This is a genomic window from Paenibacillus sp. PastM-3, from assembly GCF_029893965.1.
Taxonomy (GTDB): Bacteria; Bacillota; Bacilli; order Paenibacillales; family Paenibacillaceae; genus Paenibacillus_AQ.
Genome location: NZ_JARXXP010000031.1, coordinates 1 through 52,399, shown reverse-complemented (window position 1 = coordinate 52,399; position 52,399 = coordinate 1). Strand labels below are relative to the sequence as shown.

Genomic DNA, 52,399 nt, shown 5'->3' with positions numbered 1-52,399 from the left:
CGTTGCAAGCTCTTTTTTAATTTCTTTTTTCGAGCTTGGCGTCGATGCTTTTCAGCATTTCTTGGCCGGAATAAGAATATACCATGTACAGAAATGGAATGCAAGCATTTTTTTAAAACCCATGCTATTTACTTAAAACCATACTGATCATCCAGATAAATAAAGGAGCTGCTCGCGCAGCCCCCGGGTATTGTGTGATTAGTCTTTGTTACGCATATGCGGGAATAGCAGCACATCACGGATAGATGCAGCATTGGTAAGCAGCATAATGAGCCGGTCCACGCCGATTCCAAGTCCGCCTGTTGGCGGCATGCCGTACTCAAGCGCACGAATGAAGTCTTCATCCATCTCATGAGCCTCGTCGTTCCCCTGTTCTTTTTCCTGAATCTGAGCTTCAAAGCGCTGGCGCTGATCAATCGGGTCATTTAGCTCGCTGAATGCATTTGCATGCTCACGGGCCACAATAAACAGCTCAAAACGGTCTGTAAACCGTGGATCATGATCGTTCTTCTTCGCCAGCGGCGAAATTTCAACCGGATGCCCCATAACAAACGTAGGCTGAATAAGCGTTTCTTCAACAAACTGCTCGAAGAAGGCATTCAGGATATGGCCAAACGTCATATGCTTTTCAACCGGAACACGGTGCTCCTTAGCCAGACGCTGCGCCTCCTCATCTGTCATATGAACGCCAAAGTCAACGCCTGTAACTTCCTTGACAGCATCAACCATAGTAACACGACGCCATCCCGGAGACAGGTCGACTTCATGTCCCTGGTAATTAATCTGCTGGCTGCCAAGAACCTCCTGGGCAATGTGGGCAATCATATTTTCGGTCAGCTGCATAATGTCCTTGTAGTCGGCATAAGCTTCGTACAGCTCAATCATTGTAAATTCAGGGTTATGGCGTGTTGAAATCCCCTCGTTACGGTATACGCGGCCAATTTCGTAGACTTTTTCCAGACCGCCGACGATCAGGCGCTTCAAGTGAAGCTCAATGGCAATCCGCATATAAAGCTGCATGTCCAGCGTATTGTGGTGAGTAATGAACGGACGCGCAGCAGCTCCCCCGGCAATGGCATGCAGCGTCGGTGTTTCCACCTCAAGATAGCCCAGCGAGTCCAGATAGCGGCGCATCGACTGGATAATCCGTGAACGGGCAATAAACGTCTGCTGAACCTCGGGGTTGATGATCAAATCAACATAACGCTGGCGGTAGCGCAGCTCAACATCCTTCAAGCCGTGGTATTTCTCAGGCAGCGGAAGCAGCGATTTGGACAAAACCTCAAGATTGCTTGCTTTAATTGAGGTTTCCCCTGTTTTGGTCTTGAACAACGTTCCGCGTACGCCGATAATATCCCCCAGATCCAGCACGTTGAATGCCGCATACTGTTCTTCAGGAATGCTGTCCTGGCGTACATAGATCTGGATTTTGCCGCTCAGATCCTGGATGTGGGCGAAGCTGGCTTTTCCCATTACCCGTTTGGCCATAATACGGCCGGCAATGCTTACATCAAGATTAAGCTCGTCCAGTTCTTCCTTGGTCTGTCCGTCATATTTAGCCAGAAGATCCCCGGCGCCCGCTGTACGCTCGTACTTTTTACCGAACGGGTCAATTCCCAGTGCACGCAGCTCGTCCAATTTGGCACGCCGGATGCGCAGCAGCTCGCTGAGCTCATTCTCCGTATTCTCCACCGTATTCAATTCCTCGGTCATGTTCGTTCATCCTCTCTAAAACCATCATGTCATATACATAAGAAGAAACGGCTCCCCAGGCCTAGAGCGAGGGCAGTCCGTTTCAGAGCAAAATCCGAAAAAAGCTTCCCTAAGGAAGCTTTCAGGGGTGTAACGGTTAGTTACTTCATTGTGATATCAAGAATTTTATATTGAATAACGCCTGCAGGAACACTGACATCGACGACTGTACCGACTGTTTTGCCCATAATGGCTCTGCCAACCGGGCTTTCGTTGGAAATCTTGTTGTTAAGCGGGTCCGACTCTGCTGTTCCGACGATCGTGTATTCCATTACGTCGCCATACTCCAGATCTTCAACGCTTACAGTTACTCCTACGCTTACCACATCGGTAAGAATCTCGTCGCTGTTGATAATCCGGGCGTTTCGAAGCATTTTTTCAAGCGTAATGATACGGCCTTCAATGAAAGCCTGCTCGTTCTTCGCGTCTTCATACTCCGAGTTCTCGCTGATATCTCCGTATCCGATTGCCACTTTAATCCGCTCGGCCACTTCACGGCGCTTAACAGATTTGAGGGTCTCCAGTTCTTCTTCCAGACGTTTAAGTCCGTCCGGCGTAAGGATGACTTCTTTATCGCTCATCTCAACCGATTCTCCTGTCGTATACATTTATTGAAAACACCATACTATATGCGAATCCGGAGGGATCAGAACCCTCCCTGCTGCATTAACACTTGCTGTAACGGCGATTTTATACTGTGAAATTATATTGGAACCGTTACTAAATGTCAATGACGTACGGGAAACACTGCTTATTCGGGCATTTTCTTTGTTAAACCGCCTATTCCCCGGGTAATGACAATTGAGTAATTCATAGAAACTTCTACTCCTTGAAAAAAGGGACAGATGCGGCTTCGCATCTGCCCCTTTTATTAATATGCCATTACAACGCTATAAGCGCAGCTCCGCTGTCCTGATCCTCTTCATCCTTGAGCTGAGCGACAAAATCATGCAAAATCCGCACCATCTCATCCCGCTCTGTTCCTTCCATGATGTGATCCTTCACCCTTGCTGCAGCTCTGAAGCCTTTGAGATACCAGGCCAGGTGCTTGCGCATCTCGCGTACAGCTACAGCTTCTCCCTTAAGGGCAATCAGACGGTCCATATGAAGAATGGCTACCTTGATCTTCTCTTCTGCTCCAGGTTCGGGCATCAGTTCACCTGTGCTCAAATACTGTATCGTCCGGTACAGCATCCACGGGTTGCCCAGTGCTCCGCGGCCGATCATTACGCCATCACAGCCGGTCTGGTCAAGCATCGCCCGTGCATCCTCCGGTGTATTAACGTCACCGTTGCCGATGACCGGAATGGATACGGCTTCCTTGGCCATTTTGATATACTTCCAGTCGGCACGCCCGGTATAGAGCTGCTCACGCGTACGTCCGTGCACGCTGACCGCCTGGCCTCCGGCACGTTCGACAGCACGCGCATTCTCTTCGACAAAAATATGCTCGCTGTCCCAGCCGATTCGCATTTTGACAGTAACCGGCTTATCAACCGCCTCTACAACAGCCGATACCATTTCATAAATCTTATCGGGGTTCAGAAGCCAGCGGGCACCGGCATCACACTTGGTTACCTTAGGTACAGGGCAGCCCATATTAATATCAATAATATCAGCATTAGTCTCTTTATCGACTACTTTGGCTGCTTCAACCAGAGACGCCCGGTCACCGCCGAAAATCTGCAGGCTAAGGGGCTTTTCCCGCTCATCGACAAACAGCATTTCACGCGTACGCTTGTTACCGTGCAGGATCGCCTTGTCACTGACCATTTCCGCGCAGACCAGGCCTGTGCCGAATTCTTTGGCAATCAGGCGGAACGCCGGATTACATACACCGGCCATCGGTGCCAGAACGACCTGATTCTTCATTTCAATACTGCCTATTTTCAGCATGCTCATTCACTTCCTTACTGTACTATTGTATATAAAGCTCTACGTATTAAAAAGCGGAGGCTCAAATCGAGGGGTTCGCCAGCTCTTCGGCTGATACGCCGAGAACATCCGCAATTTTATTTAAAATTTTATCCTCTAAGCGCCGGTTTCCCCTCTCCACTGCCCCCAGTACGGCGAGAGAAATTCCGACAGAATCCGCCAGCTGCTGCTGGGTATAGCCTTTCAGTTTCCGGAATGCTCTGACCCGTCTTCCCATTCTTTTGATGTCCACAAGCGCATTCCTTCCTTTCCGTCCAATTCTTGAAGCGCTGCAGCAAGCTTGCTGTGAAGCGAAGCCCCTGACTGATCCTGCGGCACAATGTCACTTAGCGGGACCAGTACAAACGCCCTCTCCATCATCCGGGGATGCGGCAGCGTTAAATCCGGTGTATCCAAGGTCTGGCCTTCCACCCACAACAAATCCAGATCAACCGTCCGCGGACCGTAACGGATATCCCGTACACGGCCAAGCTGATTCTCAATCTCCAGCATTACTTGGAGCAGAGCTTCAGGTGCAAGCGTAGTGCGGAGTGCAGCAGTCATATTCAAAAACTGCGGCTGATCGAGGTACCCGACCGGCTCTGTCTCATAAATTCTGGAGCTGCGCACTACTTCTATGGCCTCATGCTGGTCAAGCCTGTGTAAGGCTTCATTAAGTGTCGCCTCGCGGTTACCCAAATTAGCCCCTAAAGCAATATAAGCCTCTGATGCCTCAGAGGTGGAGTGTATGTTCATGGACTTGTCTCACTTTCTCGTTCTCCGCAGCTCTACGGTCACACCCTCAAAATGAATGTCGAATGGCGGATGCGGCTTGGTCACTTTAACCGTTACCGCATTGATAATAGTATAAGTGTCCAGTAACACGGATGCAATATGTTCCGCCAAAGCTTCAATTAACTTAAAGGATTTTGTTTCGACAATATTTTTGACGGTGTAATGCACTTCGGCATAATTTACGGTCTGGGTGAGATCATCGTTCTGGCCTGCCGCCTGAAGGTCAAGCTCCAGTTCCAAATCCACATAAAAGCGCTGGCCGAGCTTGCGTTCCTCTTCAAACACCCCGTGATAGCCATAGTATTCCATGCGGTGCAGCTTCATTTTATCCATATCGGGTACCTGCCTTCATATTTAAAATAATCCGCCGCTCTTATCCGGGCTATTCCCGAACCTGCGGGGAGGAGGAGTATAGCATGGCATCGCACATTTGAACGGTACGTCTGATTCTCGCCACATCATGTACCCGCACGATCTGACAGCCTTGGGCAATGCCAAATGCCACTGTCGCAGCAGTACCCTCTACAACATCATCGGCCGGGAGATCCAGCACGGTGCGGATGAATTTTTTGCGCGAGGTTGCCAGCAATACCGGATACCCCATTGCAGCCAGACTGTCGAGCGCCATCATTGCCTGCAGATTCTCGGTATAGTCCTTGGCAAAGCCGATTCCCGGATCGAGAATGATATTATCCGGCTTGACCCCTGCGGCTAACACCAGCTCAATGCTGCCCTGCAGATCAGCAGCCATATCGGCTTGCAGATCCTTATAGTTGCGGTCATGGCGGTTATGCATCAGAATAATCGGACATCCGGCTTCAGCGGCTACTGATGCCATATCCGGGTCTGCCTTTGCCCCCCACACATCATTAATGATGTGCGCCCCCGCCTTAATAGCCTGACGGGCCACCTCTGCCTTATACGTATCTATAGAAAGAACCAGCTGGGGAGCTGCGCGGTGAATGCTCTCAATTACAGGCAGCACCCGGTCCAGCTCCTCCTGCATACTTACCGGCTCATGCCCCGGCCGCGTAGATTCTCCGCCTATATCAATGATATCGGCTCCTTCTGCCGCCATCTGCAGCGCATGCTCCACTGCCCGGTCCGGCTCATTCCAAAGACCCCCGTCCGAAAAGGAATCGGGCGTTACGTTCAGGATACCCATAATTAATGTCCGGCTCCCCAGAGTCAGCATGCTGTCTGGAAAACGGTAGGTCCGTTTATAGATCACAGGTTTCATCTCAGCGCTTCCGTCCTTTCTCTGTATAACCTGATCAGTTCGGCTGTGTACCTTCCGCAATAGCCTTTACCTGCCTGAAAAGGCTCGTTGCCCTGCCACAGCATGGTTACAGGAACAAGCTCCTGTATCGAGTTCGTCAAAAAGATCTCATCAGCTGCAAGCAGCTGCTCCCACCGGTAGAAACCCTCTTCAGTCTGCAAGCCGGCTTCCCGGGCCAGCGTGAGCACCATTTCCCGGGTAATTCCCGGCAGAATGCCTGTTGCTATATCAGGTGTGTACAGTACACCGTCGTTGATAAAAAAGACGTTACTGACAATGCCCTCTGCAATAAAACCTTGCCCGGTCAGCATCAGCCCTTCCGCTCCGCCGGCGGCAGAAACATTTCCGGCCAGCTCGCGCTTGGCCAGAATGTTATTCATATAGTGCAGTGACTTCAGCCGTACCGGGCCTTCCGGCGTGTTGCGCGGTGTGTTTAGTAATTGCAGCCCTTTGCCTTCCAGGTATAGCACCGGGTCCAGCTTTGGCAGCTCTTTGATGTACAGCAGGTGATTAGGCTTACTGTATTCTGCGGACGGAAGTCCCAGTATATCCTCACCTGCAGTAACGGTATACCGGATATAGGCCTCCTGCAGCCCATTGGCATCCATTACCTGCTTAATCCATTGGCTTAGGGAAACTTCATCTGCTTCAAACGGTATTCCTAATTGTCTGCAACCGTCCGCCAGCCTGTCCAGGTGCCGCTGCAGCAGAAATGGAATCCCGCTATAGGTGCGGAAGGTCTCAAACAGGCCCATACCGTACAAAAAGCCGTGATCCAGAACGGACACCACGGCGTCTTTGGCTTCAACTGCTGTATGGTTTAATCCTATATATTTCATGCCGGTTCTCCGGCTCTCCGTTTCAGGAAGTTGCGGAGCATGGTGTGTCCATGATCGGTAATGATGGATTCCGGGTGGAATTGCACACCTTCAATCGGGTATTCCTTATGACGCAGTGCCATAATCTCACCTTCGGCCGTCTCGGCGGTAATCTCCAGGCAGTCTGGCAGACTCTCGCGCTCCACAATCAGCGAGTGGTATCTTGTAGCCGTAAACGGTGATTCCATCCCTTCAAAGACAGAGGTTCCGTTATGGTGAATCGGCGATGTTTTGCCGTGCATCAGACGCTCTGCACGGATCACATTGCCGCCGAAAGCCTGGCCGATGGCCTGATGGCCCAGACATACGCCAAAAATAGGGATTACCCCCTTGAAGTGCTGCAGCAGCTCAAGGCTGATACCCGCTTCATTCGGCGTGCATGGTCCCGGTGAAATCAGAATATGGTCGGGCGCCATTGCTTCTATCTCCCCGATTGTAATCTCATCGTTGCGGTGCACCTTTACTTCCTCCCCCAATTCACCTAAATACTGCACCAGGTTGTAGGTAAAGGAATCATAGTTATCGATAACCAAGATCATAATACTGCTCCCCCTTTGGCTCCGCTCGCGGCTTGGGATTCGTGCTGCAGCTCGCTGCAGAGAACCGCCTTTACCACTGCTTTGGCTTTGTTATGGCATTCCCGGTACTCCCGGTACGGATCGGAATCGATTACGATACCTGCGCCCGTCTGAATATATCCCACTCCATCCTTCACTGCCAGTGTTCTTATTATAATATTTAATTCCATATTTCCGTTATAGTCAATCCAGCCCATCGATCCTGTATAGGGTCCGCGGCGGACCGGCTCCAGCTCCTCGATGATCTCCATTGTGCGCACCTTGGGCGCGCCGGTAATGGTGCCGCCGGGAAACAAGGCGGCCATGACATCATAAGCATCCTTGCCGGAGGCGATGCGCCCCTCCACCTGCGAGACGAGATGCATGACATGCGAGTATCGCTCGACGGTCAGCAGCTCCGGCACGCTGACCGTCCCGTACGCAGCGACACGGCCGATGTCGTTGCGTTCCAGATCGACAAGCATGACATGCTCGGCGATCTCCTTCTCGCTCCCGCGCAGCTCCGCCTCCATGGCGGCGTCCTCCGCGGGAGTGAGCCCCCGGCGCCGGGTACCGGCAATGGGGCGGGCGCTGATCTTGTCCCCGTGCAGCTTGACGAGCAGCTCCGGTGACGCGCTGGAGAGCGCGAAGCCGGGCGAGCGGAGCAGCCCCATGTACGGGGACGGGTTGAGCTTGCGCAGCCATTCATAAACATCCTCCGGCGGAGACTTCAGCTGCGCCTCCTGGCGCAGCGAGAGGTTTACCTGAAATACATCGCCCTGGCGGATGTATTCCTGGACATCCAGTACGGCCTGCTGGAACTGCTCCGGAGAAAAGGCCGACTGCATGCCCGGCCATTGCCCGGTCAGGCTGACGTTCTCTTCAATTGCCGCAACAATGCGTCCGGCTTCTGTCTGCGAGTGCTCTTCGGGTACTGAAGCTGCACAGAGCAGCTCCCATTGCTTCAGCATTTCTTCGGTGCGTACCACTGTCTCATCATAAAGCGCCTGAAGAGCAGACGGATTCCTTCTGGCCTCCTCCGTTAATGGAGCATGGACAGTGCAATAAACCCTGTCTTCCTGGTTGTCATAGATCCAGAGCTCCTCAAAGCGCATAAACAGGTAGTCGGGAAACCCCGGATGATCTTCAGCCAGTGAAGGCAGCACCTCCAGAGAGCGGACTACATCATAGCTGAGATAACCGATACAGCCTCCTGCAAACGGAGGCAGGCCGGGCAACTCCAGGCGTGGTGAAGTACATTCGTTCATCCAGCTGTGAAGCACATCAAGCGGCTTGCCCAGCAACTCTACAGGTCCGTTCTGGCCGGCAGCGGCGCCGCTCCGGGCTGTTTCCTGTAGCCGGATTACTTCAGCCCGTCCATCCTTCCCTTCAAGCACAGAAACCGGCTGCAGCCCGAGATAAGTGAACCGTCCGCCCTTACCGCTCTCCAGTACTACCGAGTAAGGGGAAGCCTGCTTCCAGGCGCCTGTCCAGGAGGCGGGCAGACCCGGCTGGACCTGGGGAGATTGTATAATTAAAGGAAGAAGGCTCCAGCTCCCGTTAATCCATTGCTTCCAATCCTGATACGCTGTTAAGATCTCCAAAGCTATCCTCCTAAAAATATGTGATTCGTAAGCATATTCACGTTTATTGCCTGTCAGTATACTGTACTTCCGGCTGGTTTGAAACCCCTGATCGCAGTTTTCTGCAAAAATAACCGGGATTCGTGTAAATATAAATATCTCCACAAAGCGGGACTTTTACATATAGCGAAATCAGGGAGTTGCGGAAACCTGAAAACACGTACTAGCAAAAAGAGCCTTCACTATCCCTGTACAAGCGGATAGGAAGGCTCCAGTAAACGATATTCAGTAACTTAAACTTCGAAGTTGTAGAGCGGTGTGCTCAGGTAACGTTCACCGTTACTTGGAATGACAACAACCACTTTTTTGCCTGCGCCAAGCTCTTTGGCTACTTTGAGTGCTGCAAACACAGCAGCACCGGATGAAATACCGGACAGTACGCCCTCTTCTTTGGCAACACGGCGAGCCGTTTCGAATGCTTCATCATTCTCAACGTGAATAATTTCATCGTAGATATTCTGGTTCAGAATCTCAGGAATAAAGTTCGCACCGATCCCCTGGATTTTGTGCGGGCCTGGTTTGCCGCCGGCCAGGATCGGGGAAGCTGCAGGTTCAACGGCGTATACCTTCACACCGGGATATTGCTTCTTCAGTACTTCACCGGCGCCGGAGATCGTTCCGCCTGTACCAATACCTGCAACAAAAGCGTCGAGAGGACCGCCAATGGATTCGATGGCTTCAACAATTTCAGGACCTGTAGTTTCCAGGTGAATTTTGAGATTGGCTTTGTTTTTGAACTGATCTGCAAGGAAGTAGTCCGGATTCTCAGCCAGGATCTGCTCAGCCTTCTTAACCGCACCGTTCATACCCTCGGAGCCCGGAGTCAGAACGAGTTCAGCACCGTAAGCACGCAGCAGGTTCCGGCGCTCAAGGCTCATCGTTTCAGGCATAACAATAATCGCCTTATAACCCTTGGCAGCTGCAACCAGCGCAAGTCCGATACCTGTGTTGCCGCTTGTTGCTTCTACAATTGTTCCGCCCGGCTTAAGCAGTCCATCCTTCTCAGCTTCTTCAACGATGCTGAGGGCAATGCGGTCCTTAACACTGGAGCCCGGGTTCTGGTATTCCAGCTTCAGATAGATCTCTGCGGAACCTTCCGGAGCAATCCGGTTCAAACGGACGAGCGGTGTGCCACCGATCAGATCTGTTACACTGTTAACGACTTTAGCCATGAGCAAAAACCTCCTTGGAATATTAAATGATATATGAGTACGTAACTTGTGACGGATGTCTTCAGCATGTAATTCCAGGTGTTGGGTGTATAATGGCTTATCTCATCATAGAGGACGGTAGGTCTGCACCAGGATATTATTACCGCAGCGCCAAGTTATAACGCTGTCTTAGCGGCTGTATTGGATCATCCGCCGCCGATCATTCCCGACTAAAACAGTAGGTTTTACATTTATCCTCATATTATCAATCTTACAGGCTATTGTCAACATATATCGCTGTCTCATATTTCTTGCGCAGGTCGCTTTCCACCTGCTGTAACGGTGCTGCCAGCTCAAGTGCCAGCTCACGCCGCACCTGTGCTCTGATTTGAGCTTCATCCTCCCGCGGCGGATCAACAATACTCTCCAGCCGGATTACGGCATAGTCCTCACCAGCCGATAAGGGACCAGCGATATCGCCCGCTTCAAGCCCGGCTGCTGTCTGGAGCAGCTCGGCCGGCCAGAACGGGTCATCTTCCTCCACCATGCCGATGCTTCCGCCATGCTCCCTGCTTTCAGGATCAGTCGATACCTCTCTGGCTAGGGCAGCGAAATCCTCACCCTGCTCCAGCCGGTCCATTACCGAGTCCGCCTCTTCGTAGGTATCTACTCTAATGATAGCCAGCTCCATTTGCTTCTTGGGTGCAAAACGCCCGGCGTTCTCAGCCAGATACTCATCAATAGCCGCATCACCGACCGTAATGCCCTCTGTAGCCACTGCCTGAAGGGTCAGCCGGTAAACGGCCTCTTCGCGGACCTCCTGACGGGATAATCCGAGCTCGGACTGCATTTGAACATAATACTGTTCTTCAGAGCTGTATCCGGCCATATTGCGCCTGAGCTCCTCCTCAATATCTGCCTCTGTTACAGTGATGCCGAGCGCCTTAGCCTCTTTATCGACTACAATATGATTGAGCATAGCCAGAAGGACTTCATCCCCATGCTTTTTCTTGAGCTCATCCATCCATTCCCTGTCCGTTATCCGCTGTCCGCCTGCAGTTGCCACATCTGCAGATTCCCCTTCCACAGCATCTCCCTTGAGAATAGCCATTGCCCGCAGGCTCCAAAAAAGCAGTCCGCCGAGCACCATTGTACCGACCGCAAGAATAACAACCGTATTGCGCAGTGCGCGTTCTTGTCTAGTCATCATCTTACAGGCCTACGATCTTGCTTGATCCAGGATCACCTGCATTTCATCTTTATTAAATAAATAGGCCTCGTTGCAAAAATGGCATACAACCTCCGCCTGATCATCTTCTTCAATTAACCGTTCCAGCTCATGCTGGCCCAGACTGATCAGTGTCTGCTCCACCCGTTCCCGTGAGCATTGACATTTAAACACAATATCCAGCCCGTCAAGGATAACCGCATCCGGTAAAAGATAGGTCAGCATCTCCTCCGGCTCAAGTCCCTGATCGAGCAGGGCCGTAACGGAAGGCATCGTGCTCAGCGTCTGCTCAATTTCGCTGATTTCGGCATCAGTAAGACCCGGAAGCAGCTGGATAATAAAGCCGCCGGCCACACGGACCGAGTGGTCGGCTTCAACCAATACGCCCAGCCCGACCGCCGCCGGTGTCTGTTCTGAAATCGCAAAGTAATAAGTAAAATCATCGCCCAGCTCTCCCGAAACGATCGGTACGCTGCCGCGATACGGCTCCTTGAGCCCCAAATCCTTACTGACATCGATAAACCCTTCCGTTCCTACGGCACCTGCAACATCCAGCTTTCCCTGACTGTTGCTCGGCAGATGAACATGAGGGTTGCTTACATAGCCGCGCACTTCCCCGCGGGCATTGGATTCAGCGGTAATCTGACCGATCGGCCCGTTACCTTTAACCATCACCGCAAGCTTCTCTTCTCCCTTAAGCATGGCGCCCATCATGGCTGCAGCGGTTACTGTACGGCCCAGCGCAGCCGTAGCTGTCGGGTAAGTATCATGTCTGCGCCGCAGTTCCTCAACAAGCTCTGTTGTCCGGACAGTAAATGCCCGGACTCTGCCGTGCAGCGCAGTTCCCCGGACCAGCCGGTCCTTTTTCTTTTCCATTGGGTCATACCCTCCTGTCTCTGAGCCTGATTCAGGCTTCTTTATCTTTATTGGTTACGGTCATAAATAATGCGCAGGCCTTCGAGTGTCAACATAGGGTTCACTTCATCTATACAGTCCGTTTCCCCGGCAATAAGGGTAGCCAGGCCGCCAGTGGCGATCACCTTAAGCACCGGTGCATTCATCTCCTGCTTGATTCTCCGAACAATTCCCTCAACCTGTCCGGCATATCCAAAAATAATCCCGGCCTGCATGGCATGCACGGTATTGCGCCCGATCACCTTCTTCGGCTTCTCCAGCTCAATCCGCGGCAGCTTGGATGCCCGCTGATAGAGGGCTTCCGTGGAAATACCAAGTCCGGGAACAATGGCTCCGCCCAGGTAGTTGGCCCCGGCATCAATACAGTCAAAGGTAGTCGCTGTCCCGAAGTCTACAACCACAAGCGGGCATTTGTACTGCTCGATAGCGGCGACTGCATTGACAATCCGGTCAGCCCCGACTTCACGGGGATTCTCATAACGCAGGTTAAGTCCGGTCTTGATGCCGGGACCGACCAGCAGCGGATCTTTACCGATATATTTTACGCACATCTCTACAATTACTTGAACAAGCGGGGGCACGACAGAGGAAATAATGACACCCTCCACGTCCTTGAAGGAGATATTCGACATCTGGAACAGATTGTGAATCAGCACGCCATATTCATCTGCTGTGGACTGGCGGGCCGTGCTAAGCCGGAAATGATGCAGCAGCTCACGCTTACGGTATATTCCGAGCACAATATTAGTATTACCAATATCAACTGCAAGCATCATGACAGCGGCCCCTCCTTCCGGGCGTTAAGGTCCAGACTGATGTCCAGACTGTTGAAGGAGTATGTCAGCCGGCCGACAGAAATCACATCTACACCGGATTCCGCGATACGGCGCACTGTCTCCAGAGACACATTGCCGGAAGCTTCCGTTTTGACATGAGGCGATCTGGTCTTGATTCTTCTGACTGCTTCCTTCATCAGTTCAGGCTCCATATTGTCGAGCATTATAATATCCGCTCCTGCTGTAAGGGCTTCCTCTACCTGCTCAAGGCTCTCTGTTTCCACCTCAATCATCATGGTGTGCGGAATATTGGCCCGGGCCCGCCCCACAGCCTGAAGAATACCCCCGGCTCCCTTAATATGATTATCCTTAATCATCACAGCATCGTATAAGCCGAACCGGTGGTTTGCCCCGCCTCCGACACGCACAGCGTACTTCTCCAGCATCCGGTGGCCCGGTGTCGTCTTACGTGTATCAACCAGCCGTGTCGGCAGACCATCCAGCACCTCTACAAAAGCTGCTGTCCGCGAAGCAACTCCCGACAGCCGCTGCATCAGATTAAGTGCAAGCCGCTCACCGGTCAGAATGGCATGGGTGCTTCCTTCCACTTCGGCAATTACCGTTCCTTTAGACACATTCTGCCCTTCTTGAACCAGCGGGGTAAATACGAGGGACGGGTCAACGACCTCAAATACCAGCTCCGCTACAGGCAGACCGCAGATCACACCGGCCTCCTTTGCATGAATAATCCCTTTGGACTCGTGGCCGGCTGGTATAGTGGTCCGGGTTGTAATATCGCCTGAACCGACGTCCTCCTGCAGCCAGCTTTTTATCAACTGTAACAGTTCTTCATTATATCCATTAAACATCATCACTAAATTCCTCCACTATGCCCAGATCACGGATCTGGAGCAGATGTTTCTGCCACTTCGCATCATCGCGCAGCGGATAATCATCCCGGTAATGGGCTCCGCGGCTCTCCTGCCGAGCGAGTGCCGATTCAGTGATCAGCAGACTGCAGGTAAGCATATTGGCAAACTCATACTCTTCACGCTTGGTAAGCGCAGCAGTAAAAATCGGCAGCTGCCGCTTCAGTTCATCAAGTGCTTTATTCAGCATTCCCTCATCGCGCCGAAGCCCTGCATAACGGACCATTACCTTCTGAAGTTTCAGCCGGCGTTCCACAATTGCCTGAGTCGGTGTTTCTGTACGTCCTTCATTACAGCCTGCCAACAGGCTGGTCCAATCGGCCGGAGCAAGCTCACGGATGCGTTCTGTAATCCGCCGTCCGAACACTATAGCTTCAGACAAGGAGTTGCTGGCCAGCCGGTTTGCCCCCTGTACTCCGGTTGAGGACACTTCCCCGCAGGCAAACAGGCGGGCAATATTGCTCTCCCCGTTCAGATCGGTTTTGATGCCTCCCATCATATAATGCGCAGCAGGGGCCACTGGAATCCAGTCACTTGTAATATCGAGTCCGTAGCTCATGCAGGTTTCATAAATGGTCGGAAAACGGTGCTTCACCATATCAGCCGACTCATGGGTAATATCAAGATAAACAAAGGTGGATTTGGTCAGCTCCATTTCACTGACTATGGCCCTTGCCACAATATCGCGTGGTGCAAGCTCAAGCAATTCATGATACCGTTCCATGAAACGGTCCCCGTGTATATTGCGCAGTACGGCACCCTCGCCGCGAACCGCCTCCGAAATCAGAAACCGCGGTGCTCCGGGATAAGAGAGTGCTGTCGGATGAAACTGGATAAATTCGATATCCCGTATATGGGCTCCTGCCCGGTAGGCAATGGCCACCCCGTCACCGGTAGCCACCTCAGGATTAGTGGTATAGCGGTACAATTGCCCCGCTCCCCCGGAACAGAGGACGGTAGCATCTGCCTGCAAAAACAGCCTTTCACCGTTTGGCCGCTGTACCAGGGCTCCGGCGCATTCGCCTTGTTCCGTAATCAGATCGATGACAAAATGATCATCCCAGACCTCGATATTCTTGTCCTGCTTCACCTGCTCTATGAGAGCACGTACGATTTCATACCCGGTAGCATCACCATTGGCATGCAAAATACGGCGGTGGCTATGGGCCCCTTCCTGGGTTAAAGCCAGTACACCGTTCTCTTTATCAAATATAGTGCCCAGCCGGATCAGCTCATGCACACCCTCCGGACCCTCATTAACCAAAACATCCACCGCAGCAGAGGAGTTCAGCCCGGCACCCGCCATCAGGGTATCCTGCCGGTGATACTCCGGAGAGTCTTCTTCCGAAAAGACCGCAGCAATTCCGCCCTGTGCATACCGGGTATTGCTCTCCATCAGCGACTTCTTGGTAAGCACTATAACTTTCCGGTCCTCAGCAGCTTTGATGGCAGTGAACAGTCCTGCAATACCTGAACCGATTACAATAACGTCTGTTTTTACTGCAGGAAGCCCGCGAACATCGAAATCTACTAAATATTGTGGAATCATGACCGCTATTCACCTGTTTCAACGAAAGAGTAGCGCATGCTACCGGACTTGTAGCATGCGCTCTAGGGAGGTTCTGGCTTTGTCGGCGACAGCGGGCGGTACGTAAATCTGCGGCTTCATCGTCTCCAGGCACTTAACCAGCTTTTTTAGATTATTAACCTTCATATTAGGACAAACGAGGAATTTGGTTGCAAAATGGAACTCCTTATCAGGACTGTCCATGCGCAGCTGATAGCCTGTTCCATCCTCTGTTCCAACGATAAACTGCCGGCGGTCCGATTTCCGGCAATAATCGATAATCGAGGTGGTGCTGCCTACATAATCCCCCATTGCAACCACTTCCGGCCGGCATTCCGGGTGAACCACAAATTCGGCTTCCGGATATTTGGCCTTCATTTCAATAACATCCTTAACTGTGAGCATATCATGGGTGTTGCAGTAGCCTTCCCAGATAATCAGCTTCTTTCCGGTCTTTTCCTGAACATAGTGGCCCAGGTTTTTATCAGGCACCCAGATAATTTCTTCCGCATCAAGTGACTCAATAACTCTGACTGCATTTGCCGAGGTACAGCAAATATCCGTCTCTGCCTTAATCTCAGCAGATGAGTTGATATAAGTGACCACTTTGGCGTTCGGATGCTGAGCCTTAAGCCTGCGGAGCCCGTCTACATTGACCATATCAGCCATAGGGCAGCCGGCACGTTCGTCCGGAATGAGTACTGTTTTGTTCGGAGCAAGAATTTTAGCGCTTTCCCCCATAAAGTGAACGCCGCAGAAAACAATGACCTCTGCATCTGTCTCTGCTGCCTTTTGAGCCAGCAAAAAAGAATCACCCCGGAAATCCGCTACCTCCTGAATTTCGTCACGCTGATAATAATGAGCCAGAATAATTGCATTACGTTCTTTCTTAAGCTGTTCGAGGCGCCCACGAAGTTCGCGGTTCTGTTCCTGCTTGCGCTCAAGCGCCAGAGCTTCCACGGTTAATTGTCCCCCTTAATTCTAATGGCCGTTCAATCCTTATAAGATCCCAATTTCACACTGGCCCGCACAGCCACCCGGCTCTGCTATATCATGAATATTCTAATATTTTATAGTTAATCACTAATGTACACAACGTTCCCCCCACTGTCAATGTAACGAACCATACACAGTAAGTTTCTGCGGGAACAAATGAAAGAATGGCAATGGATTGCGGCCTTGCTCAGCAGGTTATAATTCCATAAAAAAACCGGAGAACCATCAGATTCTCCGGTACGCCATTCTTGCAGGCTTCTTATTGGGTTAGACGAGGTTGCCGCCTCCGTCTTTATTGCTGCCGTTCGGATCATTTCCGTCTCCGGAATCCGGTTTGTTCGGAATGTCCTTGGTCAGGTCAGGCAGGGTTGATGGCGTTTCATCATTTTTGCCCTGGATGCGTACACGCACATCACCGATCGAATCAATAACTGGCTCGCCGGCTTCATGTGTAACACCCTCTACTTCAGCCGGTTTGCCGTCTTCAGTCAGGTAACCCTGTTCGATCAGTTCCCTGATCTGATCAAGCTCCAGTGTTTCCTTTTCAAGAAGGGTGTTTGCAATCAGGTGCATTTCCTTGGAGTACTTGGTCAGCAGCTCACGGCAGCGTTCATAGCAATCACGGATAAAGCGCTGCATTTCCTGATCAATCTCGTATGCAATGGAGTCACTGTAGTTCTGTTCATGCCCGATATCACGGCCCAGGAATACCTGGCCCTGCGATGTACCGAACTGCATAGGACCCAGCTTATCACTCATACCGTACTGCATAATCATGCTGCGTACGATGCTTGTTGCCTGCTGGAAGTCACTATAGGCGCCAGTACCGATTTCACCGATGAACATCTCTTCGGCAACACGTCCGCCAAGGAGTCCGGTTACTTTATCAAGCAGCTCCTGCTTGGTAACCAGCATGCGGTCTTCCTTAGGAAGCATGATGACATATCCGCCTGCGCGCCCGCGCGGGATAATGGTAACCTTGTGAACCATATCTGCATGCTCCAGGAAGTATCCTGCAATGGTGTGGCCTGCTTCGTGGTAAGCCACGATGCGTTTCTCACGGTCGCTGATAATGCGGCTGCGCTTCTCGGTACCCACGATTACGCGGTCGATGGCTTCATCAACTTCACGCATGCCGATATCCTTGCGGTTGCGGCGGGCGGCGAGCAGGGCCGCTTCATTCAGCAGGTTCTCCAGGTCAGCCCCGGTAAATCCTGTAGTACGCTTCGCAATGACATCAAGCTTAACGTCTTTGGTCAGCGGCTTGTTGCGGGAGTGAACCTTCAGTACAGCTTCACGGCCTTTCACATCAGGACGGTCAACCGTAATCTGGCGGTCGAAACGTCCCGGACGGAGCAGCGCCGGATCGAGTATATCTGCGCGGTTGGTTGCCGCAACGATAATAATGCCTTCGTTGCCGCCAAAGCCGTCCATTTCGACGAGCAATTGGTTGAGTGTCTGTTCGCGTTCATCATGTCCGCCGCCCAGTCCGGCGCCGCGCTGACGGCCTACTGCATCAATTTCATCAATGAAAATGATACATGGCGCGTTCTTCTTGGCATTCTCGAACAGGTCACGCACACGGGAAGCACCGACACCGACAAACATTTCTACAAAGTCAGAACCTGAAATACTGAAGAACGGAACGCCTGCTTCACCGGCAACTGCACGGGCCAGCAGGGTTTTACCTGTACCTGGAGGGCCGACAAGCAGTACCCCTTTGGGGATACGGGCACCCACTGCAGCGAACTTGCGCGGGTCCTTCAGGAATTCAACGACTTCAACAAGCTCCTGTTTCTCTTCATCAGCACCGGCAACGTCTTCGAAGCTGATTTTCTTCTTCTCTTCGTTGTACAGGCGGGCTTTGCTCTTGCCAAAGTTCATCACTTTGCCGCCGCCGCCCTGTGCATTATTGAACAGGAAGAAGAACAGGATGAACATAATAACCAGCGGGATAATGGAAGAAAGGAATGTCAGCCAGATGCTGTCACCCTCCATTTTCTTCTGGGTCAGCTCAACGCCATTGGAATCACTGGCGGCAATGAGCTCATTAATCGCTGCATCTGTAGGAGGTACATATGTGGAGAAGTTTTTCGATTTGGTATCAGTCGGCAAATTTTTGTATTCGCCGGTAACCAGAAAAGCGTTACCTTCAAACTGAATCGTCATGCTCTTCACATTGTTGGCTTTGATCTCCTGTCGTAACTCATCGTATCTAGGGAAATCGGCGGATTCATTTCCATTGCTGACAAACTGGACAATGCCCACCACGACTAAAAATAAAATCAAATAAAAACCAGAATTCCGGATGAACCGATTCATCCCCTACCTCCTCTCACAACGCTCAAGTTATTGTACCATAGCCTGCCCGGAGTCCTCAAATAACATCAGGCCCGGGAATCTGATCCGCGGATCTAAGGCTGTCGAATAGTTTATTTGGTGTAAATTTCAGGCTTCAGCACACCGACATAAGGGAGGTTCCGGTACAGCTCGGCATAGTCCAGACCATAGCCCACCAGAAAGGCATCAGGAATCACAAAGCCGGTATATTCAGCTTCAAGACTGACTGCACGGCCTGACGGCTTGTCGAACAGAGTTACTACTTTAATGGAAGCAGCATTGCGACCCTGCAGCATATCGATCAGATAGCTGAGCGTAAGGCCACTGTCGATAATGTCCTCAACAATCAGAACATCACGGCCTTCGACCGAAGTATCCAGATCCTTAATGATTTTGACTATACCGGATGATTTGGTCGTGCCGCCATAGCTCGATACCGCCATAAAGTCCATTTCGACAGGTACTGTAATCACTTTAACCAGATCTGCCATAAAGATAAACGCGCCCTTGAGTACACAAATGACTAAAGGCGTGCGTCCTGCGTATTCTTCGCTCAGCTGGGCGCCAAGCTCCCTGATTCTTTGTTGAATTTCCTCTTCGCTGATCAAGATTTCCTGAATATCATTCTGCAACTTGCGAACCTCCTAAGTTATACTATGAAAGACTTACTTCGACCATTACGCTTCTTCGCTTTTCTCCAGCTCCTCCAGAGTCAAAAGCAGAACCGTGGCCGTGTGCCGCCCTACTGCGGCATGCATCGAGCGTCTAACGCCCGGAATCCAGACGATATTGCCTGCAGCATCACAAACGAGGGGAATTCTAGAACGTTCGGAAGAAGGTATTTTATCGTCAATGTAAATATCTTTTACCTTTTTGCTTCCGTTTAATCCCATAACCCTAATGGTATCTCCAGGCAACCGGGAACGGACAGTCAGCGGCATGGCCAGCTCCCTGCTGTCAAACCAGGCTGATGTCTTCCCTAAATCCTCCCCCTGTAAAGCAAAGCTTTCCCTCTCCAGCACCGTCATCGTCATTGCTTTGCCAATCTCCGCGATTTCAAGGCGGGAAGGGGGCAAGGACAACCGATATGTATAGCTAACCTTCCGCTGCTGAGGCTTGGACGAGAATACAATGGTATCATACTGCCGCACACAGATCAGCCCTCCACCCAAGTCCAGAGTCCAAACGGTGGGGTGTTCCTGCAGCGTTCCCCGGCGTACCGCTTCAATCTTTAAAAAATCAGGTGATAAAGCATCCGCCGACAGATAATTTAATATTAGTTTAATCAAACGCCGTTGTAAAGCGGACGGCACGGCCGCAAATGCAGCTCTTTGCAAGGTGTATTTTCCATGCTCCGCCAAAACCAGCTCTTCAAAGCATTCTAGCGCATTCGCCTCCATAAACTCATCTTCGGCGCCGGTAATTTCGGACAGCTGAAGGAGCGACTGTTTCACTTTGGGGTTATATTTCTCCAGCATGGGCAGCAGCTCCAGCCGGACCGCATTCCGCTGATAATGAGTAAGCAGATTGCTGGCATCCAGGACGTACGGATATCCCTGCTCCTGGCAAAGCCCGATAAGAGCTGTTTTGTTAATACGCAGGAAGGGGCGGATGAGTTCCACCTTTTTTTCGGTTCTTTTCCACCGCATTCCGGCCAGTCCCGAGGGACCGCTTCCGCGCAGCAGCCGCATAAGCACGGTCTCTGCCTGGTCATCTGCATGATGCGCCAGCGCGACCGCACGCGCCCCATAGCGGCGGGCTGTTTCAATCAGAAACCTATACCGCTTCTCCCTGGCTGTCCCCTCCGGTCCTAATCCGCTGCTCTTGGCAATCGAGGGAATATCGAACTCGGCCAGCTCAAACGGTATCCCGAGTTCGCCCGCAAGCGCCCGGACAAATCCGGCCTCTTCAATTGATTCTTCTCTAAACCCGTGATTTACATGGGCGCATACCAGCTTTAGCGGTGTCCATTTCAGGGATATTTCATGCAGGATACGCAAAAGAGCCACAGAGTCCGGCCCTCCGGAAACTGCGACTATAAGAGTGTCATGGGGCGCCCACAGCTCATGCTCTGCCGCTGACTCCATTACAGACTGCACCAGTCCATTCATCTGCTCCATCTACGGCTTCCTTTCCTGCCTGTTGATATACAGGTGCTTCAGCTTCATGCTCAGCCCCGGATCGTATGTATAATGTCAAAACCGGATTACCCAGTAAATTGTAAAGGCCAGTACAAACAGTGATAACATAAACGCGTTCTTGAGCCAGCGCGGTGTAGCCACTGTCTCCTTGGCCGGTTTCCGCTGCCCGTAGATATGCTGCTTCCAGACCGCTGCCGCCTGTGCCGATCCCGGGAAGCCGCCTTTAAGTGCCAGACACAGCCAGGAGGATAGCTTCTTGTCCGGGAGACTTCGCGCCAGACGCATCAGATCTTCCACATTTCGGGTCTGCGGAAGCTGCTGGGCGCATGCCTTGAGTCCATCCTCATTTAGAAGACGCAGACATAATACAGCAAAAGAAAACAGGTCGTAGCTCTCGTCCCCCGTACGGCTGCCGGCATTCCAGAAGCCGCGGTCATGCCATTCGGTAAACTGCTTGACGCTTCGTCCCACCGGGCTTGCACCGCCATAATCGATCAGTTCGGCTTCCCCGTAATCCGACACCATTACATTCTCCGGCTTCAGGTCGCCGAACACAAAACCGCATTCATGCAGCTTCTGCAGCTTCTCCAGCACCCGGAGTCCGACCAGTCCCAGCCAGGTGGCACCATGTTTTGCCAGAAAATGGTGAAGCGGCCGTCCCTCCACATAACGCATGACGTAAAACGGTTCATTGATTCCATCCTTAAAATCATCCGATTCCAGCAGGAACGAGGATAGCGGGGACTCACGGCGGGCCCGGTATTCGCTGCGCTTGCGGCAGGACTGAAGAGAGGTCAGCACATTAATTTCGGACTGCAGCTCAAGGGTATCGTTACCTACCTTCAGCGCATACCTCTCCCGTCTGCCTTCCCGCTGTACGAGATATACGGTTCCGTTCGCCCCTTTTCCCAGCATCCGTTCAACGACATAGCGGTTTCCCCGCCATTTGCCTGTAATCACTGTGCCTACTGGATAGGGTGGATTAGACGACATACCCACCAATCATCCCTTCTCGTTCATCGTGTTCTTCGCTCTCAAAGCGCTCACGCTCAAAGTGCTCACGGTGTTCATCCAGTTTATCATAACGGTAATGCTCAAGCACCCTGAAAATCGCCGGTCCGGTCGGAGTAGCCCCCCTCATCTTCATTCTGCCGAAAAGCGAGCGGATTCCGGATACGTCGCTGCTCCAGTCCATATCAAGTGCGGCATCCTCGCTGCTGGAACGTCCGGGAAAATGAAACACGGCAATTTCGCTGCGTCCTTCGCGGGCTTCCAGACTAAGCGCCAGGTCACGGATCGCTTCCTCAACCGCAGCAAGCTTGGGCTTCATGCTGGCACTTGCATCAATAAGCAGGGCAATCCGCAGCGGCGTCGTCTCGGTAAGCTCATCTACCACCGTTACCACCTGTGAGCGCTTAGCAGGGGGAAGATCCTCCAGTGACCCGTCACCCAGAATTTTTTTTACCTCTTTATTAACCGCCTGCTGAATGGTCTGAACCACAGTCTTCCGTGTCATCATCTGCATTGTCTGTGCAAGCTGAGGTGTGCCGACAATCCGGCTCAAGCCCCCGCCGGCCTTGGCGATGTCGGCAATTTCACGGCTGCCCAGCTCCCCGATCGTTCCATAGTCGACCACACCGACAACATTAACGGTGATTCCCTCCTGCCGGGCATGCGCCGCAGCCATCACCGGACTTTCCCCCACGTTTGAACAACCGTCAGTAATGAGCAGAATTTGTCTCATAACCCGTTCACTCCCCTTTGCCTTGTCTCTTTTCTAGCATATCCAAGGTTGAGAGATTTCAAACGCCGCTTAAGCTGAAAAATAGATGAAAACAATTAGGGTGAATATAGGGGAACTGCAAGGAACTTTTGGGCTTCCGATCGCTGTTGTCCCCGGATTTATAGAATTGACTCTAAGGTGTAAATCCGGGGACAAAGACAGGCGGGTCTAGTGAATGGACCCGCCGAAAAGAAAGCTGAATACCAGGGGCTATCCTTTGATAGAATATCTGACTCTGCCTATCAGCTAACCGTCCGCGGACGCTCCATCCGGCCAATTCCGGGCAGGTGCAGGCTGGACCACTGCGGATGATAATGATCCAGACGGCTGATGACAATGGTCATGTCATCATGAATCTCATTCCCCTGATAGCGGATCACCTTCTCCAGCAGCTCGTCCGCCATATCCTGCGGATCATCGCCTTCGAGCTCCTGAATCAGCCGCTTCATCCATATCTCTTTATTAACGGCATATCCGGGCGCATCGTAAATACCGTCGGTCATCATAATGAGAATATCCCCGGGACGCAGTTGCATGCTGATAAGATCAACCTCAATATCCTTAATGATTCCAATAGGCAGGTTACTTGAGGTAATCGGAATGACCTCACTGCCCCGCCGGATGAAGCTTGGCGCAGAGGCAATCTTCATAAAGGTAGTCTGTGCGGAATACTGATCAATCAGCGCCATATCCACGGTGGCATAGAACTCATCCGGTGAACGCAGGAGCAGAATGGAATTGACGGATTTGACGGCCAGCTTCTCATCCATGCCCGATTGTAGCAGCTTCTCAAGCATCGACAAGGCGGCGCTGCTCTCCATACGCGCCCGTTCCCCGTTGCCCATGCCGTCGCTGACAGATACGGCAAAGGTGCCATTACCCAGCTCAACCGTGCTGAAGCTGTCGCCGGACAGAATATCTCCGCCTTTTGCTGCACCTGCTACACCGGTGCTGACTTCATAAGCCTTGGCCGAACCAAAGGTAACCATCGACAAGCCCTCGCGCGGATGGACGGCCGTCTCGCTGACTACGGCAATATTCTCCTCAAGAATGTCCGAGAGCAGCGGTGCAATCATTTTGCGGCATTCATCGAATCCTCTGGTATACGCATGGACAATTTCGATTTCGACCCGCCCGGGATCCAGACTTAGAATCTCGATGCTGTGGATGGATAGACCCAGCTTCTCCAGCGCCTCACGGATCTGGCCCTCCTGCCGGTACATGGCCTGTCCTTCCCGTTTGATCTCCCTGGCCAGATCCTCCATGACCTGGGAGACCCCTGATAACTGCTCGGCCACAAATTGGCGGCTGTCGTATATTTGCCGCTTCCAGCGCATATCATGCTGGTAAAGCTCATATTGGCCTTTCATCACTTCCAGGACATCAGCCGTCTTCCCACAGATCCGGTTCCATTCCGGGGGAAGCTGGGCGGCCGTAATATCCGGGCATTCTTCTACGGTAGTCATCATATCGGTCATGTATCTATAGGTCTGATAGAATTTGGCATCCCAGCAGTGTGTCCTCCGGATGCAGCCGGCGCAGGCCCCTTCTGTTACGGTACTCATAAAATTCTCCATCTCACGGTCGCTTTTGCCCGCTTCGGCAGCGCGGGGGATCTGGCCGAAGCTGCTCGACAGCTGCTGAAACACCTGGGAAAACTGCGTCACCCGTTCAGCTGTAATATCCCGGACTCTGCGTGCATATTCATGCTGGGAACGGCTATGATCGGCAGTACCCGGAATGTACTTGGCTATAGTAGTAATGATTCCTTTCGGTGTTAGAAGAAACAGAACTACAGCAGCGCAGGTTTCCCAGGTGGAGGACATGACATCACCGGGACCGAGAAAATAAACGGAAAGAATGGTTGATCCGAGCAGCATCCCCATGGATACGGCACCCTTGCGTCCCGACTGCATCATACCGGACAGCATACCGGAAAAAGCAAGCAGGCTCATCTGATAGATGGCACCTACATTGGCAAGACTGAGAATCAGCCCGGTTACCACCCCGACCGCGGCTCCGAGCGGAGCACCACCGGCCAGTGCAAAGAGCAGAATCAGATATCTGGACAGGATATGTTCAAGGGACAGACCGCTTACCGTCCAGCCTACAAGGCCAGTCATGACCGACGCAAGCAGAATGATGAGGCATAGAATCTCATCGCTGCGCAGCGCCCGGCTCTTCATTTTGAACGTAAACAGCGGAAGCGCCTGCAAAAATACCAGGGTCAGGACGAATCCCAGCAGGGCATCCACCGCACACATCATCAGCGGGTACCACGCAATCGACGGCCCGATTACAATCCGGAACAGGCCAACCATAAACGAGGATACGAATACCATTAACGGTGCATAGGAAAGGTCCACCCGCTGGAAGTTCTCTAAGCCTTTATACATCAGGAAAAAGATAATCAGCTCTGACGCTACAACAACTGCTCCGGGAAATGGTGTGAACAGGCTTCCGAGAATAACTGCTGCCGCCACCGGCAGAACGGAATCCTTCTTCATAAACATAATGACAGCAAAGTATGCGGCAGCAAAGGGTGACAGCTCGTCCAATATCATGGCCCGTCCCAACAGAAAGCCCATAAGACTCAGCAGCAGTGTCCATTTCTTCACCAAAATCAGCTGTAGAAGCGGCTGTTTCATCATCCAGTTCTTCACACGCGTGCCCCATGCCTCTTCCTTCTGCTCCTTGTCCTTGCTCCCGGCTCTGGTCCACTCCGGCAGGTTCACCACATTGCTTTTGTTCATTCCTTCGCACCACCCGTTTGAGAATTTATGGTTCTCATTATAAGCGCACGATTCTATGAAAGTTTGTCAGAAACAGAGAGTAGTTCCCGAGAAATTTCCGACAAAAAAGCCAGAGCCGACATTATTTGGAAATTTACGCTCAACCCTTACGGGTCACAGGATTGACATGTTTTGAAGCTGCCCGGACGGCCAGCAGCATAAAACCTGACAGCGTACATTCGTCAGCGATTGCCCCGGAGATATGTGAAATCGGCAAGGATGCTGTCGGCAATTTTTCCGGCAACGACAAATTAACCCCACAAACCATATAAGTTCATATCCATATTAAACAAAAAAACCGCAACGGCATTATGCCCCTGCGGTTATTTATGCTGTACCAGTACCTTATTACACGCGTTTGGCTCCACGGCCGCCGCGTTTTCCTTCTGTGTTCTTCTTGATCGAAGACATCCGTTCTTCGCTATCTTTCAGGAAGCGTGACATTTTATCCTCGAATGAAGGTTTACCGGCTGCAGGCTTGAATGGACGCCCACCCCGTTCACGATTGTAACCACCACCGCCGCCTCCACCGCCGCCGCTGCTGCCTCCGCCAAAACGGTCTCCACCGCTTGGACGTTCAGGTCTGGGAGCTCTGGGAGGACGTACTTCTGATGCCGGCTTATCAACAGCCTGCTTGATGGAAAGTCCGATCTTGCCGTCCTTGTCAACATTGATCACCTTGACGGTTACTACATCACCAATCTTTAAATGATCGTTAACATCCTTAACGTAGTTATCGGCGATTTCCGAAATGTGAACGAGACCTGTGACACCTCCTGACAGATCCACAAATGCTCCGAAATGCGTGATGCCTGTCACCTTGCCCTCTAACTTGGTGCCCACTTCAATTGCCATAGAATAAAATGATCCTCCCTTAAAAATATACAGACGAATATACACTTCATCCAGTCTGCGGTGATTTGATTATACAGTAAAGAGCAAATCAAGGCAACACAGCAAAAGCCTGATTTGGCCTGCTTTATTCCCCTGATTGCTCTGTACGGATTGGCAGTTCGCCCGGAAGATACATATTGTACCATTTCCGTGCCAGCTGACCGATATATTCATCATCATTAAGCCTGGATACGTCGTATTTCAGCTGATTAAGCGAGGCCGTTACACTTTCATTCGTTGCCTGCTTTTTGGCAAGCACCTCACTCTTGTCCGCTATCGAAGCGCTCTGGGCAAAGAAAATGTAACCGGACCAGCTGAAAAATACAGTCATTACCGCAAGCCATATGAACTTTCTTCTTTTCGCACCTGCGGCTAAAGCCTTGCTTGCTGTTCCCTTCTCTTCCGCAGTAAATCTGTTCATGCGTCGTACCCCCATTGTAAGGTCAGCGTTTTCGCCATGCGGTTATCCATTCAATAGATCTCTTACACCAGGCAGACTGATAGATTCTGGACAGATATGGAGAGATCCATCTTACTGGAAATACCCAAATTGGCTTCGTTAGACGCAAGAGCAGCTTCAGAATAAATAACAGGATGCGGCCGAGCAGCAGCAGCGTTCCTCTACAAAGCCTCCAAAGCCAGCGCAGCGGTACACCTATTAAGATTTCCAGGGTTCTCCATAGCAGTCTGCACATATACTGGACCGACTGAATTAACATTACCACAAATCGCCGCACCGTAACACTGAAGATCAAAAAATAGATCCATACGCCTAGAAAGAGCCCCAAAAAGACATAAAACCTCAATTGTCCCTGATTTCCGGCGTACAGCATGCGGAACACAAGCAGCGCCGCCCATATCCAATACAGCAGGTCCAGCAGTGCATTCAGCCATTTGGGAAAGCTCAGCTTCAGCGACAGCACCCGGTAGCTGTCATAAGTCACTCCCATAGCTGTACCTGCCAGTATCATATAGATCAGGGTCATCCACTGAACTGCCGGATTCATTTAAACAGCTTGCCCAGTAAGCCCTTATTTTTCCCCTGTGTTCCGGGATCGAGATAAATCAGGGAATGGACATTGCCTTCCAGCGACAGAATGCCGTTCTCCAGGCTCAGGTTTTTGATATGTAAATGACTGCCGCGGATGGTGAGATGGCCAAGCTCCGTACGGAGCAGGAACTCCTCGCTATCGAAGCTTTCTACATTCTGTACACCTGTCAGCTCCAGCTGCTTGCGGCCGCGCATGTGCAGATCATGCTGCTTATTGACTTTGACTGGCTCGATCATAGCATGTACCCCTCCTTCTTGATTCTAATCTATGGTGATCGGGGGGGTATTAGAACTTGCTGAATCTCCGGAAAATATAAAAAAGCACAGCTCTACATAACGTAAAGCTGTGCTTGGGGTTATAGCTGTCTGCCTTACCAGTCAAGACCGCTGCTTTTGGCAACAGGCTCCTCGCGGAGCAGGGTGTACATGCCGGCTGCCTCATCCTTGCGGGTGGTTTCAACCAGCTTTTCCACTTTGACTGTTACAAGCTTCTGGCCGAACTGCACGGTAATCTCGTCGCCGATCTTTACGGTGCTGCTTGGCTTGGATTCCTTACCGTTAATCAGCACCCTGCCCTGTTCGGACACATCCTTGGCCACTGTGCGGCGCTTGATTAGCCGGGACACCTTCAGATACTTGTCCAGACGCATTAGTTAACGGCTTCTTTGAGCTTGTTGCCAGCCTTGAAGGCCGGTACAGTTGATTCAGGGATTTCAATAGGTGTGCCCGATTGCGGGTTGCGGCCGGTACGGCCGGAACGTTTGCGGGTTTCGAAAGTACCGAAGCCGATCAGCTGTACTTTATCGCCCTTGGACAAAGCATCGGTAATTTCGCTAAGTACTCCGTTTAATACGGCTTCTACATCTTTTTTGGCCAATCCGCTTTTCTCGGAAATGTTGTTTACCAGATCTGTCTTGTTCATAATTTGAAGTTCCTCCTAGGATACAAAAAAATAAATGAAACGCGATAAGCTGCCAAAATATGCCGCCGATCGTCATTTCGTCTTTATGATATTCTTGATGCCGCCCGGAAATCCTGCCGCAAAACGTCGTTTTTTTGAAAAATCGCATACTCCGGCTCCAGGCACTACTACATTATAAACCTCATACGGCATTTGGAACCAGAAAATAAAGCCTTATTCCCAGCATTGCCGCTTCCTGCCGCAGCTATACGGCCATAGTAACATTTAATGGAAAAAGATTCATTTACAGCTTCAGACCTACCACACACGGCTATTTCCGCTCCTGCACCTTGGCTTCCTGCCATAACTGCTCCATCGTCTCCAGACTGCTCTCCTTCACATTTGTGCCCCGGTCCTGCAGCTGCTGCTCGATATAAGCAAACCGCGATACAAATTTACGGTTGGTACGGGTCAGCGCCTCCTCCGGATCTGCACCGATGAAGCGGGCGGCATTGGTTGCCGCGAACAGCAAATCCCCCAGCTCCAGCATCTGATCCTCCGCCGCTGCGCCGCTCTCGATAGCCTCCTGCAGCTCATCGACCTCCTCGCGGATTTTGGCCAGGACATCCGTTATGTTATCCCAGTCAAAGCCGACCTTGGCGGCCTTCTTCTGCAGCTTGTAGGCTTTCATAAGTGCAGGCAGATCACGCGGAACCCCGCTCAGTGCCGACTCCGACTCCGGCTTCACACCCTTCAGCCGCTTTTCCTCCGCCTTCATCCCGTCCCAGTTCTTCAGTGCTTCCTCTGCATCGGCTGCACTCATATCGCCAAACACATGCGGATGGCGGAAGATCAGCTTGTCATTCAGACCCTCAATAACATCATAAACGCTGAAGGTGCCAAGCTCCTCTTCAATCTGCGAATGGAGCATAATCTGCAGCAGCAGATCCCCCAGCTCCTCCTTCATGTGGTCCGGGTCATCCTCGTCGATCGTTTCCAGCACCTCATAGGTTTCCTCGATCAGATTTTTGCGCAGTGATTCATGTGTCTGCTCACGGTCCCACGGACAGCCCTCCGGGCTTCTCAGGGTATCGACAATCTCATGGAGCCGGGCAAAGGTGCGCCGGCGCGCGTTCTCCGCACGGTTCGCAGGGACATAGACCAGAGACAGATTACCGTAACCATCAATCCGGTCCAGCTCATATAGCGGCACACGGAGAATCTGCTCCTCCTGCTCTACTCCAAGGGCATGTCCGACGATCACTTCGTATTCCGCCGGATACAGCTCCATCAGGCACAGCTTGGTCTCGGAGGCCGTAAAGCTGTCATAGACCTGTCCAATCAGCGTATGCAGTTCAGGTTGTAGCTGCGAGCTGCGGATGCCTGAAGCATCCAGCAGCTGAAAGCCTTCGATCGGATCGAAGCCGAGCCGCACAAAGGCCTCATCCAGAAAGCTCTCACCGCCGAGAATCTCAAGCGTGATCCCTGCTTCAGGGCAGCGCCGGCGCAGCTGGGAAACTGCCGACTCCGCTACCATCGGATGGCCCGGAACCGCGTAGACGATTTCAGTCCCGTCAGGTGCAGCAAGTGCTTCTTCCATTAACCTCGAGGTAATGGCTTCGTAGACCTCCGGGAAAGAGTCCAGCGACACATACAGCCCGTCAAAGGACTGTGAGGCAATCTCTAGCTCCGCGAGAGCTGCCATCACGGGATGCTCGGCGGTTCTCACGTAAACAACGGCTGCCGCCTTCAGTTTTTTGATAATCCCCAGCGTCAGCCGGTCCGGATTGCCTGATCCCAGGCCGACCACTGTTAATCTTGCACTCATTCCGTTTCACTCCTTCTTGGCCTGCCGCTATATTCGTTAAACCGGGGGCAAGGCCTAACATGCCATCATGATTATATTGGTTCGAAAGAAAAAGGATAAGGATAATGTCAGCTGTCCGTTCGGCAGACTGCCCTCTAAGGGAACAGGCGCAGCTGCTTCAGCTTGTCCGCGAGCTTCGGGCCGAAGCCCGGCAGCTGGCGCAGCTCGCTCTCGCTGAGCAGCCGCAGCCTGACTGCGCCCAGCGCAAAGACTGCGCAGCCCGCCAGCACGCCCAGCAGCGTCTGCGCCAGGCTCGCCATCCGCCCGCCGCCGAGGCCTGCGGCGGTAAGCGCCAGCGCCGCGCCGCTGCTCACGGCGGCAGCGGCCAGCCCGAGGCCCGCTAGCAGCAGCGCGGGCCGAAGGCCGGCATCTGCGAGGCGCAGCCGCAGATGGCCCTGCCGGTGCAGCAGCAGCACGTTCAGCGCTGCTGCGAACCCGTGCGCCGCCACGCTTGCGATGGCGGCGCCGGTAATGCCCTGCTGCGGAACCAGCAGCAGGTTGAGGGCCGCCTTCAGCATTGCTGCGGCCAGGAGGTGCAGCGCCGGCGCGCGCACGGCGCCCAGGCCCTGCAGCAGTGCGGCAGAGATGATGCTGATCGTACCGCCGGCGGCGGTAAAGGCCAGCCACATCATCGTGCCGCTGCCTGCGGCATCGCCGTACAGAGCCACGTTAACCGGCTCTGCCAGAACCGCCAGGCCGACCGAGGCGGCCAGGCCCAGCAGCCAGAACCAGCGCAGCGACAGGCTGCAGCGGGTTCTTATCAATGCATCATCGCCGCGGTACTTCGCCTCCGCGAGCGCCGGAATGAAGACGACCGACAGCGAGGTCGCCAGCATGGTCACGATCTGCACGAGCGGCAGACCGCGGTTATAGATGCCGAACTGGGCCATGGAAGCCGTCTCACCATAAGCGGGCGCCAGCAGCCGCGGGACGGTGAAGACATCGACCAGCCCGATCAGCGGCACTGCCAGCGCCCCCAGCATCACCGGCAGGCCGTAGGCGAGCAGCTGCCAGGCGGACGCCCGTTTGATCCGGCCTGCAGCCCCAGTACGGAAGCTGCGCGGGGACTGCTCACCGGCAGATGCAGCTGGAGCAGCCCCGGGCTGCTGTTCGTTTGCCTGCCGGCGGTGCCGCCTCCAGAAGAGCAGCATGACCAGCAGCCCGGCCGCTCCGCCTGCTGCCGATCCGAGCAGCGCACCAGCAGCGATATCTGCTGCTCCAGCCCCGCGGCCGGTCAGATACAGCAGCAGCGCGATCATGACAATGACGCGGACTGACTGCTCCACTACCTGTGAGACAGCAGTCGGCATCATATTATGCAGTCCCTGAAAGTAACCCCGCACAGCTGCCATAAGCGGAACAACCGCCAGCCCGAGGGCGCTGGTATGCAGGGCCGGGATAATGTGCGAGTTGCCCACAATTCGGGCAATGACAGGAGCGCCTGCATAGGTTAGCATACCGATAATAATCCCGCAGACTGCTGTTAGAACTGCTGACAACCGCAAGACCCGGCGCCCCTCCGCTTCGTCGCCCCCGGCGGAGGCTTCGGCTACAAATTTGGAGATGGCTGACGGCAGACCCAGCATAGCTACCGTAATCAGCATCGTATACAGCGGATTAACCGTGTTATAAATGCCGAATACGGCGTCACCGCCCAGATTTTGCAGCGGTATTTTTTGCAGGGTGCCGATAAGCTTGGATACAATGGCTGCCGCGCTTAGAATAAATGCTCCTTGCAGCAATTTGGAGCCGGTTGTGCCTGGTTTCATAATTTTACCTGCTTCTGCAGCAATAACCGCTATAATAGGATGAATTTCTATATTATACCGCAAGCAGGCAGACGACAAAACCCCGCCCCCCTTGATCTCGGATCAAAAGGAAAGCGGGGCTCCCGGCACCAAACCTTCTACTGCTCCATTTGCTTGCCCAGGAAAGCGGCAGCAGTCTCGGCCATCTTTACTTCCAGCTGTGACATTTTTACAGAATCGTCCTTGTTCATCAGTACTACACAGCCGATCGGATCACCGCCGGAAATAATCGGGGCAGCCACATAGCTGGACAGCAGTTCGGAGTGATCTTTGCTGATGTCGTAATTTCCGCCGTTCGTCTCCAGCATGGTCTTGCGGCTCTCCATGACCTTCTCGAGCAGCGCCCCGACCTGCTTGTCCAGATATTCCTTCTTGGAGCCGCCGGCCAAAGTGATAAAGCTGTCTCTGTCGGTAATCATTGTAATATGCCCCGTACCCTCATAAAGCGATTCCGCGTATTCTTTGGCGAAGTCGCCCAGCTCCCCGATAGGAGAGTACTTTTTCAGTATGACTTCACCGTCGCGATCAACGAATATTTCCAGCGGATCCCCTTCACGGATACGCAGTGTACGTCTAATCTCTTTAGGAATAACAACACGGCCTAGGTCATCAATACGGCGAACAATACCAGTAGCTTTCATTTCACATGTTGCCCCGCTTTCTTAAGAAGTATGGTCCAACTACTGTCCATTACGGGAAAGGATAATCCCGGTGATTTATCGTAATATCTGACCATAGTATTCATCTGTTCCCAATTCCTTATACATGCCCGGTCCTTAAATAAACACAAGCTCCAGATCCCTACATTCTCCGGGTATTCATACCAAGCTTGTGCCTGTTTGCCCTATAGAATACATACCCTCATTACGCGAAAAAAGCCATCCCTCGCTTGGAAGCGTCAGGATGGCTTGTCCGTCTGAGCCTATTATTGGGCTGCTTCTGTAGCAGCCGGTGATGCGCTTGGTGCTGCAGTAGCTGCAGCTCCGCTATCCGTTGTTCCGGATTCGTCAGCAGCAGCGGTGCTCTTAGGCAGATTGATCTCGATATTCAGCGAATCAAGCTCCTTATCAAGGAAGGTCTCCAGGTTCTTTGAAGCCAGCGTGCTCTTGACGGTTTCCTTCTGCTCGTCAGTCAGCTTGTCAAAAGTGGTCTCTGTACGTGACTCCACTTCAATAACGTGGTATCCGAAGCTGGTTTTTACCGGATCACTGATGGTGTTCAGCGGCAGGGTCTGTGCAGCCTGTTTGAATTCCTCCACATAAGTGCCCAGCGCCTTGTCCTTGTATTCGCCTCCGGACTCTACTGAGCCGGTGTCGTCAGAGTATTCCTTGGCAATTGCAGCGAAATCACCGCCTGCATCAAGCTTGGCCTTAACTTCGTTGGCACGCTTTAGGGCATCCTCATCCGTCCGTTCCTTGCCGTCAGCATCAGTGAGACCGACCAGGACATGACGCAGTGTAGCAACGGTATAGTCACCTTTGGTTGCCTCAAACTCAGCCTTAACTTCATCGTCGGTAAGTTTCAGCAGCATGTCCTGATAAACGGTGAGTACACGCACCATGTAGGAGCGAATGTCTGCTTCCTTCAGATCTGCTTCCTTCAGAGAGCTTTCGTAAGTGTCGCCCAGTGCCTCTTTCATTGAGCTTACCTGTACATCCGCTTCTTTCTCGGCCTGCTTCTTCGCCTCATCCGTAGCTTGTCCGGCCAGATATTCAAAGGCAACCTCCTGCTTCAGGATTGATTCCTTAAAGGCGTCAATCTCCAGGTATGCCGCCTGCTGCGGGGACAGGAACTTCATAACCTTGGTATCCATATCGAATTCCTTCTCAGTAATCGTGCCGCCCTTGTAGGTTGCAACTGCCTTGGTGTTATCCTCAGCTGCATTGTTGCTATTATTGCTGCTGCACGCAGACAGCATGGAGAAGGAAACGGCTGCGGCTAAAGAAACCAGCAGCACCTTCCATGATTTCGCTTTATTTACTGACATTGTGTAATTCTCCCTTCGGTTTTAACGACTCTTTGGCTGCCGCCAGAAACTGCTCCAGCAGATTAAGAAGCTCTTTATCACTGAGATCCTTGGCTTTGATGCGGATGCCAGCCTTGGCCTCTCTATCAAATTGTACACGTCTTTCGAAGCTATTACCAACTTTGGCGAGCTTAGCCGTATCAAAAGCGGCCGCACCCCCCTCATGGAAATTAAGCGATACCTCGTCGCCGCGCCGGACCATGGACTCCATGCCGTACAGCTTGCCGTATACTTTCAGCCGGGCAACCGACAGCAGATTGACGACAGCTTCAGGTAATTCACCGAACCGGTCAAGCAGCTCGTCCTCCAGCTCGCTTGCATCCTCAAAGGAAGCCACTGCCGCAACCTTTTTATAGATTTCAATTTTCTGGATGCTGTCGTAAATATACTCTGACGGAAGATAGGCGTCAATCGACAAATCAATGACCGTATTGCCCTGCTTCAGCGAAGTATCCTCTTCGCCGAGCACAGTAACCTTCCGCTTGCGGATTTCCTCTGCAAGCATCTGTGAGTACAGATCAAAGCCGACTGAAGCAATGAAGCCGTGCTGCTCTGCGCCGAGCAGATTTCCCGCTCCGCGGATCGAGAGGTCACGCATGGCAATTTTGAAGCCGGAGCCGAGCTCAGTGAACTCCTTGATCGACTGCAGACGCTTCTCGGCTACCTCTGTCAGCACTTTGTCCCGCTGATACGTAAAGTAAGCATAGGCAATACGGTTGGACCGCCCAACACGCCCGCGCAGCTGATAAAGCTGGGACAGGCCCATCTTGTCGGCATCATGGACAATCAGGGTGTTAACGTTAGGGATGTCGACCCCTGTCTCAATAATGCTGGTGCTGACGAGCACATCATACTCCCCGTCCAGGAAATCGAGGATGGTTTTTTCCAGCTCCGATTCCGACATCTGCCCGTGTCCCACGCCGACACGCGCTTCCGGAACGAGCATGGATATCTGTGCTGCCATCTCATGAATCCCCTGTACCCGGTTGTACAGATAGTAAACCTGGCCTCCGCGGGCCAGTTCACGCTCTACAGCTTCACGCGTAAGAGTGTGGCTGTGCTCAACCACATACGTCTGTACGGGAAAGCGGTTCTCCGGTGGCGTCTCTATAACGGACAAATCCCGCACGCCCAGCATGGACATATGCAGCGTACGCGGTATAGGCGTTGCGGTGAGGGTCAGGACGTCAACATTTGTTTTGAGCCTTTTTAGCTTTTCCTTATGGGTTACGCCGAATCTCTGCTCTTCATCGACAATCAGCAGACCCAAATCCTTGAAGACTATATCCTGTGAAAGCAGGCGGTGTGTTCCGATGACGACATCAACGGTTCCCTGCTTCACGCCTTTAATCGTTTCATTCTGCTCCTTGCGGCTGCGGAACCGGCTGAGCACCTGAATGTTGATCGGGTAGTTGCCAAACCGCTCGCGGAACGTCTCGTAATGCTGCTGAGCCAGAATGGTGGTCGGTACAAGCACAGCTACCTGCTTGCCCTCAATTGCAGATTTGAACGCGGCACGGATCGCGACTTCGGTCTTGCCATAGCCTACATCCCCGCACAATAGCCGGTCCATCGGACGGTTCTGCTCCATATCCTTTTTAATTTCTTCAATCGCCCGGAGCTGGTCGCGCGTCTCCTCATACGGGAACATTTCCTCGAACTCGCGCTGCTCCTGTGTATCCTTCTCGAATCCGTAACCGAGTGCGCTCTGCCGTTCCGCATAGAGCTTGATCAGGTCATCGGCAATATCCTGTACAGAGGAACGAACCTTGCTGGTGACTCTCGTCCATTCGTTGCCGCCCAGCTTGTATACCTTTGGCTCCTTGTCTTCGGAGCCGACATATTTCTGAATCAGGTCAATCTGGTCAATCGGTACGGACAGCTTGTCGCCTCCGGCATACATGATATGCATATAGTCACGGTGAATTCCGCTGACCTCCAGCGTACCGATGCCCATATACTTCCCGATACCATGATTCTGATGAACGACATAATCTCCGATTTTGAGCTCGGTATAGCTCTTGATCCGCTCGGCGTTATCAATTCCCTTGGACAGCTTGCGCGCTTTGCGCTGCTTCTGGGAGAACATCTCACCCTCGGTGATGACGGCCAGATGAATCGACGGCAGCTCAAAGCCTGAGCCCAGGTTGCCCTGAAGCAGCGTCGGCTCTTCAATACCGTAATCGTCAAGCACCCGGCGGACACGCTCCATCCGCTCCTCGCTGCTCGCGAGCATGACTACCTTCACGCCTGACTTATGCCAGCGCTCCATCTCCGACTTCAGTACATTCATCTGCCCATGGAAATCCTGCATGCCGCGGCTGATGAAGCCCAGGATGTTCTGCGGCTGGATATGGGGAACCTGACGCAAAAAGATCGACATGAACAGGCTCTGGAATGGGCGCCGGTACATGATAACATCATTATCCACCGAGAGATGAAGATCAGGGAGATTCTTCCCGTTCTGAAGAAGGTGCAGGTTCCACTCGGATTCGTCACGTTCCAGCTGCTTCGCCGTTTCCAGCAGCCGGGCCGGCTCATCCAGCACCAGAAGGGTATCCTCGGCCATATAGTCATACAGATGCGTACGCTCAGGATATAAGAGACTGATATATTTATAGATTTCAGGGAAATAGGTGCCTTCACGCAGCATTTCAAGCTCCCGGCCCATTTCTTCACGCAGACGCAGCTTCGCCTGGCGGTCGGTCATTTTCTCCAGCTGACGCTCCAGCATCGCCGCTGCCGCAGTTGCAGCCGAGTCCAGTCGGGTCTTATCGGCAATGATTTCTTTTGCCGGGGTGATTTTTACATTCCGGACTTTATCAATAGACCGCTGATCTGCCGGATCAAAGGTACGGATCGAATCGACCTCATCATCGAACAGCTCCACCCGGTAGGCCAGCGGAGAAGTCATCGGATAGAAGTCGATAATGCCACCGCGTACACTGAGCTCACCGCGGTTCTCCACACGCTCTACCCGCTCATATCCCATCTCAATCATCGACATCAAAAATTCATCAAGAGAGAGGGTCCCCTCCTGTGATATAGTCAGCTGTGCTTCTGCCATCACATGAGGTGCAGGCAGCAGCCGGCGGACGCCGGAATAGGGAACCACGACAACTCCGCGGAAGCCCTGTGCACACCGGGTAAGCACGTCAATCCGCTGGGCGAGCGTCTCCGGACTGGACACAGCCGCTTCAGCCGCAACCAGCTCATTGGCAGGATAGAGCAACACCCGGTCAGGAGAAAGCGCTTCCTGCAAATCCTCAGCCATCTTCTGGGCCGAGAACATATTATGCGTTACTACAAGCAGCGGCCGGGCGAGCTCTTCATGCAGTGCCGCCAGCATAATTTGTCTGGCTGAGCCGGACAGCCCCGAGATCAGCTGCTCCTTCATGCCTGCTGCTACGCCACGGGTGACAGATTGAAAATCAGGATCTTTGGAAAAAGCCTCTATAAGACCATGTAACAACGAAAGACACCTCTCTAACTGAACAGGCCGGCAGTGACTTATGGATCACTGCCTCCCGTTATGATTGGAATCGAAAACAAGCCTTAGCATGTAGGCCAAGGCTTACGGTTGACAACAGAGACAGCCGCATTCATGTTACTGAAGCGGACTGGCCAGGAGGCTCAGTTCAGGATTGTTATCCAAGGCCTGCTTGCAATAATCGCAAGTAACCTTCACCGTGATTTCGCCGTCTGAATCATACGCTATGATGTCTCTGCGTTCCGCAGGGGTCAAGGAGTGAAGGCCCAGCTGTATTTCGGTAGCGCTGCTTCTATTGATGCTTCCCAGAAATGTCCGGCAGTGCCTGCACACGTAATGTATTGCCATCTATATGCCTCCTGAAGGTAGTATATACCCTTCAGTATGCCCCGTACCCTTTGTATTTAGCCCGGAACAGGGGCACGGGCGTTGCTGCTGTTAACCGTTGAATTTGGCCATTGTCTGCTCAAAGGTATGCTGCAGACTGAACTCCAGTGCATCACAGGTATCCAGAATCATCGACCTCAGCTTCTCCCCGTCCTTCTTGGGGAAGGTGGAGAGCACATAATCTACGATGGCATAGCCCGGCTCGGGGCGGGAAATGCCCATCCGCACCCGGTTGAAGCTCTGGGTGCCGGTATGCTGGATAATCGATTTGATGCCGTTATGGCCTCCGGCGCTGCCTTGATACCTTAGCCGGATTTTGCCGATTTCGGTATCCAGATCATCATACACTACAATCAGGTCCTCAAGGGACACTTTATAATATTCCATATAAGCGCGAACCGCTTCTCCGGACAGGTTCATAAAAGTCATGGGCTTAATCAGGACGGTCTTGACCCCGCCGATCATCCCTTCACCGATCACGGATTTGCATTTGTTCTGATTAAAGCTTATTCCGTTTCTGGCTGCAAGCTCGTCGAGCGCCATAAACCCGACATTGTGCCTTGTCTTGGCATACTGGGTTCCCGGATTTCCGAGTCCAACAATCCATTTCATGATTCCGGCCTATCCTTTCTATCCTCTCGTAAGCAGAAGAGTTCCGTTTTTGGTACAATGAGTTGTATATACTCCAGAGACAGGTGATGAACGATGCCACATCAGGGCGAAATCTTAACGCTTCAGCGCCATTTCCAGTATCACATTCAGTATGCTGTGCCTGTCGAGATCTACAGGGACGATGTGTTCGTGGCTATCGGTGTAGTTACGGCCGTTGACGAGGGTTTTGTTGAGCTGCAGGGTACCCTCTACAACCGCGGCATCTTTACCTTTGTTTCCCGTCCGGGGTACTAGAAGGCCGGCATACGCCGATAAGGGTTACATCTTCCGACACCGGAGGTGTAACCCTTTTTTTGCATATCAGATTCAGCCGGCACACCGGCTTGTCCTACTCGATCTCGAACAGTTTGCTGATTGACAATTCCTCGTGAACGCGGATAATCGCTTCACCCATCAGCGGAGCCACAGACAATACCTTCAGCTTGGAAGTCGGATTGGCACTGCGAATCGGAATGGTATCCGTTACGATAATTTCCTTGATCGGTGAATTCTCCAGGCGTTCATGCGCCGGACCGGACAATACAGGGTGGGTACAGCAGGCGTATACTTCCTTCACGCCGCCTTCCATCAGTGCATTGGCTCCCAGTACGATTGTACCGGCTGTATCGATGATATCATCGATCAGAATCGCCGTCTTGCCTTCAATGTTACCGATAATGTTCATAACTTCACTGACATTCGGCTCCGGACGGCGCTTGTCAATGATCGCCAGCGGGGCGTTGAGGAAATCAGCAAGCTTTCTTGCCCGCACTACGCCGCCGTGGTCCGGTGATACGACAACCGGATTCTCAATCTGTTTGGAGCGGAAATACTGGGCCAGAATCGGAACGCCCAGCAGATGGTCGACCGGGATATCGAAGAAGCCTTGAATCTGCATAGCATGAAGGTCCATGGTAATGACACGGTGCGCGCCTGCCTTCTCGATCAGGTTGGCTACCAGCTTGGCCGTAATCGGATCACGGGAACGTGCTTTGCGGTCCTGACGTGCATAGCCGTAGTACGGAATAACTACGTTGATGCTCTTGGCCGAAGCGCGTTTGAGCGCATCCACCATAACGAGCAGTTCCATCAGGTTATCATTGACCGGGCCGCACGTGGACTGGACAATGTAGACATGGCAGCCCCGGACACTTTCCGAAAGCTTAACCTGGATCTCTCCGTCACTGAAGCTTGTAGTGTGTGACTCCCCCATCGGAATGCCGATATAGTCGGCAATCTGACTGGCCAGCTTTGGATTGGAGTTACAAGTAAAGATCTTTAATTTGGAATCGCAATAAGTCATAAAATATAAACCCTCCGTGACGGAATTTAACTTCCAAGCAGCGCCGGACAACCCTTGTGCTCTGTCCGGCGCTTTGGCTTTGGCCTTTACGATGGACTAGGATTGTTCTTTTTTGGCTTTGGCGCGGGCGCGGATCTTATCCGCATACCCCGGCTTATTCTCCTGCCTTACTCTGGCCACAGCCAGATCATTCTCCGAAACAGAGCGTGTAATCGTGGAACCTGCTACAACAAAAGCCCCTTTGCCCACGGTTACCGGAGCAATCAGATTGACGTTGCTGCCGATAAAGGCATCATCCTCAATGGTGGTCTTTGCTTTATTATACCCGTCGTAGTTAACGGTAATTGCACCGCATCCGACATTGACGTTCTTGCCGACAGACGCATCCCCGATATAGCTTAAATGCGATACTTTGGAGCCGTCGCCGATTGTGGCATTCTTGACCTCTACAAAATCGCCGATCTTCACTTCTTCACCAAGCACCGCGCCCGGTCGCAGATAAGCGAAAGGACCGACAGATGCCCGTGCCCCGACGGTAGCCTGGCTCAGCACGGAATGCTTCACAGAAGCGCCGTCCATGATCTCGGAATCCTCAATATCGCTGGACGGTCCGATCACACAGCCCTCCCCGATTACAGTCTTGCCTTTGAGCAGAGTCGAGGGGTGCAGAATGGTATCCGCACCAATGACAACATCAGCTCCGATATAAGTCGAGGCCGGATCAATGATCGTTACCCCGTTAAGCATATGTGTCTTGTTGATCCGCTGGCGCATATGTCCCTCTACTTCGGACAGTGCGAGCCGGTCGTTAACGCCAATAGACTCCGCAGCATCATGAGCCTGATATCCCAGAACGATATCACCCTGTGCCCGGAGTATGCCGATACAATCGGTTAAATAATATTCCTGCTGATTATTGTTGTTCGTCACCTGTTCCAGCGCGGCGAACAGCTTAGCATTATCAAAGCAGTAAGTGCCTGTATTAATTTCCTTCACAGCCGCCTCTTCCGCCGAGCAGTCCTTCTGCTCAACAATCTTCAGCACACCGCCGTCTTCTCCGCGGATAATCCGTCCATAACCGGCCGGCTGGTCCATTACAGCAGTCAGAATAGATGCTGCCGCCTTCTGTCCTTCATGCAGCGCCATTAATCCTTCCAGCGTTTCAGGCGTGATAAGCGGGGTGTCTCCGCAAATGACTATCGTCGTGCCTTCTTCACCGCCGAGAAGTTCCTTGGCCTGCTTCACAGCATGCCCGGTCCCGAGCTGGGTTTCCTGAAGCACATATTCAGCATTCTGGCCCAGATAAGCCTTCACTGCGTCTGCTCCATGTCCGACTACTACAATATTGCGTTCACATCCGGTCGCCTTTACGGTATCAAGCACATGCCCTACCATCGGCTTGCCGCAGACGGGATGCAGTACTTTGTATAATTTAGATTTCATGCGCTTGCCTTGACCTGCAGCAAGTACAACAGCCATTCTTTTCAAGAATGCCAACCTCCTACTTCTTGAGCTCACTACTGAATATATCTCATTCCGGGCAAAAAGAAAAGAGAACCATGCTGCCATGGTTCCCTTTTCTTCGAACCCCAATTGAAAACGGCCTGACCTTACGCCACCCCTTACGGGCAGGCGTTCTTCAGAGAAAGCGCGCTTAGCTCCTAAGCTCCCTCTTCAATAACTTCCTCTTCTTCCGTAGCGGCGCGATCGTACTCGGCCAGAACCGCAGATTGAATCTTTTCGCGTGTTCCCGAAGAAATCGGGTGTGCGATATCGCGGAATTCACCGTCCGGTGTACGCTTGCTGGGCATTGCAACGAACATCCCGTTATTACCGTCGATGACGCGAATGTCATGAACAACAAACTCGTTATCGATGGTAATGGATGCGATTGCCTTCATTCTCCCCTCAGAGTTGACGCGGCGGAGTCTGACATCCGTAATTTGCATGTGTGTGTTCACCACCTTTTTCCATCAGAGACTTGGTGTATAATTCCACACAGCAAAGCGAATTCCTTCTTTTTGATTCCAAAAAATGACTACTACAGAAGATTATTTTTGCGGAATTAGCGTTTTCGACACATTTCGTGCTCTTTTCTAATGATTCCTCATGTTTTCGACACTATACTGCACTTTTCTAAGCTGTTAATTCTTCCCCTCCTAAGAGGAAAAATAGTTGCCGGGATGCGCGGAAATTCTCCGCTCCCTGGAGTCTACCTCGGTCAGCTTCACCAGCGACACATAATCATGCAGCAGCCGTTCTTCCGTCTCTACCGCACCTGACTCAACAAGCACGCCGACACCGGCAACCTGGGCGTTGAATTCGCCGAGCAGATCCACCATACCGCGTACCGTACCGCCTGCCTTCATGAAGTCATCCACAATCAGCACCCGTGATTTCTCGCGCAGGGCCCGTCTTGACAGGGACATCGTATGGATGCTCTTATGGGAGCCGGACACATAGTTGATGCTTACAGCCGAGCCTTCTGTCACCTGATGGTCACGGCGGACGAGCACTACAGGCAGACCAAGCTGGGCGGCTGTAGCATAAGCAAGCGGAATCCCCTTGGTCTCTACAGTCATTACCACATCAATCTCTACGCCGTAAAAGGCGGTGGCAATGATTTTGCCCGCCTGCTCCATTACGGAAGGGAGACCCAGCAGGTCGGACATATACAGATAGCCGCCGGGAAGAATCCGGTCACTCTGCTCAAGCTCCCCGCACAGGCGCTTAACAAATGCCAGCGCCATATCTGTCGGCATGCGCGGAATATAGCGTACACCGCCGGCTGCACCGGCCAGCGTCTGCAGCTCGCCCATACCTTCACCTTCAAATACCTCTTTTATAATAGCCAAGTCCTCACTGATGGATGACTTCGCCGCACCGTACCGGTCCGCAAAGGTGGATAATGGCAGCAGATCATGCGGTTTCTCTAGCAAAAATTGGGTCATATCAACCAAACGTTGGCTTCTTTTAAGTTTTTTCACGGAATACTCCTCGCCAAAACCGAATATTATTAAAAATAATATCATTTTTGTACGGAATTACACAAGAAAAAACGGACCTGCCGCCCTTTTCGGGAAAAGGTTCCGTTTCTCCTAAGGTTAAGTCAGCGAGCGCACAGCATATACTTCCTTGCAGAAGCCGCGCAGCCCGTTATAGATTCTAGCCACCTTGGATTGCTTAGAGACCAGGCCGAATACCGTCGGCCCGCTCCCGGACATCAGTACTCCGTCAGCCCCCAGCTTCACCATGGCTTCCTTGAGCTGCTGAACCTCAGGATGCAGCTTCAGGGTCACATCCTCCAGAACATTGCCCAGCCGTGCACAGACTGCTCCAAAATCCCCTGCTTCGATAGCCTCCTGCATCCGTGAAGCCGATGGATGCACGGCAATCTGATTGGCCCGCACACGGCCATATACCTCGGCTGTAGAGACATTGATCGGAGGCTTCGCCAGGATAACCCAGCACTGCGGCGGATTGGGGATCGGCGTCAGCTTCTCCCCCCGGCCTGTGGCCAGAGCCGTACCGCCAGTGACACAGAACGGGACGTCCGAGCCAAGCTCGGCGCCAAGCTCCTGCAGCTCCTCTGCGGGGATATTCAGGCGCCAGAGCCGGTTCAGGCCGCGCAGCGTAGCCGCGGCATCACTGCTGCCGCCGGCAAGGCCGGCAGCGACCGGAATCCTTTTATCCAGATGAATATGTACTCCGCTCTTCACATTGTAGCGGTCTTTAATAAGCCTCGCTGCCTGAAAGGCCAGGTTCTTCTCATCAAGCGGTATATATCCGGCCTGGCTAGAGATGATAATGGAGTCACGCTTCAGCTCAGACAGCTCCAGACGATCCGCCAGATCGACCATTGTCATAATCATTTCAACCTCATGAAACCCGTCAGCACGCTTGCGAAGCACATCCAGCATCAAATTAATTTTAGCCGGCGCTTTTTCATACATTTTCAAGGCGTTCACCCACCCTCAGCTTTTCCCGTAAAAACAACTTAACATATTATATGAGAAACTTGTTATGAAGTCCATGATCAAAAGTAAAGCCTGTTGCGGCAAGCCAAAAAGAGGGCCCTGCCGTTCAGGCAGCTCCCCCTTTTACGGATCTGCTTAAAAAGACCGCAGATTATATATCCGACTTACGGGCAGCCTGCTCCGCAAGCTGGATAGCCCGCTTCACCATATTGCCGGCGTCCTTGGCCCGGATTCCGCCCCAGCCGTCCTTTTCCACCGTTTCGTAAAAGCCAAGCTCCTTGGCCAGCTCCGTCTTCAGTTCTTCTGACATCATACCCCGTCTTCTGCGGCTCATCGGTAAAAGTCCTCCCTTACAGTAGTGGATAAGAAGCATATTGCCCCTATAGTATGCTGCTGCAGGACGCTGCCCATTCCCTGATAACCGTACTTGCCTCCGGCAGGACATAATGTCCAAACAAAAACAGCCCCTTATAGGGACTGTTCTGTAAAGCGTTAAGCCTTAATATACACAACCTGCATTTGCCCGTCATCTTCATAAACAGTGATTTCCACTGATTCAGTGAGGATATCGGCATAGCTATAGGAGACACGCTTAAAGGTTTGCTGCTCCTGATCCAGTTTGACAATAAAAACAGAAGGGTACGTTTCTTCCAGGACACCGGTGCGTTCAACGGTCTTACGGCGGCCACCATTAGCCCGCAACGTAATCTTATGACCGACATGAGCTTCGAGACTGCGTTTAATTTCCAACAGCGCGTTATTAGCCATTGCCTGACGACCACCTCTTTCCTTGTCCCATTATACAACTTTTCACAAACATTGTCAAACCAAATAATTAATTATAGATGATGCTAAAATAGTTGTCAACGGAATTTTTTTGAGAGAGTAGATTGCTGTAATAGCTCTATTGTTAGCGGCAATCTTATTTTTAGATACGCATGTATTGGTTTGCCCCAAACACATAAAAAGAGAAGAAGGATAGCCCTAATGACTATCCTTCCCCTCTTATGTCCCGGTCATTCTCCGAAGTACTAAATGGCAGAAGGTGTTACCTTCAGTGTGGACAGGTTCTGCAGCAGCGGCATACCGATCCGGAAGCTTCCCCTGGTCTCTATGCCGCCAATCCCCTTGCTTCCGCTAATCGTATGGCCCAGCACATCCCCCAGGTTCACTGTCTCACGGACCGAGGTGAAGGCAGCCTTGGCTGCAATATACACTGGATCCAGGGCGTGGATCAGTATTCTTCCCGGGGAACTGGCAAAGTTGGCCCCCGACCCGAGAAGTGCCTCAAAGTGGGACTGGCATGCCCCGGCCACGATTGTCAGGGCGTCAAAGTTACGTTCATACTCACGCGCAGCCTGAATTGCCGCCACAAAGTTCTGTGAATTCTTGTAGCTGGCCAGGCTGTATAGGTCATAAGTATGGGGCTGCTTCAGCACGCCGTCATGGCCAGTGATGACCACAATATCCGGATGGACGCGCGGCAGCAGCCGGTAGAGCGTCTCTGCCATTTTGGATTCATGCACATGATGCCCTTCAGCAGGAATCCGCAGCTGTTCGTAGAGGCTCAGGCTTTTCCGCAGATAAAGCTGATCCCCGTCCAGGTGCAGCACCTTGCCCGGTACCTCAAAATAAGCCGTTTCCTTGGGCGCCTGGGGCCAGCCGGCAACAGCGCTCTCCCCGCTGCGCTTGCTCTGCTCCTGGCGGTCCCTCCGCAGCTTGGTCAAAGACTCGGTAGCTTTGATCTGAGCCTGCTGGCCGCGTTCTGTGATACGGGTGGGCGGCACCTGAATCAGGTCATCCAAGGGGGAATCCGCAAGCAGGCGAAATTCCGTGCCTTTGATGACGGCTGCATTCTGGACTATATTTTCTACCCGGAAGGTCACATCTCCGCCATATGATTTACGAACGACCAAATCTCCTAAATTCATCACAACACCACCTCTACCCCCATCGTATGGGCAAAGGCCCCGGTTGGTTCATAAACCGGCTTATTTTCGTGTATGAGACTTTATCGGTTTATTGTGCTATTTAACGCCGGCAGTCAGCAATACCGCGCTCAGCCGTGCATATTCAGCGATGCTCAGCGTCTCCCCGCGGCGCACAGGCTCAATGCCGGCTTCAGCCAGCAGCGCCTCAAGGCGTTCACGCCCTTCGCCGGGGAAGAAGCGGGCCTTCAGGTTATTGGCAATCGTCTTGCGCCGCTGCGTGAATGCAGCCTGCACCACCTCAAAAAAGTGCTTCTCATCCTCCACTTCAACCGGCGGCTGTTCCCGCACCTTCAGACGGATGACGGCGGATTCCACATTCGGCTGCGGAATAAATACCGTGCGCGGCACAATGCAGACCAGCTCAGGCTCGCTGTAGTATTGGACTGCTATGCTGAGGCTGCCGTATTCCTTGCCGCCCGGAGAAGCCGCCATACGTTCGGCAACCTCCTTCTGGATCATTACAACAATATTATCAAGCGGCAGCTTCTCTTCCAGCAGCTTCATGAGGATAGGTGTGGTCACATAGTAAGGCAGATTGGCTACAACACTTACCTTATCTACCGCGGCAAAATCCTCAGCGAACAGCTCCTGCAGATTCACCTTTAATACGTCGTCATTGCGTACTTTGACATGCGGGTAAGCCGCCAGCACGTCGCGGAGGATCGGGATCAGCCTGCGGTCAATTTCCACCGCCGTGACGGCGCCCGCCTCCAGCGCAAGCCGCTCCGTAAGCGCCCCGATGCCAGGCCCGATCTCCAGGGCTCCTGAAGAGGCGGTGAGTCCGGCTGCATCGACAATTTTATCCAGAATGTTCTGATCAATCAGAAAGTTCTGGCCCAGGCTTTTTTTAAACGAGAATCCGTACCGCTGAATAATTTCCTTCGTCCGTGTAGGGGACGAAATATGGTCATGTCCGCTCATATGGTGATGCCTCCCTGATCAATTTGCGTGAGTGCCGCCTGAAACTCCTCCCGGGTAATCCCAAACATCGCAAGCCGTTTATACAGCTGCTTGCCGTTACAGTAGCCGATGCCAAGTACATTGCCAAGCGCCATTCTCCGCTCTGCCGCTCTGGGGTGTACCAGCATCCCTGCAGACATAAGCTCGTCCAGCCCGATTAGCGCAGGTGCTCCCTCAAAGGAGGTGTGCACATTGGCCAGCGCATGGCGGATCGCCTCAGGCGAGGCATTTTCCACTCCAATATCGCCTTTGCGGGTTGCATCCTTCTCCGGAATAAAGGCATGCTTGCAGCCTGGCACCTTGGACGAGACAATCTTGCGTATGCGCTCACCGGCATGGTCGGGATCGGTTAGGATGATGACTCCTCTGCGTTCCATAGCCAGCGCAATTTTGGCAATCACCTTGCGGTCAACGGCGGAACCGCCCGTCTCTATTGTATCGGCCTCCACCGCCCGCTTGACGGCGACCGTATCACTTTTGCCTTCCACTACAATTAATTCTTTGATCATCGTGATGTGCTCCTTCCCTTACAACACAAAAAGAAGAGGATTCGCTCCCCTTCTTTTTGGCTAAAGAATGTATAAGTGATGAGCTAGCCCGTTCATAAAGTGCTACCCTCACTATATCGTATAAACCGCTAATTTGCAAAAACTGCCGCCTTAATTTAGTTCCGGCTTCACTGGTCCAATTACGTATACCGTCCGTGACTTCCGTCCGAAATTACGGGCATGGCTTAGTGAATCGTAGTAAACATCGATCTTGTTGCCTTTAATGGCACCGCCTGTATCCTCTGCACGGCGGAAACCCAATCCCTCAATGTACACCCACCAGCCGATAGGTATTACATCCGGATCAACAGCAATAGTACGGCCTTCAGTTACGCGTGTTCCGGAAGCCGTCTTTGTTCCGATGCCCGGCTCTTCAGAAGAATAAGCTGTCATCGACACATTTTTGATCATTTTTTTATACTGGAAATCTACGCCTGCCTTGTGCACGACGTTGGTTGCTGCCGCTACTTTTTTAGCAGAACTGGAGGTAGTTGTTGTTTTGGTTGGGGTTGCTGCAGCAACAACAGGTGTGGGAAGCTTCTTGGTACCAACGGCAATAATCTTGTCTTTGGTAACGGTCTGCACTTCCTTGCCGATCAAGGTCTTCGAGACCAGCTCACCATCCTGATAAATCTTCTGGTAATGCTGGATGATGGCGCCCGGCTTGCCTGCCTGTGCAACTCTTACATCTCCCTTATACAGGGAAGGATCTGCGGTTTTGATGACTTTGAAAGGCAAACTTACCGTCTGCTGTACCGTTTGCTTGGTAATACGGACAATCTTGACTTTCATGTCAGGTGTAACTGCGGTGTCTAGCGAAGGGAAAATCTTGTCGTCGCCATCCAGGCTGTAGCCCAGCTTAGCAATGGCATCCCCGAGTGAAGCCTCGGTGGTATACAGCGTCTTGGTTGCGCCGTCTGCAGTAAGCGTAAGCTTCTGAGCACGGGTAATGGTAACACGGTCTCCGTCCTGTATTTCATCGCTAAGACCTATGGATACTACGTCATGCGGCGTAAGCGTAATCTGCTCTTTGGCTAGCACGTCGCTGAGCAGCGCCTCACGCGTTTCGAGCGTCAGCACTTCTCCGTCTATTACTAAGTTAATTACTTTATTGCCTTGGCCGTGTACGTACAGCAGAATTAACAGCGCGATAACAATGGATACCGCACCTGCAAGTGAAAGTACGCGAGGATTCACCTGCTTGAGCCGTAATGCGAATGACCTGCTGGATGATTGCGAATCATGGGATACTTCTGGTTGGAATACGCCCATTCTCTCCATCCTCCTTACATAGCCCCGTCGTCCAAATAGTATATCAAAGTTGACTGAATCATATCTGACGAAACTAAGTTTGAGATTGCAACAGGATACGCCCGCATAGCTTAAGCGTTTCCTGCTCATGGATCGCCTGCCCGGCATAAGGACTCCCAGAACCTGTTATATAACAGTATGCTGGGGACAGCCGCATTATTCATAACAAAAAAAGCCCAAAAGAGTTCTTATAGAGGACTCTTTCGTGGCTTCTCCGGGTGTTAGAATACGCGGGAATGTGTATGCACGAGGTTTCCTCTCTTACTTGCGCTTACGGGGTTAGCTGTCGGGTTCGGGCATAAGAGAGACGCCCTATCTCAGGTCACCCGCTCACGGCGGTTGCCCTCAAATTCACCCCAAAGACCACGTGAAGAAATCAAATAAAGTCTGCGGCACTTCTTGTGTTGTACTCTATGTACGCCCATGCGGCAGTGCATTATTGGTTCCCCCGTTCTCCATACGGAGACTCAGCGAGACGATCCATGAATCAGTGACTGTCACAGTAACAACAGCTCACTGCACTGAAAAGATGATATCCTGTTTTGATGCATGTTGTAAAGGACGGTTCAACCACGTTTACGCAAAAAAATGATTAAAATATTGTAATATTCGCCCATTTAGAGTTTAAAAAGATTTAATATATCGGTTATACTTCTTTTTTCACCGCTTTTACTCCTGATTTCAGACAATACCAAATCGTACCAGTGCGTTCGTATACGTAATTTCCGCTAATTCCTGTAAATCAATCCCTTTTATTTCCGCCGCAGCTTCTGCAACTAATTTTACATAACTGCTCTCATTCCGCTTGCCTCTGAAGGGGTGCGGAGTCAGATAAGGGGAGTCTGTTTCGATCAGCAGACGGTCCAGCGGTGTCTTCGCCAGCACCTCTTTGGGCACCCTGGCATTCTTGAAGGTGACTGGTCCGCCGAAGCCCAGATGAAAGCCCAGATCGAGGCACATTTTTGCCGTTTCCCAGCTGCCGGAGAAGGAATGCATAACACCGCCCACCTCATTCGCCTTCTCTTCCCGCAAAATCCGCACTACATCCTCATGAGCATCACGGTTATGAATACAGATTGGCATGTTCAGCTCACGGGCCAGCCCGATCTGCTTGCGCAGCACCTCATGCTGTACCTCTTTCGGCGAAGTATCCCAGTAATAATCCAGACCGATTTCCCCGATGGCCACCACTTTGGGATGACTGCACAGCGAAGCAATCCACTCGAGATCCCCCTCCTTCATGTCGATCGCATCTACGGGATGCCATCCGACGGCTGCATAAATATAATCATAGGTCTCGGCCAGCTTCATGGTGGTCGGGATCGTCTCACGGTTAAAGCCGATATTAATCATCTTCGTTACTCCTGCTTCCCTTGCCCGGGAGATCACTTCCTCGCGGTCTTCGTCGAATTGCGGAGCATCGAGATGGGTGTGTGTGTCAAATAGTCGCATTATACAGCTTCCTTTCTGTCTTCATTTCTATGATGAATGCCAACTTTTTTTGTATTATTTTTCAAAAATCTCTGCGATTGAGGAAGGCAGCAGCGGAAGCGCCTTGTGCAGCTTGTCCTGCGGGAAATACAGATGATATCTGCCGCGGTGAATCCCGCTGATCGAGCGTACAATATCAGAGACCTCGGAAATTTCCCGCAGTTTGTCATGGCGGTCAAGCAGCAGAATCTGCTTGCTGTCAAAAGCATCGCCCGGACGGAATACATCATAGGGGAGATCTGTCGGAAAATCGATTTCCAGGTCATATTCAGCATTTAGTCCGGCACCGGCAAAGCTGCGGCGGATTTCGCCAATGGTCTCGGAATCGAGATTCTCTATCTCTACATATTTATACAGTTTACGGTGTATAAAACGGCAGCACAAGTCGCTCAGCAGCTCATCCTGTTCCAGTGTCCATTGCATAAAGGCTGTCTGAATCATGGCTTCATCCAGCAGAAGATACTGCTCTACAGTCACCTCGCCCCTGAACAGGTCCTTTAAAGGTTCAATCATGAACCCGAAGGCATATCCGTTCTGAAAAAGCTCCTTCGCCCTGCGGAAAATCTGGCGGAGTATAATCTCCGAGCTGCGGGTTACCGGGTGGAAATACACCTGCCAGTACATCTGGTAACGGGACATCAGATAATCCTCTATGGCGTGCATGCCTGATTCTTTAACGACTACCCTGCCATGATAAGGGCGCAGCATCCGGAGAATGCGGTCAATATCAATGGTTCCGTAGTTAACTCCGGTATAGTATGCATCGCGAAGCAGATAGTCCATCCGGTCGGCATCGAGCGGCCCTGATACCAGGTTGACCACAATTTCATGCTCATAGGTTTTGGAGATAACCGAGGCCACTTTCTGGGGAAAATCTTCAGCAACATCCTTTAGAATAGCTGTAATCTCCGTGTCCTCCAGAATAATCCGGCAAGTCCAGTCCTCATGATTCATTTCGAAGGCTTCCTCTATGGAATGGGAGAAAGGGCCGTGTCCCAGATCATGCAGCAGTGCTGCGCACAGGGTCAAGAGGCTCTCTTCCGGCATCCAGTCCTTATAACCGCTCCGTTCAAACTGGGAAATGATCCGCCGTGTAATTTCATACACCCCCAGCGAATGGGAGAACCGGCTGTGCTCTGCTCCGTGGAACGTGAGGTAGGAGGTGCCGAGCTGGCGGATACGCCGCAGGCGCTGAAACTCCCTGGTATTAATCAAACGCCAAATAATGGTTTCCTGTACATGGACATAATTATGGACCGGGTCCTTAAAAACCTTCTCCTCTGACAGCAGCTGATTCACAGGATCAACTCCTTCACCATAATTTTATTAGTATTTCATTGGTATTACGTCTATAATAATGAATAATGTCATAGTTTGTCGAATAATGGTATTTTGTATGTCCGCAAATCGACAACTCATTTTCATGCACTTTTCGGGAAAACCCGGATAACTGCAGGGGTTGCGAAAGCTTTCTTTTAAAAATTCCTTAAAATTCGCCTCAAAAAAGGTTGACTGTTTTGGGAATGGTTGGTATTATAAATATCATAAAACGGTGAACAATGTCGAATAATGACGTTTTTGAACTTTGAGAGGAGCAAGATTGCAATGATGAAATCAACAGGGATTGTAAGAAAAGTAGACGAGCTTGGACGGGTTGTTATTCCGATCGAATTGCGCCGTACTCTGGGCATTGGAGAAAAAGATGCGCTCGAAATTTACGTGGACGGTGAGCGGATCATGCTGAAAAAGTACGAGCCTGCCTGCATTTTCTGTGGCAACGCCGAGAATGTTACTTATTTCAAGGGAAAAATCGTTTGTCACGAATGCATTTCTGCTATTCCTACCCCTGTGACAAATTAAATCAAATCGGTTATAATAAGAACTAATCAAATTGTTAATTCTAACCTTTTTATATCTCCTTGGCCTCCCGTTTATGCGGGAGGTATTTTTTTGCATTTGTGACGGGGCTTCCCCTGTTATCCCCTTTATTTTAAGTTTTATTTTAAGGAAGAATGATTAAAGCTGGATAAACTTTTTCTTTCTTACCCTCCCAAACCCTCCCTGACAGGGAGGGCCCCAAAGGGCCCCGGCCCTCTGGACACCCGGAAGCTTGGCTGATTTGGCAGCAACGCGGACAAAAGAATTGTTCGGCGGAAGACCGGCCCTCTTTCGGGCAAGCCCTCAGGGCCTTGTCATGCGAGTGAATCCCTAATTGGATTGTCAACAGTAAATCAGACAACTTTTTTAAGGGCTTCTTGACGATACTGAACAGGCGTTAGGTAACCCAATGTGCCATGAATACGATGC

At 52.0% G+C, this 52,399-nt stretch carries 52 protein-coding genes and 1 riboswitch; of the genes, 3 read left to right on the top strand and 49 right to left on the bottom strand.

From position 1 onward, the window contains the following. Window positions 1-198: 198 nt before the first annotated feature. From lysS to M2108_RS27145, 29 genes are all read right to left on the bottom strand, one after another. Window positions 199-1,713 (bottom strand): lysine--tRNA ligase, encoded by a 1,515-nt coding sequence (gene lysS / locus M2108_RS27285; RefSeq protein WP_277472486.1) that lies wholly within the window; start codon window positions 1,711-1,713, stop codon window positions 199-201. A 140-nt stretch (window positions 1,714-1,853) separates the two neighbouring features. Continuing rightward, entirely contained in the window at window positions 1,854-2,333 is a 480-nt protein-coding gene (gene greA, locus M2108_RS27280; protein WP_068729207.1) for a transcription elongation factor GreA, read from the bottom strand. Window positions 2,334-2,634: 301 nt separating this feature from the next. Next, window positions 2,635-3,648, bottom strand: a complete 1,014-nt coding sequence (gene dusB, locus M2108_RS27275) for a tRNA dihydrouridine synthase DusB (RefSeq protein ID WP_277472487.1) — start codon at window positions 3,646-3,648, stop codon at window positions 2,635-2,637. A gap of 61 nt (window positions 3,649-3,709) precedes the next feature. After that, window positions 3,710-3,904: a helix-turn-helix domain-containing protein gene (locus M2108_RS27270; RefSeq protein ID WP_260510344.1), complete on the bottom strand. Its 195-nt coding sequence runs from the start codon at window positions 3,902-3,904 to the stop codon at window positions 3,710-3,712. Beyond that, the gene (gene folK / locus M2108_RS27265; RefSeq protein ID WP_277472488.1) at window positions 3,871-4,422 is read right to left on the bottom strand and encodes a 2-amino-4-hydroxy-6-hydroxymethyldihydropteridine diphosphokinase; all 552 of its coding nucleotides are present in this window, start codon (window positions 4,420-4,422) and stop codon (window positions 3,871-3,873) included. The genes M2108_RS27270 and folK overlap by 34 nt, the downstream gene beginning before the upstream one ends. Window positions 4,423-4,431: 9 nt before the next feature. Next, window positions 4,432-4,794, bottom strand: coding sequence for a dihydroneopterin aldolase (folB, locus tag M2108_RS27260; protein ID WP_068729217.1), 363 nt, complete (start codon window positions 4,792-4,794; stop codon window positions 4,432-4,434). Between the two features lie 49 nt (window positions 4,795-4,843). After that, entirely contained in the window at window positions 4,844-5,701 is an 858-nt protein-coding gene (gene folP, locus M2108_RS27255; RefSeq protein WP_277472490.1) for a dihydropteroate synthase, read from the bottom strand. After that, window positions 5,698-6,579 carry an aminotransferase class IV gene (locus M2108_RS27250; RefSeq protein ID WP_277472492.1) on the bottom strand — a complete coding sequence of 294 codons (882 nt, stop codon included), beginning with the start codon at window positions 6,577-6,579 and terminating at the stop codon, window positions 5,698-5,700. The genes folP and M2108_RS27250 overlap by 4 nt, the downstream gene beginning before the upstream one ends. Next, entirely contained in the window at window positions 6,576-7,157 is a 582-nt protein-coding gene (gene pabA / locus M2108_RS27245; RefSeq protein ID WP_090717156.1) for an aminodeoxychorismate/anthranilate synthase component II, read from the bottom strand. The genes M2108_RS27250 and pabA overlap by 4 nt, the downstream gene beginning before the upstream one ends. Next, window positions 7,154-8,779, bottom strand: coding sequence for an anthranilate synthase component I family protein (locus M2108_RS27240; RefSeq protein ID WP_277472497.1), 1,626 nt, complete (start codon window positions 8,777-8,779; stop codon window positions 7,154-7,156). The genes pabA and M2108_RS27240 overlap by 4 nt, the downstream gene beginning before the upstream one ends. 272 nt (window positions 8,780-9,051) lie before the next feature. After that, the gene (gene cysK, locus M2108_RS27235) at window positions 9,052-9,990 is read right to left on the bottom strand and encodes a cysteine synthase A (protein WP_277472500.1); all 939 of its coding nucleotides are present in this window, start codon (window positions 9,988-9,990) and stop codon (window positions 9,052-9,054) included. A 250-nt stretch (window positions 9,991-10,240) separates the two neighbouring features. Beyond that, a complete protein-coding gene (locus M2108_RS27230; RefSeq protein WP_280777259.1) occupies window positions 10,241-11,179 on the bottom strand; it encodes a peptidylprolyl isomerase in 939 nt (312 codons plus the stop codon). 9 nt (window positions 11,180-11,188) lie between these two features. Beyond that, window positions 11,189-12,073: an Hsp33 family molecular chaperone HslO gene (gene hslO / locus M2108_RS27225; protein ID WP_277472504.1), complete on the bottom strand. Its 885-nt coding sequence runs from the start codon at window positions 12,071-12,073 to the stop codon at window positions 11,189-11,191. A gap of 47 nt (window positions 12,074-12,120) precedes the next feature. Further along, window positions 12,121-12,888 (bottom strand): type III pantothenate kinase, encoded by a 768-nt coding sequence (locus tag M2108_RS27220; protein WP_221803623.1) that lies wholly within the window; start codon window positions 12,886-12,888, stop codon window positions 12,121-12,123. Next, window positions 12,885-13,760 (bottom strand): carboxylating nicotinate-nucleotide diphosphorylase, encoded by an 876-nt coding sequence (nadC, locus tag M2108_RS27215; RefSeq protein ID WP_277472556.1) that lies wholly within the window; start codon window positions 13,758-13,760, stop codon window positions 12,885-12,887. The genes M2108_RS27220 and nadC overlap by 4 nt, the downstream gene beginning before the upstream one ends. Continuing rightward, a complete protein-coding gene (gene nadB / locus M2108_RS27210; RefSeq protein WP_277472507.1) occupies window positions 13,750-15,366 on the bottom strand; it encodes an L-aspartate oxidase in 1,617 nt (538 codons plus the stop codon). Before nadB ends, nadC begins: the two co-directional genes overlap by 11 nt. Window positions 15,367-15,405: 39 nt before the next feature. Further along, window positions 15,406-16,344 (bottom strand): quinolinate synthase NadA, encoded by a 939-nt coding sequence (nadA, locus tag M2108_RS27205; RefSeq protein WP_068729229.1) that lies wholly within the window; start codon window positions 16,342-16,344, stop codon window positions 15,406-15,408. 303 nt (window positions 16,345-16,647) lie between these two features. Then, window positions 16,648-18,702, bottom strand: a complete 2,055-nt coding sequence (ftsH, locus tag M2108_RS27200; protein WP_277472510.1) for an ATP-dependent zinc metalloprotease FtsH — start codon at window positions 18,700-18,702, stop codon at window positions 16,648-16,650. 110 nt (window positions 18,703-18,812) lie between these two features. After that, window positions 18,813-19,352, bottom strand: coding sequence for a hypoxanthine phosphoribosyltransferase (gene hpt / locus M2108_RS27195; RefSeq protein WP_221803628.1), 540 nt, complete (start codon window positions 19,350-19,352; stop codon window positions 18,813-18,815). 45 nt (window positions 19,353-19,397) lie between these two features. Next, window positions 19,398-20,840, bottom strand: a complete 1,443-nt coding sequence (tilS, locus tag M2108_RS27190; RefSeq protein WP_277472513.1) for a tRNA lysidine(34) synthetase TilS — start codon at window positions 20,838-20,840, stop codon at window positions 19,398-19,400. 75 nt (window positions 20,841-20,915) lie between these two features. Further along, the gene (locus M2108_RS27185) at window positions 20,916-21,854 is read right to left on the bottom strand and encodes a serine/threonine protein kinase (protein ID WP_277472516.1); all 939 of its coding nucleotides are present in this window, start codon (window positions 21,852-21,854) and stop codon (window positions 20,916-20,918) included. Continuing rightward, complete coding sequence (locus M2108_RS27180) at window positions 21,844-22,605, bottom strand: vWA domain-containing protein (RefSeq protein WP_277472518.1); 762 nt, start codon at window positions 22,603-22,605, stop codon at window positions 21,844-21,846. Before M2108_RS27180 ends, M2108_RS27185 begins: the two co-directional genes overlap by 11 nt. Before the next feature lie 281 nt (window positions 22,606-22,886). Further along, on the bottom strand, window positions 22,887-25,397 hold the full coding sequence (gene spoIIE, locus M2108_RS27175; protein ID WP_277472520.1) for a stage II sporulation protein E: 2,511 nt from the start codon (window positions 25,395-25,397) through the stop codon (window positions 22,887-22,889). A 387-nt stretch (window positions 25,398-25,784) separates the two neighbouring features. Further along, window positions 25,785-26,291 (bottom strand): S1 domain-containing RNA-binding protein, encoded by a 507-nt coding sequence (locus tag M2108_RS27170; protein ID WP_277472521.1) that lies wholly within the window; start codon window positions 26,289-26,291, stop codon window positions 25,785-25,787. 124 nt (window positions 26,292-26,415) lie between these two features. Then, window positions 26,416-26,751 (bottom strand): FtsB family cell division protein, encoded by a 336-nt coding sequence (locus M2108_RS27165; RefSeq protein WP_068729243.1) that lies wholly within the window; start codon window positions 26,749-26,751, stop codon window positions 26,416-26,418. A gap of 22 nt (window positions 26,752-26,773) precedes the next feature. After that, a complete protein-coding gene (gene yabQ, locus M2108_RS27160) occupies window positions 26,774-27,337 on the bottom strand; it encodes a spore cortex biosynthesis protein YabQ (RefSeq protein ID WP_277472522.1) in 564 nt (187 codons plus the stop codon). Beyond that, window positions 27,334-27,618, bottom strand: coding sequence for a sporulation protein YabP (gene yabP / locus M2108_RS27155; protein WP_277472523.1), 285 nt, complete (start codon window positions 27,616-27,618; stop codon window positions 27,334-27,336). Before yabP ends, yabQ begins: the two co-directional genes overlap by 4 nt. Before the next feature lie 134 nt (window positions 27,619-27,752). Next, window positions 27,753-28,031 (bottom strand): RNA-binding S4 domain-containing protein, encoded by a 279-nt coding sequence (locus M2108_RS27150; protein ID WP_042171862.1) that lies wholly within the window; start codon window positions 28,029-28,031, stop codon window positions 27,753-27,755. Next, window positions 28,031-28,303, bottom strand: a complete 273-nt coding sequence (locus M2108_RS27145; RefSeq protein WP_039868883.1) for an HU family DNA-binding protein — start codon at window positions 28,301-28,303, stop codon at window positions 28,031-28,033. The genes M2108_RS27150 and M2108_RS27145 overlap by 1 nt, the downstream gene beginning before the upstream one ends. 34 nt (window positions 28,304-28,337) lie before the next feature. On the opposite strand from M2108_RS27145, the gene M2108_RS27140 reads away from it, so the two are divergent. Then, window positions 28,338-28,481 (top strand): hypothetical protein, encoded by a 144-nt coding sequence (locus M2108_RS27140; protein WP_277472527.1) that lies wholly within the window; start codon window positions 28,338-28,340, stop codon window positions 28,479-28,481. Window positions 28,482-28,613: 132 nt separating this feature from the next. On the opposite strand, the gene yabN is transcribed toward M2108_RS27140, so the two are convergent. From yabN to pth, 7 genes are all read right to left on the bottom strand, one after another. Further along, window positions 28,614-30,110 carry a bifunctional methyltransferase/pyrophosphohydrolase YabN gene (gene yabN, locus M2108_RS27135; protein WP_277472528.1) on the bottom strand — a complete coding sequence of 499 codons (1,497 nt, stop codon included), beginning with the start codon at window positions 30,108-30,110 and terminating at the stop codon, window positions 28,614-28,616. A 134-nt stretch (window positions 30,111-30,244) separates the two neighbouring features. Beyond that, window positions 30,245-31,918: a putative polysaccharide biosynthesis protein gene (locus M2108_RS27130; RefSeq protein WP_277472529.1), complete on the bottom strand. Its 1,674-nt coding sequence runs from the start codon at window positions 31,916-31,918 to the stop codon at window positions 30,245-30,247. A 137-nt stretch (window positions 31,919-32,055) separates the two neighbouring features. Then, complete coding sequence (spoVT, locus tag M2108_RS27125) at window positions 32,056-32,598, bottom strand: stage V sporulation protein T (RefSeq protein ID WP_277472530.1); 543 nt, start codon at window positions 32,596-32,598, stop codon at window positions 32,056-32,058. 284 nt (window positions 32,599-32,882) lie between these two features. After that, window positions 32,883-33,944, bottom strand: a complete 1,062-nt coding sequence (locus tag M2108_RS27120) for a peptidylprolyl isomerase (protein ID WP_277472531.1) — start codon at window positions 33,942-33,944, stop codon at window positions 32,883-32,885. Next, a complete protein-coding gene (gene mfd, locus M2108_RS27115; protein WP_277472532.1) occupies window positions 33,931-37,455 on the bottom strand; it encodes a transcription-repair coupling factor in 3,525 nt (1,174 codons plus the stop codon). The genes M2108_RS27120 and mfd overlap by 14 nt, the downstream gene beginning before the upstream one ends. A 135-nt stretch (window positions 37,456-37,590) precedes the next feature. Then, window positions 37,591-37,821, bottom strand: a complete 231-nt coding sequence (gene fin / locus M2108_RS27110; RefSeq protein WP_068728917.1) for an anti-sigma-F factor Fin — start codon at window positions 37,819-37,821, stop codon at window positions 37,591-37,593. A gap of 90 nt (window positions 37,822-37,911) precedes the next feature. Continuing rightward, window positions 37,912-38,472 (bottom strand): aminoacyl-tRNA hydrolase, encoded by a 561-nt coding sequence (gene pth / locus M2108_RS27105; protein ID WP_277472533.1) that lies wholly within the window; start codon window positions 38,470-38,472, stop codon window positions 37,912-37,914. Window positions 38,473-38,565: 93 nt separating this feature from the next. Between pth and M2108_RS27100 the strand changes: the two genes are divergently transcribed. Further along, a complete protein-coding gene (locus M2108_RS27100; RefSeq protein ID WP_068728914.1) occupies window positions 38,566-38,766 on the top strand; it encodes a hypothetical protein in 201 nt (66 codons plus the stop codon). A gap of 94 nt (window positions 38,767-38,860) precedes the next feature. Here the strand turns inward: M2108_RS27100 and M2108_RS27095 are convergent, their stop codons facing one another. From M2108_RS27095 to M2108_RS27035, 13 genes are all read right to left on the bottom strand, one after another. Beyond that, entirely contained in the window at window positions 38,861-39,814 is a 954-nt protein-coding gene (locus M2108_RS27095) for a ribose-phosphate diphosphokinase (RefSeq protein ID WP_036678796.1), read from the bottom strand. 96 nt (window positions 39,815-39,910) lie between these two features. Continuing rightward, window positions 39,911-41,302, bottom strand: coding sequence for a bifunctional UDP-N-acetylglucosamine diphosphorylase/glucosamine-1-phosphate N-acetyltransferase GlmU (gene glmU, locus M2108_RS27090; protein WP_277472547.1), 1,392 nt, complete (start codon window positions 41,300-41,302; stop codon window positions 39,911-39,913). A gap of 173 nt (window positions 41,303-41,475) precedes the next feature. After that, on the bottom strand, window positions 41,476-41,763 hold the full coding sequence (gene spoVG, locus M2108_RS27085) for a septation regulator SpoVG (RefSeq protein ID WP_020425826.1): 288 nt from the start codon (window positions 41,761-41,763) through the stop codon (window positions 41,476-41,478). 210 nt (window positions 41,764-41,973) lie between these two features. Further along, a complete protein-coding gene (gene purR / locus M2108_RS27080; protein ID WP_277472548.1) occupies window positions 41,974-42,801 on the bottom strand; it encodes a pur operon repressor in 828 nt (275 codons plus the stop codon). A 117-nt stretch (window positions 42,802-42,918) separates the two neighbouring features. Further along, the gene (gene ispE / locus M2108_RS27075; protein ID WP_221803655.1) at window positions 42,919-43,773 is read right to left on the bottom strand and encodes a 4-(cytidine 5'-diphospho)-2-C-methyl-D-erythritol kinase; all 855 of its coding nucleotides are present in this window, start codon (window positions 43,771-43,773) and stop codon (window positions 42,919-42,921) included. A 169-nt stretch (window positions 43,774-43,942) separates the two neighbouring features. Next, a complete protein-coding gene (locus M2108_RS27070; RefSeq protein WP_068728905.1) occupies window positions 43,943-44,125 on the bottom strand; it encodes a small, acid-soluble spore protein, alpha/beta type in 183 nt (60 codons plus the stop codon). Window positions 44,126-44,283: 158 nt separating this feature from the next. Beyond that, entirely contained in the window at window positions 44,284-44,559 is a 276-nt protein-coding gene (gene veg, locus M2108_RS27065) for a biofilm formation stimulator Veg (RefSeq protein ID WP_068728903.1), read from the bottom strand. 263 nt (window positions 44,560-44,822) lie between these two features. Further along, window positions 44,823-45,722 (bottom strand): sporulation peptidase YabG, encoded by a 900-nt coding sequence (gene yabG, locus M2108_RS27060; RefSeq protein ID WP_277472549.1) that lies wholly within the window; start codon window positions 45,720-45,722, stop codon window positions 44,823-44,825. Window positions 45,723-45,818: 96 nt separating this feature from the next. Further along, complete coding sequence (rsmA, locus tag M2108_RS27055; protein WP_277472550.1) at window positions 45,819-46,703, bottom strand: 16S rRNA (adenine(1518)-N(6)/adenine(1519)-N(6))-dimethyltransferase RsmA; 885 nt, start codon at window positions 46,701-46,703, stop codon at window positions 45,819-45,821. Then, a complete protein-coding gene (gene rnmV, locus M2108_RS27050) occupies window positions 46,700-47,251 on the bottom strand; it encodes a ribonuclease M5 (protein ID WP_277472551.1) in 552 nt (183 codons plus the stop codon). Before rnmV ends, rsmA begins: the two co-directional genes overlap by 4 nt. Before the next feature lie 150 nt (window positions 47,252-47,401). Further along, complete coding sequence (locus M2108_RS27045; protein ID WP_277472552.1) at window positions 47,402-48,562, bottom strand: 3D domain-containing protein; 1,161 nt, start codon at window positions 48,560-48,562, stop codon at window positions 47,402-47,404. Window positions 48,563-48,854: 292 nt separating this feature from the next. Next, window positions 48,855-49,084, bottom strand: a riboswitch (cyclic di-AMP (ydaO/yuaA leader). 198 nt (window positions 49,085-49,282) lie between these two features. Further along, the gene (locus M2108_RS27040; protein WP_277472553.1) at window positions 49,283-50,053 is read right to left on the bottom strand and encodes a TatD family hydrolase; all 771 of its coding nucleotides are present in this window, start codon (window positions 50,051-50,053) and stop codon (window positions 49,283-49,285) included. Between the two features lie 54 nt (window positions 50,054-50,107). After that, complete coding sequence (locus tag M2108_RS27035; RefSeq protein WP_277472554.1) at window positions 50,108-51,391, bottom strand: HD domain-containing protein; 1,284 nt, start codon at window positions 51,389-51,391, stop codon at window positions 50,108-50,110. Between the two features lie 306 nt (window positions 51,392-51,697). Here M2108_RS27035 and M2108_RS27030 point away from each other — a divergent pair, with 306 nt between their 5' ends. Further along, window positions 51,698-51,952: an AbrB/MazE/SpoVT family DNA-binding domain-containing protein gene (locus M2108_RS27030; RefSeq protein ID WP_019914502.1), complete on the top strand. Its 255-nt coding sequence runs from the start codon at window positions 51,698-51,700 to the stop codon at window positions 51,950-51,952. The last annotated feature ends 447 nt before the right edge of the window (window positions 51,953-52,399 follow it).

Excerpts from the sequence above, each read along its gene's own strand:
- folK (WP_277472488.1), bottom strand. The coding sequence starts at position 4,422 with ATGAACATACACTCCACCTCTGAGGCATCAGAGGCTTATATTGCTTTA.
- hslO (WP_277472504.1), bottom strand. The coding sequence starts at position 12,073 with ATGGAAAAGAAAAAGGACCGGCTGGTCCGGGGAACTGCGCTGCACGGC.
- M2108_RS27180 (WP_277472518.1), bottom strand. The coding sequence starts at position 22,605 with ATGAGACAAATTCTGCTCATTACTGACGGTTGTTCAAACGTGGGGGAA.
- spoIIE (WP_277472520.1), bottom strand. The coding sequence starts at position 25,397 with ATGAACAAAAGCAATGTGGTGAACCTGCCGGAGTGGACCAGAGCCGGG.
- tilS (WP_277472513.1), bottom strand. The coding sequence starts at position 20,840 with ATGGAGCAGATGAATGGACTGGTGCAGTCTGTAATGGAGTCAGCGGCA.
- M2108_RS27230 (WP_280777259.1), bottom strand. The coding sequence starts at position 11,179 with ATGATGACTAGACAAGAACGCGCACTGCGCAATACGGTTGTTATTCTT.
- M2108_RS27250 (WP_277472492.1), bottom strand. The coding sequence starts at position 6,579 with ATGAAATATATAGGATTAAACCATACAGCAGTTGAAGCCAAAGACGCC.
- M2108_RS27030 (WP_019914502.1), top strand. The coding sequence starts at position 51,698 with ATGATGAAATCAACAGGGATTGTAAGAAAAGTAGACGAGCTTGGACGG.
- M2108_RS27100 (WP_068728914.1), top strand. The coding sequence starts at position 38,566 with ATGCCACATCAGGGCGAAATCTTAACGCTTCAGCGCCATTTCCAGTAT.
- yabN (WP_277472528.1), bottom strand. The coding sequence starts at position 30,110 with ATGAGTGCAAGATTAACAGTGGTCGGCCTGGGATCAGGCAATCCGGAC.
- rsmA (WP_277472550.1), bottom strand. The coding sequence starts at position 46,703 with ATGAGCGGACATGACCATATTTCGTCCCCTACACGGACGAAGGAAATT.
- yabQ (WP_277472522.1), bottom strand. The coding sequence starts at position 27,337 with ATGAATCCGGCAGTTCAGTGGATGACCCTGATCTATATGATACTGGCA.
- M2108_RS27145 (WP_039868883.1), bottom strand. The coding sequence starts at position 28,303 with ATGAACAAGACAGATCTGGTAAACAACATTTCCGAGAAAAGCGGATTG.
- M2108_RS27185 (WP_277472516.1), bottom strand. The coding sequence starts at position 21,854 with ATGTCGTCTAATCCACCCTATCCAGTAGGCACAGTGATTACAGGCAAA.
- ftsH (WP_277472510.1), bottom strand. The coding sequence starts at position 18,702 with ATGAATCGGTTCATCCGGAATTCTGGTTTTTATTTGATTTTATTTTTA.
- nadC (WP_277472556.1), bottom strand. The coding sequence starts at position 13,760 with ATGATGTTTAATGGATATAATGAAGAACTGTTACAGTTGATAAAAAGC.
- M2108_RS27070 (WP_068728905.1), bottom strand. The coding sequence starts at position 44,125 with ATGAGCCGCAGAAGACGGGGTATGATGTCAGAAGAACTGAAGACGGAG.
- M2108_RS27095 (WP_036678796.1), bottom strand. The coding sequence starts at position 39,814 with ATGACTTATTGCGATTCCAAATTAAAGATCTTTACTTGTAACTCCAAT.
- pth (WP_277472533.1), bottom strand. The coding sequence starts at position 38,472 with ATGAAATGGATTGTTGGACTCGGAAATCCGGGAACCCAGTATGCCAAG.
- veg (WP_068728903.1), bottom strand. The coding sequence starts at position 44,559 with ATGGCTAATAACGCGCTGTTGGAAATTAAACGCAGTCTCGAAGCTCAT.
- nadB (WP_277472507.1), bottom strand. The coding sequence starts at position 15,366 with ATGATTCCACAATATTTAGTAGATTTCGATGTTCGCGGGCTTCCTGCA.
- M2108_RS27040 (WP_277472553.1), bottom strand. The coding sequence starts at position 50,053 with ATGCGACTATTTGACACACACACCCATCTCGATGCTCCGCAATTCGAC.
- M2108_RS27150 (WP_042171862.1), bottom strand. The coding sequence starts at position 28,031 with ATGCGTCTGGACAAGTATCTGAAGGTGTCCCGGCTAATCAAGCGCCGC.
- spoVG (WP_020425826.1), bottom strand. The coding sequence starts at position 41,763 with ATGCAAATTACGGATGTCAGACTCCGCCGCGTCAACTCTGAGGGGAGA.
- greA (WP_068729207.1), bottom strand. The coding sequence starts at position 2,333 with ATGAGCGATAAAGAAGTCATCCTTACGCCGGACGGACTTAAACGTCTG.
- folB (WP_068729217.1), bottom strand. The coding sequence starts at position 4,794 with ATGGATAAAATGAAGCTGCACCGCATGGAATACTATGGCTATCACGGG.
- lysS (WP_277472486.1), bottom strand. The coding sequence starts at position 1,713 with ATGACCGAGGAATTGAATACGGTGGAGAATACGGAGAATGAGCTCAGC.
- cysK (WP_277472500.1), bottom strand. The coding sequence starts at position 9,990 with ATGGCTAAAGTCGTTAACAGTGTAACAGATCTGATCGGTGGCACACCG.
- rnmV (WP_277472551.1), bottom strand. The coding sequence starts at position 47,251 with ATGATCAAAGAATTAATTGTAGTGGAAGGCAAAAGTGATACGGTCGCC.
- fin (WP_068728917.1), bottom strand. The coding sequence starts at position 37,821 with ATGGCAATACATTACGTGTGCAGGCACTGCCGGACATTTCTGGGAAGC.
- M2108_RS27270 (WP_260510344.1), bottom strand. The coding sequence starts at position 3,904 with ATGGGAAGACGGGTCAGAGCATTCCGGAAACTGAAAGGCTATACCCAG.
- yabG (WP_277472549.1), bottom strand. The coding sequence starts at position 45,722 with ATGAATTTAGGAGATTTGGTCGTTCGTAAATCATATGGCGGAGATGTG.
- folP (WP_277472490.1), bottom strand. The coding sequence starts at position 5,701 with ATGAAACCTGTGATCTATAAACGGACCTACCGTTTTCCAGACAGCATG.
- pabA (WP_090717156.1), bottom strand. The coding sequence starts at position 7,157 with ATGATCTTGGTTATCGATAACTATGATTCCTTTACCTACAACCTGGTG.
- M2108_RS27170 (WP_277472521.1), bottom strand. The coding sequence starts at position 26,291 with ATGGCAATTGAAGTGGGCACCAAGTTAGAGGGCAAGGTGACAGGCATC.
- dusB (WP_277472487.1), bottom strand. The coding sequence starts at position 3,648 with ATGCTGAAAATAGGCAGTATTGAAATGAAGAATCAGGTCGTTCTGGCA.
- M2108_RS27165 (WP_068729243.1), bottom strand. The coding sequence starts at position 26,751 with ATGAACAGATTTACTGCGGAAGAGAAGGGAACAGCAAGCAAGGCTTTA.
- M2108_RS27130 (WP_277472529.1), bottom strand. The coding sequence starts at position 31,918 with ATGAAACCAGGCACAACCGGCTCCAAATTGCTGCAAGGAGCATTTATT.
- M2108_RS27220 (WP_221803623.1), bottom strand. The coding sequence starts at position 12,888 with ATGATGCTTGCAGTTGATATTGGTAATACTAATATTGTGCTCGGAATA.
- M2108_RS27120 (WP_277472531.1), bottom strand. The coding sequence starts at position 33,944 with ATGTCAGTAAATAAAGCGAAATCATGGAAGGTGCTGCTGGTTTCTTTA.
- M2108_RS27045 (WP_277472552.1), bottom strand. The coding sequence starts at position 48,562 with ATGGGCGTATTCCAACCAGAAGTATCCCATGATTCGCAATCATCCAGC.
- spoVT (WP_277472530.1), bottom strand. The coding sequence starts at position 32,598 with ATGAAAGCTACTGGTATTGTTCGCCGTATTGATGACCTAGGCCGTGTT.
- M2108_RS27140 (WP_277472527.1), top strand. The coding sequence starts at position 28,338 with ATGAAACGCGATAAGCTGCCAAAATATGCCGCCGATCGTCATTTCGTC.
- yabP (WP_277472523.1), bottom strand. The coding sequence starts at position 27,618 with ATGATCGAGCCAGTCAAAGTCAATAAGCAGCATGATCTGCACATGCGC.